Raw genomic sequence first — 54,866 nt, 5'->3', positions numbered from 1 at the left:
CCGCGCCCCGCCGCGCAAGGCTGAGGCTTCGCAGCGGCCCATGGCCGCGCCATGCTCCGGACAAGATTCGCGGAGGAAACGATGCGCCGCCTGATCTTTGGCCTCGCCGCGGCGCTCCTCGCCGCGCCCGTCGGCGCGCAGCCGGCCTATCCGGATCGGCCGGTCCGCATGGTCATTCCCTTCGCGCCGGGCGGTGCGGCCGATGTCGTCGGCCGCATCGTGGCACAGGGCATGAGCGAGGATCTCGGGCAATCCGTCGTCGTCGAGAACCGTGGCGGCAGCGGCGGGGTCATCGGGTCGCAGGCGGCGCTGCAATCGCCCCCCGACGGCTACACCATCGTCCTGCACACGCTGTCCTCAGGCGTGATGAATGCCGGGCTCTACAGCAACATGCCCTTCGACTTGCGCCGGGCTTTCGCGCCGGTGGGCCTGGTCGGCACCGTGCCCAACATCGTCGTGGTGAACCCCCGCCTGCAGGCGCAGACTCTGCAGGAGCTCATCGCCCTGGTCCGTGCCAATCCCGGGCGCATCACCTATGCCAGCTCGGGGCCGGGAACCATCGTCCACCTCTCGGGGCAGATGCTGGCGAACATGATCGGCGCACCGATGGTGCACGTGCCCTATCGCGGCTCGGGGCCGGCCTTGAACGACTTGGTCGCGGGAACGGTGGACGTGATGGTGGACACGCTGCCGCCCTACGTCGCGCTGGTGCGCGAAGGCCGGGTGCGGGCCCTGGCCATGGCCACGCGCAGCCGCAGCGCCGCCCTGCCGGACGTCCCCACGGCGGAGGAAGGCGGGCTGCCGGGCTACGAGACCTACAACTGGCACGCCATCTTCGTTGCGAGCGGTACCCCGGCGCCCATCGTGGCGCGGTTGGAACGCGCGCTGCGCAACGCGATCGCGTCGCCCACGACGCGCGGCCGCCTGGTCGAGCTGGGCGTCGAGCCGCGCGGCACCGGGGCGGCGGACCTCGAGGCGTTCTGGGACGATCAGTTCCGGATCTGGATCCCGATCATCCGGGCCTCGGGCGCGACGGCCAACTGACCGCGCGCCATGGCGGGGGAGGCCATGCCTCCCCCGGCCGGCTCAGTTCGGCATCTCGAGGTCTTCGGAGAGCACGACGATCTGGATGGCGTAGGAGACTTCGCCGTCCTCCGCGTCGCGGTGGACCGTGCCGATGAACTCGTCGCCGACCTTGAGCTCGACGGAACCGCCCTTGCGCTCGGGGGGCATGACGGCGATGCGGTTGTTGCCGAAGAGGCGGCGGAGATGCGCCTGCACGGCGGCGCGTTCGGCCGGGGTCATGAGAATTGCCTGTCCTTGTCCGGAAAGGCGCGCTGATAGCCCCGGCAGGCAGGGCGCGCAAATAGCATCCTGGTGCGCTATGAGAGCCGACCCGCCATGGCCCTTCCCCCCGCCTTCCTCGACGAGTTGCGCGCCCGCACGCCCCTCCCTTCCCTGATCGGGCGGAAGACGCGGCTGGCGAAGTCTGGGCGCAACTGGAAGGGCTGCTGCCCCTTCCATGGCGAGAAGACGCCGTCCTTCTACGTCTACGACGACCACTTCCACTGCTTCGGCTGCGGCGCCCATGGGGACGCCATCACCTTCGTCATGCGCGCCGAGGGCGCCTCCTTCCCCGAGGCGGTCGAGCGCCTGGCCGCCGAGGCGGGCATGGAGGTGCCCAAGCCCACCCCGCAGGAGGCCGCGCGGGACCGCCGCTCGCGGGACCTGCACGCCGTCATGGCGGCGGCGGCCGAGGCCTATCACCGCCGGCTGTTCCTGCCCGAAGGACGGCCGGCGCTGGACTACCTGCTGCGCCGGCGGCTCAGCGAGGAGACGATCCGCGCCTTCATGCTGGGCTGGGCGCCCTCCGGCCGTGGGGCCATCGCGGCCGACCTGCGCGGGGAGGGCGTGACCGAGGACCAGCTGGTCGAGGCCGGCCTTGTTCGCCCCGGCGAGGCCGGGGAGCCGCCGCGCGACTTCTTCTATGCCCGCGTGATGTTCCCCATCCGCGACCGGCGCGGGCGCGTCATCGCCTTCGGCGGCCGTATCCTCGGCGATGGCCAGCCGAAATACGTGAACAGCCCGGAGACGCCGCTGTTCCGCAAGCGGATGGGGCTCTATGGCCTCGACCTGGCGCGGGAAGGCGCCTTCCGCGGCGGCGCCGTGGTGGCCGTCGAAGGCTACATGGACGTCATCGCCCTCCACCAGGCGGGCTTCACGGGGGCGGTCGCGCCGCTCGGCACGGCGCTGACGCCCGAACAGCTCGAGGAACTCTGGCGGATCAGCCCCGAGCCGGTGCTCTGCTTCGATGGCGATGCCGCCGGCGCGCGGGCAGCCGCCCGGGCGGCCGAGACCGCCCTGCCGCTCATCACGACCGAACGCACCCTGCGCTTCGCGACGCTGCCCTCGGGCGAGGATCCCGACACGCTGGTCGCCAAGGGCGGACCGGCGGCCTTCCAGGCGGTGCTCGATGCCGCCCTGCCGATGTCCGAGGCGCTGTTCGGCCTGGTTGCCGGCGGCCGGCCCGCCACCACCCCGGAACAGCGCGCCGCGTTGCGGAACCGCCTGACCGGCGCGGCCGGGGTGATCGCCGACAAGGCGCTGGCGGCGGAATATCGGCGGGTGTTGCTCGATCGCTTCTTCGCCTCGTCCCGCCTGCCGCAGGGCGGGCGTCCGACGGTGCGGCGACCCGCCCGCCCGGCCATCCTGGAAGGCCCGGTCCGCGCGGAACGGGCGCGAATGCTCTTCGCGATCCTGCTGCGCCACCCCTGGATGCTGCCCCAGGTGGAGGAGGCGATCGGCCTGCTCGACCTGCCCGATGGGCCGTCCGCGCACCTGCGGGCCGCGATTCTCGCATGGCATGGCACCGCGGAACGGCTTGACTCGGAAGGGTTGATCGCCCACCTCGCGGAATGCGGACTGGAGGATGCCGTCGCCTGGGCCCTGGTGCCCGCCGGTCTCCCCCTCGCGGCACGGGCCGAGGCCCTGCCCGGGGAGGTCGAGGAAGGCTTCTGGCACTTCTTCCTCCGCCTGCGTGGCGAGGCGGACTTGATCGAGGACCAGCAGGAAGCCCGGCGGATCCTGGCCGAGACGAATGATCCCGCGGCCCAGCGCCGGCTGATCCTGCTGACGGAGGCGCTGGACGCCGTCCGTCGCGGGGAGAATACCGCGGGGGCGTCAGGCGACGCCGCATAGGGTAGAGGCACTTTTTTTCGGGCATCCGGTCACACGGGTGCCCGAAACCGTTGGACGGAGCGACAGAGCGCATGGCGAGCAAGGCGGCGGCAGGGGCTGAGACGGTCGAGACGCGGGACGAGCAGGTCGAGGGCCTGCTGCTGGATACCCAGTCCGCGGCCGTGAAGAAGCTCATCGCCCGCGGCAAGGAGCGCGGCTACGTCACCGTCGACGAGCTGAACGCCGCCCTGCCGTCCGAACAGGTCTCCTCCGAGATGATCGAGGACACCATGGCGATGCTGAGCGAAGCCGGCATCAACGTGGTCGAGAACGAGGAGACCGAGGACGGCGAGGCCGCCAAGCCCGTGGCCAAGGCCGAGGGCGAGGAGGACGAGGAGTCCGGCGGCAATGTCGACGAGGAGAGCCTCGGCCGTACCGACGACCCGGTCCGCATGTACCTGCGCGAGATGGGCAGCGTCGAGCTGCTGTCGCGCGAGGGCGAGATCGCGATCGCCAAGCGCATCGAGGCCGGCCGCGACATGATGATCGGCGGGCTCTGCGAGAGCCCGCTGACCTTCCAGGCGATCCTGCGCTGGCACGAGGCGGTGAAGGCGACCCCGCCGCGCATGCTGCTGCGCGACGTCATCGACCTCGAGGCCACGCAATCCGCCGGCAACCCCGATGGCGGCCCGACCGACGCCGCCGCCGAGGAGGAGTTCGAGGAGGGCGAGGAAGGCGAGGGCATGGGCCTGTCGCTCTCCGCGCTCGAGGAGAAGCTGAAGCCCGAGGTGCTCGCGAACTTCGCCGAGATCGAGAGCCTCTACGGCAAGCTGCAGAAGCTCTCCTCCAAGCGCATGGAGGCCTACACCTCGGGCGAGGAGCTCGCCGGGCGCGGCGAGAAGACCTACGAGAAGCAGCGCCGCGACCTGATCGCGCTGGTCGAGAAGGTCCATCTCCACAACAACCGCATCGAGGAGCTGGTCGACCAGCTCAAGGGCCTCAACCGCAAGCTGACCGTGCTCGAGGGCCAGGTGCTGCGCCTTGCCGAGAGCCAGAAGGTCAAGCGCGAGGAGTTCCTGCAGCACTGGCGCGGGGCCGAGCTGGACCCCGCTTGGCTCGACCGCGTCGGCGCCCTGCCGGGCAAGGGCTGGAAGGCCTTCGTCCTCAAGCATTCGGCCGAGGTCGAGGCGATCCGCAGCCGCATCACCGAGGTGGCGAACACCACCGGCCTGCCGATCGGCGAGTTCAAGCGCGTCTACGCGACGGTCAGCCGCGGCGAGCGCGACATGACCCAGGCGAAGAAGGAGATGATCGAGGCCAACCTCCGCCTCGTGATCTCCATCGCCAAGAAGTACACGAACCGCGGCCTGCAGTTCCTGGACCTGATCCAGGAGGGCAACATCGGCCTGATGAAGGCGGTCGATAAGTTCGAATACCGCCGCGGCTACAAGTTCTCGACCTACGCGACCTGGTGGATCCGCCAGGCGATCACGCGTTCCATCGCCGACCAGGCGCGGACCATCCGCATCCCGGTCCACATGATCGAGACGATCAACAAGCTGGTCCGCACCTCACGCCAGATGCTGCACGAGATCGGCCGCGAGCCGCAGCCCGAGGAACTCGCCGAGAAGCTCGGCATGCCGCTCGAGAAGGTGCGGAAGGTGCTGAAGATCGCGAAGGAGCCGATCTCCCTCGAGACGCCGATCGGCGACGAGGAGGACAGCCACCTCGGCGACTTCATCGAGGACAAGAACGCGGTCATCCCGCTCGACGCCGCGATCCAGTCCAACCTGCGCGAGGCGACGACCCGCGTGCTGGCATCGCTCACGCCGCGCGAGGAGCGCGTGCTGCGCATGCGCTTCGGCATCGGCATGAATACCGACCACACGCTCGAGGAAGTCGGCCAGCAGTTCAACGTCACGCGCGAACGTATCCGCCAGATCGAGGCGAAAGCCCTGCGCAAGCTGAAGCACCCCTCGCGGTCGCGGAAGCTGCGCTCCTTCCTCGACAACTGAGTTGACCGTCGCCCGGCGGCCCCGCGAGAGTCGCGGGGCGGGGAGGGAGGCGATCGCGCATGGCTGAACCGGTGCAGCAGGTGACGGTGGACGTCACCTTTCTCCGCATGGATGCCCCGCCGGCCGAGCCGGCCCGGCCGTTGCCGGGGCATGTGCGGGTGGACCGGGCGCTGCATTGCTCGGTGCCCTTCTACCGCTACCTCTATGACACGGTGGGCGAGCCCTGGCTGTGGTGGATGCGGCGCACCGCGTCCGACGCCGAGCTCGCGGCGCTGCTGTCGCTGCCCGCGGTCTCGATCCATGTGCTGGTGAAGGACGGCGAGCCGGCAGGGTTCTACGAGCTCGACCGGCGCCATCCGCAGGTGGTGAACCTCGCCTATTTCGGGCTGATGCCCTGGGCGATCGGGACGGGGCTGGGCCGGGCCTTCCTGCGCCACGCGGTGGACACCGCCTGGGCGGCGGGGCGGGCGGCGGTGACGGTGAACACCTGCACGGCGGACCATCCCCGCGCGCTGCCGGCCTATGTCGCGGCGGGGTTCGAGCGGCTGCGGACGGTGCGGGAGGTCTGGCCGGTGCCGACGCGGCTCGGGCTCAAGGTGCCGGCGCATCTGGCGCAGGGCTGAGGCCCGTCGCCGCGGCACATGAAAAAGGCCGGCGGATCGCTCCGCCGGCCTTTCTCGTTGGCGCCGGACGGCGCGGTCAGGAATGCGCCAGCATCGCGAGCAGCAGCAGCGCCACGATGTTGGTGATCTTGATCATCGGGTTCACCGCAGGGCCCGCGGTGTCCTTGTACGGGTCGCCGACGGTGTCGCCGGTCACCGCCGCCTTGTGGGCGTCGGACCCCTTGCCGCCATGGTGGCCGTCCTCGATGTACTTCTTGGCGTTGTCCCAGGCGCCGCCGCCGGTCGTCATGGAAACCGCGACGAAGAAGCCGTTGACGATGACGCCGAGCAGCATGGCGCCGAGGGCTGCGAAGGCCTGCGCCTTGCCCGCGATCGCCTGGATGCCGAAGTAGATCACCAGCGGGGAGAGCACCGGCAGCAGCGAGGGGATGATCATCTCCTTGATCGCCGCCTTGGTCAGCATGTCCACCGCGCGGCCGTAGTCCGGCTTCTCGGTGCCCTGCATGATCCCCGGCTTCTCGCGGAACTGGCGCCGCACTTCCTCGACCACCGACATCGCCGCGCGGCCGACCGCCGTCATCGCCATGCCGCCGAACAGGTAGGGCAGCAGGCCGCCGAAGAGCAGCCCGACGACGACGTAGGGATTGGCCAGCGAGAAGTCGACCGCGGTGACGCCCTGGAAGTAGGGGTAGGTCGCCGCATTGGTGATGAAGTAGGTCAGGTCCTGCGTATAGGCCGCGAACAGCACCACCGCGCCGAGCGCGGCCGAGCCGATGGCATAGCCCTTGGTCACCGCCTTGGTGGTGTTGCCCACCGCGTCGAGCGCGTCGGTGGTCTGGCGGATCTCCTTGGGCAGGCCCGCCATCTCGGCGATGCCGCCGGCGTTGTCCGTGACCGGGCCGAAGGCGTCGAGCGCGACTACCATGCCGGCCAGCGCCAGCATCGTGGTGACCGCGATGGCGATGCCGTACAGGCCGGCCAGGCCATAGGCCATCAGGATGCCGAAGATGATGACCAGCGCCGGCAGGGCGGTGGATTCCATCGACACGGCGAGGCCGCGGATCACGTTGGTGCCGTGGCCGGTCACCGAGGATTCCGCGATCGCCTTCACCGGGCGGAAGTTGGTGCCGGTGTAGTACTCGGTGATCCAGATGATGAGGCCGGTCACCGCCAGGCCGATCACGCCGCACAGGAACAGCGAGAAGGCGCTGAAGGTCGCCCCCGCGGCGGTCGCCGTGCCGAAGCCGAAGATCAGGTAGGTCAGCGGCAGCAGGGCCACCAGCGACAGCGCGCCGGTCACCGCGAAGCCGCGATACATCGCCCCCATGATCGAGTTGTTTGCCGGCAGCTTCACGAAGTAGGTGCCCGCGATGGAGGTCACGACGCAGACGGCGCCGATGGCGAGCGGATAGATCATGCCCGCGCGCAGGAAGTCCGTGCCGGCGAAGGCGATCGCCGCCAGCACCATCGTGGCCACCATGGTGACCGCATAGGTCTCGAACAGGTCGGCGGCCATGCCGGCGCAGTCGCCGACATTGTCGCCCACATTGTCGGCGATGGTCGCCGGGTTGCGGGGGTCGTCCTCGGGGATGCCCGCTTCGACCTTGCCGACCATGTCACCGCCGACATCCGCACCCTTGGTGAAGATGCCGCCGCCGAGACGGGCGAAGATCGAGATCAGCGAGGCGCCGAAGCCGAGGGCCACCAGCGCGTCGATCACCAGCCGGTCGTTCGGCGCGTTGCCGCCGATCACCACCAGCAGGAAGAAGTAGACGGCCACGCCCAGCAGCGCGAGGCCTGCCACCAGCATGCCGGTGATCGCGCCCGACTTGAACGCGACGTCGAGGCCGCCGGCGAGCGAGCCGATCGCCGCCTGCGCCGTGCGCAGGTTCGCGCGCACCGACACGTTCATGCCGATGAAGCCGGCCACGCCCGACAGCACCGCACCCAGCAGGAACCCGATCGCCACCGCGATGCCGAGCCGCCAGGCGACGAGGACGAAGAGCACCGCGCCGACGATCGCAATCGTCGTGTACTGGCGCTTGAGGTAAGCGGACGCGCCTTCCTGGATCGCCTTCGCGATCTCCTGCATGCGCTCGGTGCCCGGATCGCGCGAGAGCACGTCCCTGGCGGTGATGACGCCGTAGGCGATGGACAACGCCCCCAGCGCGATCACGAGGATCAGCCAAACGGTCAACAAGTTGTGGACTCCCCCTGGAAAAAAGCGCGGTCCGCGCCGCTCAGGCCCGTCTTGTGCAGGCGGCGGGAAGGCTAGAGGGGGAAGGGGAGGGCGCGCAACCGGCCCCGGAGGGGCGGTGCCCCTCCGAATGGCCGAAATGCGCCCCGGAACCGCATATGCTGGGGTGCCGGACCGGGCAGCGGTGGCTACCCGGCCTTGAATAGTGGTCGAGGGCCGGCGGTTTCAGGCACGACGCGGTGTGGGCCCCGCGGCCCCAGGCGGAACGCTCCAGACGGGGAGGGGCGGACCGCTGCCCGCGACGCCTTACTTCTTCGCGCGGGCGATGGCGTCCCGGATCAGCTTGCGGGCTTCGTCGGCCCCGCCCCAGCCCAGGACCTTCACCCACTTGCCGGGTTCGAGGTCCTTGTAGTGCTCGAAGAAGTGCTGGATCTGCTGCAGGGTGATCTGCGGCAGGTCCGTGTGGTTCTTCACATGGGCGTAGCGCTGGGTGAGCTTCGGGGTCGGGACGGCGATGATCTTCTCGTCCCCGCCGCCGTCATCCTCCATCTTCAGCACGCCGACCGGGCGGACGTTGATCACCGCGCCCGGAATGATCGGGCGGGTGTTCGCCACCAGCACGTCGATCGGGTCGCCGTCCTCGGACAGGGTGTGGGGGACGAAGCCGTAATTCCCCGGATAGCGCATCGGCGTGTAGAGGAAGCGGTCGACGAAGAGCGTGCCGGCCTCCTTGTCCATCTCGTACTTGATGGGCTCGCCGCCGACCGGGACCTCGACGATCACGTTCACGTCCTCGGGCGGGTTCTTGCCGATCGGGATGGCGTCGATGCGCATGGACTGGCACTCCAGGTAGGGTCGGCGCGGCTGGTAGCAGAGTGCAGGCCCCGGGCCAATCGCAGTGCAGCATGGCTTGCGCCCCGGCGGCGGCCCGCCCAGGCTTCCGGACATGCCGAACCCCGCTGACGCCCGCGCCGCCTTCGCCGCCGCCGCCCATGCCCGGGCGCCGGAGGTGACCGCCCTGACCCGCCGGCTGATGGCCGTGCCGTCGCCCAACCCGCCCGGCGATGTCCGCGCCTGCGCCGAGGTGGCGGCGGCGCTGCTGCGGGAGCTCGCCCCGGACGCCGAGGTGTCCCTGCACGCGGCTTCGTCCGAGGTCACCAACGTCGTCGCGCGAATGTCCGGGGCGCGGCCGGGGCGGGTGCTCGCCTTCAACGGTCACCTCGACACCTATCCGGTGAACGAGACGCTCCCCTGGACCGTGGACCCGCTGGCCGGCGCGGTGCGCGAGGGCCGGCTCTATGGCCGGGGCGCAGCCGACATGAAGGGCGGCATCGCGGCGTCGCTCCTCGCCTTCGCCCTCCTCGCGCAACACCGCGCGGCCTGGCGGGGAGAGGCGATCCTGACGCTGGCGGGGGACGAGGAATCGATGGGGCCGCTCGGGACCAAATGGCTGCTGGACAACGTCCCGGGCCTCGCCTCGGCCGAGGGCGTGATCATCGGCGATGCCGGAAGCCCACGTGTGCTGCGGTTCGGGGAGAAGGGATTCCTCTGGATCGAGGTGGAGGCCGCCGGGCGCGCCGCCCACGGCGCGCATGTGCACCTGGGCGACAATGCGATCGATCGGTTGCGGGCGGCGCTCGATTCCGTGGCGGGACTCGCTGCGCTCCCGGTCGCCGCGCCGCCGGCTGTCACGGCGGCGATCGCCGCGGCGCAGGGCATCAGCGAACCGCTGGCCGGAGCAGGGGAGGCGCGGGTGCTCGGCGCCGTCACGGTGAACATCGGGCGCGTCGAGGGCGGCACGGCGCCGAATCTGGTGCCGGCCTCGGCGCGCGCGTCCTGCGACATCAGGCTCCCGGTCGGCGTCACCTGCGCCGATGCGGAGGCCGCCCTGCACCGCGGACTGGACGGCCTGCCGGGCATCTCCTGGCGTATCCTGCGCCGGTTCGAACCGAATCACACCGACCCGGCCGCCGACATCGTCCGACGGACCCATGCGGCCGCGGAAGACGTGCTCGGCTGTGCGGTCGCGGTGAACATGCGGGTCGGCGGCTCCGATGCGCGCTGGTTCCGCATGGCGGGGCTTCCGACCGTGGTTTACGGCCCGACGCCACACAACATGGGCGGCGCCGACGAGTGGGCGGACATCGCGGAACTGGAGGCGGTGGCGCGCGTCCATGCGCTCGCCGCGTTTGATTTTCTCCGGGGCTGAGGCGGCGGCAGCGGCGCGATGCGAATCCTCGTCCTCGGCGCCTATGGCCTGATCGGGGCGACCGTGGCGGAACGCCTGGCGGGGGCAGGCCACACGGTGACCGGCTTCGGGCGCCAGGTCGGAGCCGCGGCCTTGGCACGCCCGCACATCGCCTGGATCGCCGGCGATATCGCCGCCCTCACGCAGCCCGCGGACTGGGCCCCGGTGATTGCGGGGATGGAGGTGGTGGTGAATTGCGCCGGCGCGCTCCAGGACGGCCTCCGCGACGACGTGCAGGCCGTGCAGGACACCGCGATGCGCGCGCTGTGGCAGGCCTGCGCGGCCTCCGGCGTCCGAAGGGTGATCCAGGTCTCGGCGGCGGGCGCCGCCCCCGATGCCCCGACCCTTTTCATGCGGAGCAAGGCGGCGGCGGACGCCGCACTGGCCGGGCAGGACCTCGATTGGGTCGTCCTGCGGCCCGGCCTGGTCTGGGCGCCGACCGCGTACGGCGCGACCGCATTGCTGCGCGCCTTGGCCGCCTGGCCGCGGCGCCTGCCCCTCCCTCTGCCCCTGGCCGGCGCGCGCGTGCAGACCATCGGCGTGGAGGACCTTGCCGACGCCGTGCTGGATGCCGCCGAGGGGCGCGTCGCCGCTCGCGCCACCTACGACCTCGTCGAAGCGGAGAGCCACAGCCTGGCCGGCATCGTGACGGCCCTGCGCGCCTGGTCCGGCCGGCCCGCGGCGCGCATCGTGCCGGCGCATTCCTCGCTCGCACGGATCGTGGGTCGAGCCTGCGACCTGCTCGGCCGCCTCGGCTGGCGCGCTCCCCTCCGCAGCACCGCGATCGTGGAACTCGCGCGGGGGGTGCGCGGGGATCCCAAGGCATGGCTGGCGGCTGGCGGGCGGCCCGTCAGGGCGTTCGCCGAGACGCTGCGGCGCGGCCCCGCCACCCTGCAGGACCGCTGGTTCGGCGGGCTATGGCTCATGCGGCCGTTGCTGATCGCGGTCCTGGCGGGCTTCTGGTGCGCCTCGGGGGCGATCGCGCTGGCTCAGCCCGGTGCGGCAGCGGCGGTGCTGGTCGCGCGCGGGATGTCCGAGGCCTCTGCGCTGTCCGTGGTGCTGGGTGGCGCCGTGCTGGACGTCGCATTGGGGAGCCTCGTGCTGCTGCGCCGGACCATGCCGTTCGCCGCGCGCGGCATGGTCCTGACGAGCCTCGCCTATCTGGTGGGCGGGACGATCGTGGCGCCGGATCTCTGGGCCGATCCGTCCGGACCGCTGATGAAGGTCGTGCCGGCCATGCTGCCGGCGGCCATGCTGCTGGCCCTGGCCGACGAGCGCTGAGCGTGGCGGTCGACATCCTGCGGTGGCTGCACGTCATCGGCGCGGCGGTGCTGCTGGGCACGGGCGCGGGGATCGCGTTCTTCATGCTCATGGCGCATCGCACCCGCGACGCCGCGCTGGTGGCCCATGTCGCGGCGACGGTGGTGCTGGCCGACACGCTGTTCACGGCCACGGCCGTGGTGCTGCAGCCCGTGACCGGCGCGCTGCTCGCGCGGGAGAGCGGCTGGAGCCTGGGCGAGCCCTGGATCCTCCTGTCGCTGGGCCTCTATGTCCTGACAGGTGTCTTCTGGCTGCCGGTGGTGGTGATCCAATTGCGGCTGCGCGACCTTGCTCGCGCCGCGGCAGCCGACCGCATGCCACTGCCGGAGGGATACCAGCGGCTGTTCCGCATCTGGTTCGCCTGCGGCATTCCCGCCTTCGCAGCCGTGTTGGCGATCTTCTGGCTGATGCTCAGCCGGCCCGCTCTCTGGTAGCGGCATTTGATTTCCTGCGGCGCTAAAGGCAATCAGGCGACGTCGTGGGCCTGTAGCTCAATGGTCAGAGCGGACCGCTCATAACGGTTTGGTTGCAGGTTCGAGTCCTGCCGGGCCCATGACCTCTGCCCGTAGGCGGGCAGGATGAGCGCAGAGGTCAGCGCGACCGTCTCAGCAGCATCACGACCCCGAGCAGCAAGGCCCCTGCCGCCCAGAGCACCAGCAGCGCCCCCAGCCCGAGGCCGGTGCCCACCAGGGTGCCGGTCCGCACGCTGTCCGATTCGGCGCCGGCGTATTGCCGGACCGCATCCGCGAAGCTCACCAGGAACCAGACGCCCATCGCGGCATTGAAGACGAGGAACAGGCGTCGCAGCAGGCGTGGGCGTGACGGGGCGGCTCGGGTGTCCATCGGGTGCTCCGGGCGATCCTGCCCTTGTGTGGACCGCCCGCGGCCCGGCGCCGAGGAAATGCTTCGCCGCCCCGCCGCCCCGCCGCCTCACGCCGTGGAGGCCGTCGCCGTCGGCGGCAGCGGCCGCCGCGCGCCGAGGGCCAGCACCGCGGCCACCAGGCAGGCCGCGCCCGCCAGGTAGAAGGCCGGCAGGTAGGAGGCCAGCACGTCGCGGCTCAACCCACCGAGGCCCGCGGCCAGCGCGGCGCCGAGCTGGTGCGCGGTGAAGACCCAGCCGAAGACGATCGGCGCCTTCTCCCGCCCGAAGGCCGCGCCGGCGAGCTTCACCGTCGGCGGCACCGTCGCCACCCAGTCGAGCCCGTAGAACACCGCGAAGAAGGCGAGGCCGTAGAGGCTGAAGCTCGAGGACGGCAGCCACAGCAGGGACAGCCCGCGCAGCCCGTAATACCAGAACAGCAGCTTGCGGTTGTCGTAGCGGTCCGACAGCCAGCCCGACCCGATCGTGCCCATGAAGTCGAACACGCCGATCAGCGCGAGCACCGAGGCCGCCTGCACCTCCGCCATGCCGAAATCGGCGCAGAGCGGGATGAAATGCGTCTGGATCAGCCCGTTGGTGGACAGGCCGCAGATCATGAAGGTGACGAACAGGATCCAGAAGACGCGGGTCTGCGCGGCCTCGGCCAGCACGGCGAAGGCGGTGCGGACGGGGTTGGCGCCCGGCGGCGGCGGCGGGGCGACGCGATCCTCGCCATAGGCCGGCAGGCCGAGTTCCGACGGGTGGTTGCGACCGAACAGGACCATCAGCAGCGCCGCGACGGCGCAGGCGGCGAGGCCCGGCAGGATGGCGACGCGCCAGCCCTCGTTCTGTGCCAGCCAGGCGCCCAGCGGCAGGAAGGCGAGCTGCCCCGTGGCGTTCGCCGCGGTCAGGAAGCCCAGCACCAGCCCGCGCCGCGCGACGAACCAGCGGTTCGCCACCGTGGCGCCGAGCACCATCGCCGTCATGCCGGTGCCGACGCCGGTGATCGCACCCCAGTAGAGCCAGAGCTCCCACACCCGCGTCATGTTCATCGACAGCAGGAGGCCGGCCGCGACGACTGTGAGCGCGATGGCGACCATCCGCCGCAGCCCGTAGCGCTGCAGCAGCGCGGCGGCGAAGGGCGCCATCAGCCCGAACAGCAGCAGCCGCAGCGCCAGCGCGCCCGAGATGGCGGAGATGTCCCACCCCGTCTCCCGCTGCAGCGGCAGCATCAGCGCGCCGAGCACGCCCAGCGCCCCGGCCGAGGACACGGCGATGAGGAAGGTCAGGGCGACCATCACCCAGCCGTAATGGATGCCGCGGCGGGCAAGGGCGGCGGCAAGCGGAGCGGCGAACATCGCGGGCGGTCCTTCCGGGATCAGGCGAGGTCGGTGACGAGGAGTTCGGCCAGCAGCACGCGCAGCGCCTGGGTGCGTTCGGGGCCGAAGCTGGCCTCGAGATCCGCCTGGGCCGCTCGCCAGAGCGGCCGCGCGGCGGTGAGCCGTGCCTCGCCCTCGGGCGTGAGGCTGAGGAGACGGCTGCGGCGGTCATTCGGGTCGGGGCCGATGGCCAGCAGGCCTTCGCGTTCGAGGGGCTGGAGATTCCGGCCCAGCGTCGTGCGATCCATCGCCATGATGGCGGCGAAGGCGCCGAGGGCGATCGGCCCCCGCGCGGCGAGGCGGGCGAGCAGGGCGTATTGGCCGATGTTCAGCCGGACCGCGGTGAGCCGCCGGTCATAGAACTGCGTCAGATGGCGCGTCGCCTTGCGCAGGCCATGACAGGTGCAGCGGTCCGTCGGGAGCATGGGCGATTAAATAAGTGCATATACGCATAATGCAAGCGCCAGCCTTGGCGCAGGGGGCGGTGCGCCTTAGAACCCGGGGCAACCCTCTCCCTTCGCAGGTTCCCCGCCCCATGGCCGCCTACCAGTACGTCTACGTGATGAAAGACCTCACCAAGTCCTATCCGGGCGGGCGTGAGATCTTCAAAGGCATCACCCTGTCCTTCCTGCCCGGCGTGAAGATCGGCGTGCTCGGCCCGAACGGCGCCGGCAAGTCCACGCTGATGCGCATCATGGCCGGCCAGGACAAGGAATTCGGCGGCGAGGCCTGGGCCGCCGAGGGCGTGCGCGTCGGCTACCTGTCCCAGGAACCGGAGCTCGACCCGAACCTGACCGTCGGCGAGAACGTCCGCGCCGCCTTCGCCGACCTGAACGGCTGGCTGCTCCGCTTCAACGAGATCTCCGAGAAGTTCGCCGAGGAGATGTCGGAAGACGAGATGAACACCCTGCTCGCCGAGCAGGCGGAGCTTCAGGAAAAGATCGACGCCGCGAATGGCTGGGAGATCGACCGCCAGGTCGAGATCGCCCTCGACGCGCTGCGCTGCCCGCCGCCGGATGCGGCGGTGACCAACCTCTCGGGCGGCGAGCGGCGCCGCGTGGCGCTCTGCCGCCTGCTGCTCGAGAAGCCGGACATGCTGCTGCTCGACGAACCGACCAACCACCTCGACGCCGAGAGCGTGGCCTGGCTGGAGCGGACGCTGAAGGATTATGCGGGCACGGTGCTGATCGTCACCCACGACCGCTACTTCCTCGACAACGTCACCTCCTGGATCCTCGAGGTCGATCGCGGCCGGGGCATTCCTTACGAGGGCAACTACTCCACGTATCTGGAGCAGAAGCGCAAGCGCATGGCGCAGGAGGAGCGCGAGGAGAGCGCCCGCCAGCGGCAGCTCGCCGAGGAACGGGACTGGATCGGCCGCTCGCCCTCGGCCCGCCAGGCCAAGTCCAAGGCCCGCATCGCGGCCTATGAGGACCTGCTGCGCGCGAGTCAGGAGAAGGCGCCGGATCCGACCGAGATCGTCATCCCGCCGGCCCCGCGCCTGGGCAACACCGTCATCACGGCGGAGAACCTCTCCAAGGGCTTCGGCGACCGGCTGCTGATCGACAACCTCTCCTTCAAGCTGCCGCCGGGCGGCATCGTCGGCGTCATCGGCCCGAACGGCGCCGGCAAGACCACGCTGTTCAAGATGATCATGGGGCGCGAGACGCCGGATGGCGGCTCGCTGACCGTGGGCGAGAGCGTGCAGCTCGGCTATGTGGACCAGAGCCGCGACAGCCTCGATGACAACAAGTCCGTCTGGCAGGAAATCTCGGGCGGCGACGACGTCATCACCATCGGCAAGCGGTCGGTGCCCTCGCGCGCCTATGTGGCGGCCTTCAACTTCAAGGGTGGCGATCAGCAGAAGCGGGTCGGCTCGCTCTCGGGCGGCGAGCGCAACCGCGTCCACCTCGCGAAGATGCTGAAGAAGGAGCACAACGTGCTCCTGCTCGACGAACCGACCAACGACCTCGACGTGGAAACGCTGCGGGCGCTGGAGAACGCGCTGATGGAATTCGCCGGCTGCGCGGTCATCATCTCGCACGATCGCTTCTTCCTCGATCGTCTCGCGACGCACATCCTCGCCTTCGAGGGCGACAGCCACGTCGAGTGGTTCGAGGGGAATTTCGAGGCCTACGAAGAGGACAAGCGACGTCGACTCGGCGACGCGGCCACCGACCCTCATCGGATCAAGTACAAGCCTCTCGCACGGTAAGGTCGGGGGAGAGAACTCCCCCGAACCCCCTCCTTTTCCTGTCTGTCAGCAAGGTGGGCTGGACGCGACGCAGCCGGCCCCCCGGCGGAGGCCTCACATGAGCGCGGCCATGAACGCATTGCGTTCGAGCCGGATCGTCACGACCGAAAGGCTGATGATGATTCCGCCCGGCAAGGAGAACCTGCCGGACCTCGTTCGCCTCAAGGGCGATGAGCGCGTCTTCGGCTGGATGCTGCACGGCGTGCGGTCGGCGGAGCGCGCGGCCGAGGAACTCGAGGACGACATCGATTTCTGGGAGGTGCGCGGCTACGGCACCTGGTGCGTCTTCGAACGCGGGAGCGGCGCCTTCCTGGGCATCTGCGGCTTCATGGAACGCCCGGACGGGCGGGGCGTCGCGCTGCGCTACGCGCTGTGGCCCGAATGCCGGGGTCGGGGGTACGCGCGGGAAGCGGCACGGGCCTCGCTCGCCTTCGGACACCGTGCGGGCCTGAAGCGCATCATCGCGGTGGCGCGGGACGAGAACGTCGCCTCCCGCGCCGTGCTGACGGATATCGGCATGACCCTGGCCAGCGAGTTCCGCAACCAGGGCCACCGGATGCTGCTGTTCGAAAGCCGCGGCTGACGCCGGGCACCCATCGAGCGCGGCACGTCGCCCCCGCCTCGGGCCGCGAACGCCCTCGAACCGTCAGCCGGCGCCAAATCCGCGCAGGCGTGCAATCCAGGCCCGCTGCGGGCCTGGTGCCCGCGGCCTAGTCCAAGCTCTGCGGCCAGCCGATGAAGATGCCGACATCCCCCGGCATGCCTCCGGGAAAGTCGATGATGCGGGCCGAGAAGGTGAAGCCGCCGGCCTTCAGCTCCGTCTCCCACCAATGGTAGATCTTGTGGAAGACGCCCGGCAGCGTGTCCTGCCAGCCTTCGAGGTGATTGTTGATGCGCCGCCCGCCATCGGCGCAAAGGCTGGAGGGGAACTTGATGAGCATCAGTTCCCGTTCGCCGGCCGCGAAGGCGCGGCGAATGCGCGCCAGGGCGCGCTCGCGGTCCTCATCGGTGATCTCGTAGGTCTGCACACGTTCGGAGAAGGCCGCGAGCTCGGCCTTCTTGTGCGCCTCGACCTCCTTCTCCTCGGCTTCCCGCCGGGCGGCGGCCGCCGCCTTGGCAGCGAAAAGGTCACGCAGATTGAGCGACGGTGTCCGCTCGGCCATCGGTCCAGTCTCCGTTCCGACTACGCCGGCAGAATATTCACTCTCGAACGCTCGATGTCTTGATCCGCGTCAAGTCCGACGGTCAGCCCCGGCCCTCCCGGGCCGCGAGCTGGGTGATCTGGTTGCGCATGGCGTCGAGCAGGGAGGCCACGCGCCCGCCATTGCGTTGGATCACCGCGGAGTATTCCGACCGGGTCGTCAGCCGCAGGGAGGTACCCTCGGCGATGACATCCACAACTCTAGGTTGACCTCCGATCTCGCTGACCCGCCAATCGAGCGAGAAGGGCGGTGTGCTCGGCCGCTCGACGATGGTGTTGACCAGGGCGTCCTCCTCGGTCCGCTGCTGGCTGCGACCGAGGGAGAACTTGACCCCGCGGTACTCGCCGAAGCGCGCCGAAAGGTTGCGCACGATGATGTCATCGAACAGCCGATTGTATTCGGTCAATTCGGCGGGGCTCGCCTGCCGGACGTAGCGGCCCAGGATGAACCGCCCGGTCCCCTCGATATCGATGGTCCGGCGCAGGATCTGAGCGACCTTGTCCCTACGGGCATTGAGGTCGAGGCGCGGATCGTTGATCGCCGTGACCAGGTCGTTGCCGGCGGTTTGGATGAAGGTGGTCGCCCGGTTCAGGTCCATCTCGGCCCAGCCGGCCTGGGGCAGGGCGAGGACGGCAGCGGCGAAGAAGGGCGACGACAGGAGAAGGCGGCGATTCATGGGCGTCATATGGGATCTCTGCCGAGGATTCCGAGTCACCGGGCGGGAGTCTGGGCGGGCGCCGGTTCCGGTTGCGTCACGCCCTGGCCGAAGCCGGTCACGCCGGACGGACCGACAACGCGGCCGCGGTCCTCTTCGTTGCGGATCTCGTAGCCGCGGCGTTGGCGATAGGCGGACCGCAGCGTGGAATAGGGATCGAGGGAGGTCGCGCGGAGCTGGTCGATCGGCTCGAGCAGCGCCTCACGCGTGTCGACCACGGTCAGCCCGAGCCGGCTCCAGCCCGCCACGTCGACCAGGATTCCCTGCCCGAGCCAGGTCAGGGGGTTGAACACGAAGTCGACGCCCTGGCCGGCCACGTCCCGCGGGGAGGACGGCCCGAGCAGGGGGACGAACATGTAGAAGCCTTCCCCGGCCCCCCACACGGCGAGCGTCTGGCCGAAATCCTCCGAATGGCCGGGCACGCCCCAGTCCCGCGCGACGTCGAGCAGACCGCCGAGGCCGAGGGTGGAATTGACCATGAAGCGCGCGAGCGTCACCCGGGCCCGGCTGATGTTCCCCTGCAACAGGTCGTTGGCCAGGATGACGGGGGAGCGCAGGTTGCCGAGCAGGTTCCGGATGCCCGTGCGCACCGGCTGGGGCAGGACGTCGCGGTAGGCCTCGGTGATCGGCTGGAGGACCGCGCGGTCGATCGCCTCGTGCACCTCGAACATCACGCGGTTGGTCGGCTCGAAGGGGTCGTTGGCTTCGCGGTACTCGGCGAGGCCCTCGGGGTCGTCTTCGCCGGGCCGGGTCGCGCAGGCGTTCAACGCCAAGGCGAGGGCGAGCGCGCAGAGGCCAAGTCGGTGAACGGGGGTGCGGGGCATCGCGCCGGAATACAGCCTTCGGTCCAGGCTTGGAACGGGTCGGTTCAGGATGTTGTGGGCCGAATCGCAATTGGAAGTCCAGCCGACCCGGCGGCGACGCTCATGTCGTCGCGCCGCGAAGCGTAACGAAGCCTTGCCAGCCCGCCCGCGACAGGCCAGAGGAGCCGCCCCGGCCGGAGCGGGAACCCGATGAACGAGGACGAGGCGCGATGAACCATCCGATGAGCGGAACCCTGGCCCGCTGGCTCACCGGCCCGAGGGTGGCCGGGCTGCCCGCGCCGTCGGACCTGCCGGCGCCGGGCCTGTCCTTCGAGTTCTTCCCACCCAGGACCGAGAAGCTCGAGGACCAGCTCTGGACCTGCATCCGGCGGCTGGAGCCGCTCGGGCCGCGCTTCGTCTCCGTCACCTACGGGGCGGGCGGATCGACCCAGGAGCGGACCCACCAGACGGTGGCCCGGCTGGTCGCCGACACCTCCCTCACCCCCGCCGCGCACCTCACCTGCGTCGGCGCGACGCAGGAGGAGGTCGACGCCGTCGCCCGCCGCTACTGGGATGCCGGCGTGCGCCACATCGTGGCCCTGCGCGGGGACCCGCCGGCGGGGGCGACCACCTACACCCCGCATCCGGGTGGCTATGCCCAGGCCGAGGACCTGGTCCGGGGCCTGAAGCGGATCGCCGATTTCGAGATCAGCGTCGGCGCGTATCCCGAGGTGCATCCGGCGGCAATTTCCGCCGATGCGGACCTCGATTTCCTCAAGCGCAAGATCGATGCCGGGGCGACGCGGGCGATCACCCAGTATTTCTTCGATTCCGAGGTCTATCTCCGCTTCATCGACCGCTGCCTCGCCAAGGGCATCACGGTGCCGATCGTCCCGGGCATCCTGCCGGTGTCGAACTTCCAGCAGGTGGTGAAGTTCTCGGCCATGTGCGGCGCGAGCGTGCCCGCCTGGATGGGGCACCTGTTCGAGGGGCTGGAGGAAGACGCCGAGACGCGGCGCATGGTGGCCGCCGTGGTGGCGGCCGAGCAGGTGCGGCTGCTGCAGGCGAACGGTGTGGACGAGTTCCACTTCTATACGCTGAACCGGCCGGACCTGACCTATGCGATCGCGCATATCCTGGGGGCGCGGCCGAAGAAGGGCTGACGGGCGCCGGCTGGTCTAGGCGCGGCGCAGCCGCGCATAGGCCGGCCGCAGCACGAAGGGCCCCACGAACATCGGGATCTGCCCGATGGCGAAGAACAGCAGGATCGACGGATCGGCGGCGGCCGGCAGGACGGCCAGGAACACCGCCTGGTTGCGGTTCCCCGCCAGCAGCCCGGCCGTCAGCGCCGTCCGGCGGTCCAGGAAGGGGATCAGCGCCAGCGCGGTCAGCCCGTTGAGGCCGAAATTCACCCCGAAGGCCGCGACCAGCCCGCCCGCCACCCAGAGCGGATCGGCCAGCAGGCGGGCCTGAACCCCGTCCATCACCCCGAAGGCGAAGACCACCAGCACCAGCACCGCCGCGCCGTCGAGCGGCTTCGCCACGACCTCGAGCCGCGCCGCCCCCACCCAGCGGCGGATGGCGAGCGCGAGCAGTGCCGGAAGCCCGATGATCAGCGCAAGCCGCAGCATCAGCCCGCCGACGGAGATGGCGAGGTCGAGGCCGAGCAGCCCCAGCGCCAGCGGCGGCGCCGTGAAGGGCAGCAGCGCGGTCGTGGCCACGGCGACGATCAGGCTGATCTCGGCATCGAGGCCCACCAGCCGCGCGAAGGCGGGCGCCGAGGTCACGGCGCAACTCGCCGCCACCAGCACGATCCCGGCGCCCAACGGACCGTCCAGACCCATCGCGCGGGTGACGCCGAAGGCGACCAGTGGCGCCACCAGCAGCACCCAGGCCGACAGGAAGGTCACCATCCAGGGCCGCCGCAACCACGCCATGACCTGGGCGGGATCGATGCGCAGCAATACCAGCGTCATCAGCAGCGCGACCGCAGGCGTGACCACGCCGCGCATGGTGGACGCCAGCGGCGCCAGCGCAACGCCCACGAAGATGCTGCCCGCCAGCAACGCGCTGCCATGCCGGGCCGACCATTCGAGGAATCGCAGCAGAAACAGGGTCAGACCGTCCGGCGGTTGGAGGAGTTCGCGTAAGGTTCTATATCCCCCGCCGTGCGCACGCCATCCTCGCTCCCCTCCCTCGTCGCGGGGCTGGTCCTCCTCGCCGGGCCGGCCTTGGCCGGTTGCAACGATCCGCCCGCCCCGGGCGTCGAATGGCGACGCTGCCTGCTGGATGCGAGCGACCTGGCTGGCGCCGATCTCTCCGGCGCACAGTTGCGCGATGCCTCCTTCCAGCGGGCGACGCTCGCGGGCGCCAAGCTCACCGGGGTCGAGGCCATGGAGGCGCGCTTCGTGTCCGCCGATCTCTCCGGCGCGGACCTGTCGGGCGCGATCCTGCGCAGCACCGATTTCACGCGGGCGAACCTGCAGGGCGCGACCCTCACCGGGACGGACCTGCGGCGCGCGACGCTGTTCCGCGCCGACCTTACCGGCGCTGACCTGTCGGGCGCGAACCTGACGGGGGCGAACCTGTCGGGCGCGGTACTCGGCGGCGCGCGCTGGACCGATGGGCGGCGCGTCTGCGCGGCCGGATCGGTGGGGAACTGCCAATGAGCGGCGCGGACTACCTGGTCCGGCTGAACCCGGAACAGCGCGCGGCGGTCGAGGCGGTGGACGGGCCGCTGCTGGTCCTCGCTGGCGCGGGCACCGGCAAGACGCGCGTGCTGACCACGCGCTTCGCGCACATCCTGCTGCAGGGGAAGGCGTATCCGTCCCAGGTGTTGGCGGTCACCTTCACCAACAAGGCGGCGCGGGAGATGCGCGAGCGCGTCTCCGCCATCCTCGGCCAGCCGGCGGAAGGGCTGTGGCTCGGCACATTCCATGCGCTCGCCGCGCGGATGCTGCGGCGGCATGCCGACCAGCTCGGCCTGTCGTCGAACTTCACCATTCTCGATGCCGACGACCAGACGCGGCTGCTGAAGCAGGTGATGGAAGCGTCGCGGATCGACACCAAGCGCTGGCCGGTCAACGGCCTGATGGGCGTGATCCAACGCTGGAAGGACCGCGGCCTTTCGCCCGAGGCCGTCACGCCCGCCGAGGATTCCGACTATGCCGGCGGCCGCGCCACCGAGATCTACGCCGCCTACCAGGACCGCCTGAAGGCGCTGAACGCCTGCGACTTCGGCGACCTGCTGCTGCATGTGGTGACGCTGCTGCGCAACCACCCTGACATCCTCGCGGAATACCACCGCCGCTTCCGCTACATCCTGGTCGACGAATACCAGGACACCAACCTGGTGCAGTACTACTGGCTGCGGCTGCTCGCGCAGGCGCACAAGAACATCTGCTGCGTCGGCGACGACGACCAGTCGATCTATTCCTGGCGGGGCGCGGAGATCGAGAACATCCTCCGCTTCGAGAAGGATTTTCCCGGCGCGCAGATCGTGCGGCTGGAATCCAACTACCGCTCGACGCGACCCATCCTCGCCGCTGCCTCCGCGCTGATCGCGCATAATACGGGGCGGCTGGGCAAGACGCTGCGTCCGGGGCGCGTGGATGCGGACGGGGAGAAGGTGCGTGTCGTCTCGCTGTGGGACAGCGAGGAGGAGGCGCGCATGGTCGGCGAGCGGATCGAGGCCGCGCGCCGGTCCGGCTTCTCGCTCGGCGAGGTCGCGATCCTGGTGCGCGCGGGCTTCCAGACGCGGTCCTTCGAGGAACGGCTGATCGTCCTCGGGATCCCCTATCGCGTCGTCGGGGGCGCGCGCTTCTACGAACGGGCCGAGATCCGCGACGCGATGGCGTATCTGCGCGTCGTGGCGCAGCCGGCCGACGACCTCGCCTTCGAGCGCATCGTGAACACGCCGAAGCGCGGGCTGGGCGACACCGCGATGCAGGCGATGCACGCCATCGCGCGGGCGGAATCGCTGCCACTGTCCCTTGCCGCGGCGCGGGCGCTCGAGACCGGCGCGATCAAGCAGGCCAAGGCGCGCGAGGCGCTGCGCGAGCTGCTGCAAGGCTTCGAGCGCTGGCGCGCGCAGAACGCCACCGAGGGCCATGTCGTCATGGTCGCGACGCTGCTCGACGAATCCGGCTACGCCGAGATGTGGAAGCAGGACAAGTCGCCGGAGGCACCGGGGCGGCTCGAGAACCTCAAGGAACTCGTCCGCGCCATGGCGGAGTTCGAGAACCTGTCCGGCTTCCTCGAGCATGTCTCCCTGGTGATGGAGAATGACGAGGCGGCGGAAGGCGAGCGCGTCTCGCTGATGACGCTGCACGCGGCGAAGGGCCTGGAGTTCGACATGGTCTTCCTGCCGGGCTGGGAGGAAGGGCTGTTCCCGTCGCAGCGCTCGCTCGACGAGGGCGGGGAGAAGGCGCTGGAGGAAGAACGGCGCCTCGCCTATGTCGGCATCACGCGGGCGCGGCGCGTCGCCGTCATCAGCCATGCGGCGAACCGGCGCATCTACGGCAACTGGCAGGCCTCGATTCCGTCGCGCTTCCTGGACGAGCTGCCGGTCGGCGAGATCATCCGCGAGGGCGGCGCGCAGCGGGAGGCACGGTCCCATGCCTCGGTCTTCGCGGGCGGCGGTCTGTTCGCGCAACGTCCGCGGCGGACGATCGAGGCCGGTGCGTGGGAAGTGAAGGAACGCCCCGCCGCGACCGGCAACTTCGCGATCGGGGAGCGCATCTTCCACCAGAAATTCGGCTATGGCCGCATCACCGGTATCGAGGAGAACCGCCTCGATATCGAGTTCGAGAAGGCGGGCACGAAGCGCCTGCTCGACAGTTTCGTGGAGAAGACCCGATGAGGCCCTCCGGCCCCGATGCGCCGGGCGCGCTGTCCCGCCGCCGCGCCGAACCGCTGGAAGCCCTGGTGATCGACGGGCTGCCCGAGCACGCCGTGCCGGTCTTCGAGGCCGCGCTCGAGCAGGTCTGCACCACCGTCGCCTATTTCCGCGACGAGCCGACCGACACCTGGCGCATCGAAGGCGTGCGCGAGGCCGGCGCGCTCGATGAGGAACTGGACGCCGCGCTGGCGCTCGCCGCCGCGGTCGCAGGCATCGAGCCCCCGGCGCTGCAGGCCGCGCCGGTGGAAGCCGACGGCTGGCTCGCCCGCACCGTGCAGGCCTTCCCGGAGATGCCGATCGGCCGGCGCTTCCTGATCCGGCCGACGCATGTGCCGGACCCGGCGACCTATGGACGCGTGGTGCTGAAGCTGGATGCGGGCCTGGCCTTCGGGTCGGGGGAACACGCGTCGACGCAGGGTTGCCTGCGCGCCTATGAGGCGATCGCGCATCGCCGCCCGCGCAGCGTCTGCGACCTCGGCAGCGGGTCGGGGATCCTCGCGATGGCCGCGGCGAAGACGGTGCCGTGCCGTGTGCTGGCGACCGACATCGAGCCCTGGTCGGTGCGCGTCTGCGACCAGAATGCGCGGATGAACGGGCTCGGGCCGCGGCGCATGCGCTCGATCCTGGCCGATGGCTGGAAGCCGCGGCTGATGAAGGGCGTGCGCTACGACCTGATCTTCGCGAACATCCTGGCGCGGCCGCTCTGCGCCATGTCGCAGGATCTGGCGATGCACCTCGCGCCGCGCGGCACGGCGATCCTGGCAGGGCTGTTGGGCACGCAGGCGCGGATGGTGCTGGCGGCGCACCGGCGTGCGGGGCTGGTGCTGGAACGGCGGATCGACGTGGGGCCGTGGACAACGCTGGTGCTCAGGCGCCGCGCCTGACGAGTTCGGCGTTGCGTTCGAGGGCGCGCGCGTTGGCCTCATAGGCTCGCCGCGCCTGGATGGCGCCGACCATGGCGCGTTCGATGTCGCCGCTGGCCTGCGCCGCGGTCAGCGCCTGGTTGCCGCTGGGTGGCGCCGGCGAGGGATCGGCCGCGCGCGCGCTGCCCGGCGTGGGATCGGCGATGATGGTCGCCGCATCGGCGAGGCGTTCGCCCGCGCGCTGCATCCCCTGGACCGAGGCATTGAGGGCGACCTGCATCGTCTCAGCTTGCGGCGCATTCGTTGATCTTCGGTGAACGCCCCGTCCAACGCGCCCGCGCAGGTGGCCAAGGAAGGAGGTTGGGGTTCGGGGGCGGAGTTCCCTCCGCCCCCGATGTTCATTCCGCGGCCTTCGCCGCCGCTTCCGCGTGCTGCCGCAGCTTCGGCATCACCTCCTCCGCGAGGTGCTTCATCGTCTCCGCCTCCCAGGCCGCATTGACGCCGGACCAGTCGAGCCCCGGCATCAGCAGGTGCCCGAAGGGCCCGACCTCCTCGCGCAGCGCGACGAGACGGTCGAGCACGGTCTTCGGGCTGCCGGCGATGACGCAGGCCTCGATCATGTCCTCGGTCGTCGCGCTCGCCGGGTCCATCTCCTCGCGCGGCGTCATGGTGCCGGCGAGGCCGGCGCGCTTCGCCAGGCTGCCGAGGTAGTCGAAGTAGTAGCGCGTCGCCCCTTCCGGGGCGGTGGCGCGGGCGCGTGCCTCGGCGTCGGTCGCGGCGATCACCATGTTGCGCGCGACGCGCCAGTTGGATCCGTCCACGGGGCGGCCGGCATCGCCCAGGCCCTTCGCCATGCCCTGCCAATGCCCGGCCAGCACGCGATGCGCGACGAAATTGGCGCTGATGACGCCCCAGCCGCGCGCGGCGGCGACGGTGACGCTGAAGCTGTTCGGCTGGCGCGCGGAGATGTGGACGGACGGGCCGCCTGGCCGGAAGGGCTTGGGCATGTAGCCCACGCCATAGTCGGGCAGCACGGTGCGCGTCAGGCGGATCGGCCAGGTGCGGCCCTCGATCTCGTAGGGCGGCTCGCTGTCCCAGATCGCCTGGATGGTGGCGATGGATTCCAGCATGCGCTTGCCGCGCTCCACCGGCTCGATGTCGCCGAACAACTCGAAGTCCGAGGCGAGGCCGCCCGAGCCGATGCCGAACAGCAGCCTCCCGCCCGACATGTGGTCGAACTGCGCGACCTCGGCCGCGACGATGGCGGGGTGGTGGTTGGGCAGGTTGATCACGCCCGTGCCGAAGGTCAGCCGCGTGCGATGGATCAGCCCGGCCATGAACATCAGCGGCGAGGCGATGGGTTCGGAGGTGGCGGAGAAATGCTCGCCGACCCAGAGCTCGTTGAAGCCGAGCCGGTCGGCCAGCAGCGACTTCTCGGTGTCCTCGGCCAGGGTCTCGTGCATCGGCCGGTGCGGCGGATGCAGCGGCATCATGAACAGGCCGAGATGCATCGGCGTTTCTCCCCTCGTCTTCGACGGGGAGGCTAGGCGCTCAGCGGCGGAAGGAGAAGGAGGCGCTCCAGGGGCCGTAACTGGCCGAGGTGACGCCGTTCTGCGCGCTGCCGAAATAGGCCGGCAGCCCGGGCACCGGGACGACGTTCACCACTCCGCCGGCGGGCGGGATGACGCCGGCATGGACGGCGGCGCGGCAGACGCGGCTGTCGGTGGTGTAGACGCCGGTGCCCCAGACGGTCCCGGCCGCGGCGGCCTCGGCCGTGCAGGTGCAGGCGAGCGGCGCCGACTGGCCGCCGAAGGCGGCTGGGCAGGCGGGCGGTCCGTCGAGGACGGGGCGCGGCGGCGGCGGCGCGATGCCGGCAACGGTGAAGGAGGAACTCCAGGCGCCGTAGCGGCTCGAGGTGACGCCGTTGGCGGCGCTGCCGTCGTAGCTCGCGCGGCCCGGAGCCGGGGTCACGGTGATGGCCCCGCCCGCCGCGGGGATCACGCCGGCATGGACGGCGGCGCGGCAGATCCGACTGTCGGACGTGTAGGTCCCGCTGCCCCAGACCGACCCGGAGGCGGTGGCGGCGGGCGTGCAGGTGCAGGAGATCGTGCCGCTGCCGTCCTGGAAGCTGTCGGGGCAGGCCGTCAGCGGCCGCGCCGCGGTGCCGCCCGGCGGGGTGACGACGAACGACCCGCCCCAGCTGCCATATTCCATGGATGTCACGCCATGGGCGGTGCTGCCGCGATAGGCAGCCTCGCCCGGGGCGGGGAAGACATGGATCAGGCCGCCGGTGGCCGGGATCGCGCCGGCATGAACGGCGGCACGGCAGACGCGGCTGTCGGTGGTGTAGGGGCCACTGCCCCAGACGGAGCCGCCGGAGGCTGCCTCGGCCGAGCAGGTGCAGGCCACGGCCTCGCTGCGCCCTTCGAAATTGCCGGGGCAGGGCGCCTGGGCGGCGGCAGTGGCGACGCCGGCGAACCAGCAGAGCAGGGCAAGCACCAGGCGACGCATCGAAGGCTCCCGCACCATGACGGGCGGGAGGCTAGAGCGGAGCGCGCCAGGGCATCAATCGTGGCGCGAGGGGCCGCGGCCGAAGGGGGGAGATGCCGCGGCCCCGGCGCGTCAGGCGGCCCGGGGGGCCGGCCGCTCGCCGGCGTCGTTCGCCGGGCGCGGGTTGAAGCCGGGCTCGAAGACCCGGCCGATGTCGTAGCGCGTCATGCCGATGTCGCGAAGTTCGCGATCCGACAGGCGGCGCAGCGCGTTGTAGGTGGCGACACGCTGCGGGAAGGTCGCGATGGCGCGGGCCAGCGCCTCGACCGTGCGGGCGGCGGCGCCGGCGGCGCGGCGAACGGTGGTGGCCACGGCGTCGTCGCGCGCCGCGATGGCGGCGAGGCGCACGGCCTCGGCCTCGGCGGCGCTGCGGGAGGGAGACGTGGCGGCCGGGAGAAGCAGGGCAGCCTCGGCCTTGGTGATACGGGCGTCCATGTTAAGTGTCCTTGGTGTGGTTGGCGTCTCCTGAGCGGGCGCCAACCTTACGAGGCCGCAATCTAGATGCTGCAGTGCAACAGGTGATGCGCCAAGGTCACGCATGAGTCATGCGTCAGACGCATTGTTTCCTGTGGATACATGCAGTGAGTAGGTGACAAGGATCACTGCCCTGAGCCCCTCCGAACGCCTCGCCGCCCTGCGCGCCCGGCTCGCCCAAGCCGGCGTCCAGGGCTTCATCATCCCCCGGTCCGACGAACACCTGGGCGAATACGTCCCGCCCGCCGGCGAACGCCTCGCCTGGCTGACCGGCTTCACCGGATCCGCCGGCATGGCGATCGTGCTGCCGGACCGCGCCGCGGTCTTCACCGATGGCCGCTACACCCTGCAGGTCCGCAACCAGACCGACCCGGCGCTGTGGGAATGCCGGCACATCACCGAGGAGCCGGCGACGGAGTGGCTGAAGGCCCACGCCCAGGACCTCACGATCGGCTACGATCCCTGGCTGCATGCCGCGCCCGCCATCGAACGCCTGAAGGCGCCGGGCGTGCATTTCGGCCCGCTCGCGGCGAACCCGCTCGACGCCGCCTGGGCCGACCGCCCGGCCGCGCCGATGGCGGAAGCGGTGCCGCATCCGATCGGCTTCACCGGCAAGCCCGCGGCGGAAAAGCGCGCCGAGGCCGCCGCCGCGCTGCGCGAGGCGGGCGAGGACGCGGTGGTGCTGGCGGATCCGCATTCGCTCGCCTGGCTGCTCAACATCCGTGGCGGGGACCTCGCGCATACGCCGCTCGCGCTGGGCTTCGCGCTGCTGCATGCGGATGCGCATGTCGACCTGTTCATGGCGCCGCGGAAGGTGCCGGGCGCGACGCTCGCGCATCTCGGCAATGAGGTGACGGTGCGGCCGCGCGAGGAACTGCCCCATGCGCTCGACGAATTGCGCGGCAAGCGCGTGCGCATCGACGCCGAGGCGACGCCGGCCTGGTTCTCCGACTGGCTGCGCCAGGCAGGGGCCGAGATCACCGCCGGCGAGGACCCCTGCCGCCTGCCGCGCGCCTGCAAGAACCCCGCGGAGCGCGAGGGCGCGCATGCCGCGCACCGGCGCGACGGCGCGGCCATGGCCCGCTTCCTCCATTGGTTCGCCGAGGAAGCGCCGAAGGGCGGGCTGACCGAGATCTCGGCCGCGGCGAAGCTGCTCGACTTCCGCTGCGCCCTGCCGCTGTTCCGCGGCGAGAGCTTCCCGGCGATCTCGGGCGCCGGCGAGCACGGCGCCATCGTGCATTACCGCGTCACGCCCGAGACCAATCGTCGCATCGCGCCGGACGAGGTCTACCTGATCGATTCCGGCGGCCAGTTCATGGATGGCACGACGGACATCACGCGCACGCTCTGGACCGGGCCGGGCGCCGCGCCGGCGACCCTGAAGGACCGGGTGACGCGGGTGCTGAAGGGGCATATCGCGCTGGCCACCGTGAAGTTCCCGGCGGGCGTCGCGGGGCCGCACCTCGATGCGCTGGCGCGAAGGGCGCTGTGGGATGCGGGGCTCGACTTCGACCACGGCACCGGCCATGGCGTCGGGTCCTTCCTGTCGGTGCATGAAGGCCCGGTCGCCTTCAGCCGCGCCGCGCGCATCGTGCCGTTGCGCGAAGGGATGATCCTGTCCGACGAGCCCGGCTTCTACGCGCCGGGCGAATACGGCATCCGGCTCGAGAACCTGCTGCTCGTCGTGCCGGCGGCGCTGCCGCATGCGACGAAGCCGTTCCTTGCCTTCGAGACGCTGACGCTCGCGCCCTTCGACCGCGCGCTGATCGATCCGGCCCTGCTGACGGCGGCGGAGCGCGACTGGCTGAACGCCTACCACGCGCGGGTGCTGGCCGAGATCGGCCCGCAGGTGGAGGAGCCGACGCGCGCCTGGCTGCGCGCCGCCTGCGCGCCGATCTGAGCGACGGACGGGAGGGGCGGCGCCCCTCCCGGCGCCGTCAGTCGCGCGCCATTTCCCTGAGCCGGAACTTCTGGATCTTGCCGCTCGGCGTGCGCGGCAGTTCCTGCACGATCTCGAGCCGTTCCGGCATGTATTGCCGCGCCATCCGCTGCTCCTGCAGGTAGGCGGTCATCTCCGCGAGCGTCAGGCTCGCGCCTTCGCGCAGGCGGACATAGGCGCAGGCGCGCTCGCCGAGGCGGTCGTCCGGGTAGCCGACCACCGCGACCTCGGCGATGGCGGGGTGGCGGAACAGCAGGCCCTCGACCTCGACGACCGGGATGTTCTCGCCGCCGCGGATGATGATGTCCTTGGAGCGTCCGGCGATGCGGATGTAGCCCTCGGGGTCCATGCGGGCGAGGTCGCCGGTGTCGAACCACCCCTGCGGGTCGGTGGTGTCGAGCTCGGGGCGCTTGAGGTAGCCCAAGAAGTTCGAGCAGCCGCGCACCTGGAGGCGGCCCTGTTCGCCTGCGGGCGCGAGCCCGCCTTCGGCATCGAGGACACGCAGTTCCATCCCCGGCAGCGGGCAGCCATCCGTGGTGGTGGCCTTCTCCTCGACGTCGTCGAGATAGGTGGTGGTGACGGCACCGTTCTCCGACATGCCCCAGGCCGAGACGATGGCGGCGCCGAGCGTCGGGCGCGCCTTGGCGACGAGGGCGCGCGGGATCGGCGCGCCGGCGGAGACGAAGACGCGCAGGCTCGGCGTGCCCTCGCCGGTGCGGGCGACATGTTCCGTGAGGTCGTTGAGGAAGGGCGTCGCGCCCATGGTGAAGGTCGCGCCCTCGTCGCGGATCTGGCGGGCCATTTCCTCGGGCGCGAAGATGTCCTGCAGCACGGCGGTGCCGCCCAGCATCACCGGCAGCACGATGCCGTACATGAAGCCGAGCTGGTGTGCGAGCGGGGAGGGCATGTGGATCACGTCCCCGGCGCCGAGGCCGAGGCGTTCGGCGAAGGGCGCAAGGTTCGACAGCATCGTGTTCGAACTGTGCATCACGCCCTTGGGCTCGCCCGTGGTGCCGCTGGTGTAGAGCAGCTGGATCACGTCGTCGGGCGAGGGCGGTGCGGGGCGGAAGGCGGCGGGATCGCCCTGCGGCGAGAGCAGCGTGTCATAGGCATCCGGCCCGGTGCCGCCGGCGACGACCACGTGCTTCAACGCCGGCAGCCGGTCGCGGACATTGGCGACCATGGCGGGGTAGTCGAATCCGCGGAAGCGGTGCGGCACCACCATCACCTTCGATTCCGCGAGGCCGAGCATGAAGCCGAGCTCGCGTTCCCGGAAGATCACCATCAGCGGGTTGCTGACCGCGCCGAGCTTCAGGCAGGCGAGGTGCAGGACCGAGAATTCCCACCAGTTCGGCAGCTGGAAGGAGACGACGTCGCCTGCGCCGATGCCGCGTTGTCGCAGCGACATCGCGACGTGGGTCGAAAGCCGGTCGAGCTCGGCATAGGTGATGCGTCGCGCCTCCCCGGTCTCGGAACGCCGTGCGACGATCGCGGTGTGGCCGGGCCTGGCGGCGACCGCGCGGGCGAGGTGGTCGAGCAGCGTCTCGTCGCGCCAATGGCCCGCCGCGCGCATGGCGGCGCGCCGGGCGAGCAGCCTCTCCTTCTGGACCTCCATGCATTCCTCCCTTGCAGACTTGTTCTCAGCGACGTGTCGCGTATTGCACCGCCGCCTTGCCGGCCCTTTCGCGGGCCACGATCAGTTTCATGATCTGCGCCGTGCCGTCGCCGATCTCGAGCCCCATGACGTCGCGCAGCCGCTGCTGGTGGGGCAGGTCGAGCGACCAGCCGTAATGGCCATGGGTCAGCAGGCACTGGTGGATGACGTCGACCGCCGTCTTGGGCCCGAGCCACTTGCACATGGCGGCCTCGGCGGTATGCGGCGCGCCTTCGTCGCGTAGCCGCAGCGTGTGGTAGCAGAGCTGCCGGATGGCGGCGACGAGGCCCTCGCCTTCCGCGAGCGGGAAGGTCACGCCCTGGTATTGCGCGATCGGCGCGCCGAAGGCCTGGCGTTCCTGCACATAGGCCCAGGATTCGTCGAGCGAGGCCTGGGCCGCCGCGCAGCACTGCAACCCGATCAGGGCGCGCGAATAGTCGAAGCCCTGCATGACCTGGACGAAGCCCATGCCTTCCTCGGCGAGGCGGTTCGCCGCCGGGATGCGGACATCGTCGAAGAAGATCGACCCGCGTCCGATGGCATGGCTGCCGAGGTCGTTGAAGCGCGTCGTGGTGACGCCCTTCGCATCCATCGGCACGAGGAAGGCCGAGACGCCGCGTGCCCCGCTGTCGGGCGTGCCGGTGCGGGCGAAGATCACCGCGGCATCGGCCTGGTCGGCCATGCTGATGGAGGATTTTTCCCCATTCAGCACGTAGTCGTCGCCATCGCGCCGGGCGGAGAGCTGCAGGTTCGCCGCGTCCGACCCGCCGCGCGGCTCGGTCAGGCCGATGCAGAACAGCGCCTCGCCCGCAACGATGCGCGGGATCCATTCGCCCGCCAGTTCGGGTGAGGCATGCCGCGCGATGATCTGCCCGTTCAGCGAGGCGAGCAGCGGCACGTAGGAGACATTGATGTCGGCATGGGCCACCGCCTCGATGGCCAGCCCCGCGGTGACCGATGGCGCGCCGAGGCCGCCATGCTCCTCCGGCAGGTCGGCGCCGATCAGGCCGAGCGCGCCCATCTCCCGCACCAGGCCGCGGTCGACGCGTCCGGTCTTCTCGCGCGCCATGTAGCCGGGGGCGATGCGCTCGCGGGCGAAGCGGCGCGCGGCCTCCTGCAGGGCGTGCTGCTCCTCGGTCAGGGCGGTCGTCACTTCTGGTGCTTTCGGAAGTCGGGCTTGCGCTTCTCGTTGAAGGCGCGGACGCCTTCCTGGGATTCCTCGGTCGCGTAGTACATGGCGAGCGCCTGCATCCCCATGCCGCTGATGCCGCGGATGCTGTCGGTGTCGGCGTTGAAGGACCGCTTCGCGATGGCGAGCGCGGTCGGGCTCTTCTCAAGGATCTCGGCGCACCACTTCGCCACCTCGGCATCGAGCTGGTCGTGCGGGACCACGGTGTTCACCAGGCCCATCGCCATCGCCTCGGCGGCGGTGTAGCGGCGGCAGAGGTACCAGATCTCCCGCGCCTTCTTCTCGCCCACAATGCGCGCGAGGTAGGCGGTGCCGAAGCCCGGATCGACCGAGCCGACCTTGGGGCCCACCTGGCCGAACTGCGCCTTCTCGGACGCGATGGTGAAGTCGCAGATGGTCGCGAGCACGTTGCCGCCGCCGATGGCATAGCCCTGCACGCGCGCGATGACGGGCTTCGGGACCTCGCGGATGATGGACTGCAATTCCTCGACCGGCAGGCCGATGATGCCGCGCCCGTCATAGTTGCCGTCATGGGCGGACTGGTCGCCGCCGGTGCAGAAGGCGCGGTCGCCTGTGCCGGTGAGCACGATGACGCCGATGGACTTGTCCCAGCCGGCCTTGTTGAAGGCGTGGATCAGTTCCTCGCAGGTGCGCCCGCGGAAGGCGTTCATCACCTTGGGGCGGTTGATGGCGATGGTGGCGACGCCATCTGCGGCCGTGTAGAGGATGTCCTCGTATTCCATGATCTTTCGTCCTTCCTCATCCGGCCATCGTCAGGCCGCCGGAGACGCTCAGCACCTGGCCGGTGACGTAGGCGGCGTCGTCGCTCGCGAAGAACAGGATGGCGCCGGGCAGGTCCTCCGGCGTGCCGATGCGGCCCATCGGCACGGCGCGGCGGAAGGCCTCGTCCAGCTTCTCGGGGTTGCCCGCGCCTTCCTTGTAGCCGGCGAAGAGCGCGGTATCGGTCGGCCCCGGGCAGACCACGTTCACCGTGATGCCCTGGCGGGCATGTTCGCGTGCGAGCGTCTTGGAGAAACCCAGGAGCCCGGCCTTGCAGGCGGCATAGACCGCCTCGCCCGAGGACCCCACGCGCGCGGCGTCGGAGGCGATGTTGACGATTCGGCCCGCCTTGCGCGCGATCATGCCCGGCAGCACGGCGTGATGCATGTTGAGCGCGCCGACCAGGTTGATGGCGATCAGCTTCTGCCATTCGGCGGGCGTGCTGTCCTTGAACAGGCGGAACACGTCCCAGCCGGCGTTGTTGACCAGGATATGCACCGGGCCGAGCGCGGCCTCGGCCGCCGCGACGGCAGCCGTGACCGCCGCATGGTCGGTGATGTCGCAGGCGAAGGCACGGGCGCCGCCGCCGATCGCCCCCGCGACCCGTTCCGCCGCCGCGGCGTCGATGTCGAAGACCGCAACCTTCGCCCCCGCCTCGGCGAAGCGGCGGCAGGTGGCGCCGCCGATGCCTCCGGCCCCACCGGTGACGATGACCACCCTGTCCTTCAGGCCGCGCATGGTGCCTCCGTGCTGGCGGAACTGATATGACAAAGGTATGCTATATTCAGATGGAAATGGCAATAGGTTGATGGATCAGGCGTCCGCAAGCGCCGCCGCCGAGGAGCAGGCCCGGTTCGACGTGGCGAACCGGCTCTTCCTGCGCCTCTATCAGGCGTCGAATCTCATGCATAAGACGGGCACGAAGGCGGTCGGCGACTTCGGCGCCACCACCCAGCAATGGGCGGTGCTCGGCGCCCTGTCCCGCCCCTCGGTCCGCGACCGTGGCATGACGGTGAAGCAGCTGATCGGCTTCCTGATGGTCAGCCGCCAGAACCTCACGGCCGTGCTCGATCGGCTGGAACAGGCGGGCCTGGTCGAGCGCGTGCGCACCGCCGGCGCCGATGGGCGGCTGCGCCATGTGCGGCTGACGTCGCAGGGGATCGACATCTGGGGCGCGATGCTCGGCAGCATCCGCCGCTACTACGACTCCGCGCTCGACGGCTTCTCGACCGAGGAATGCGTGCTGCTGTTCAAGCTGCTGGACCGGCTGAGGGATGGCCTCAGCCGGATGCAGGAGCCTGAGGAGGGCTGAGCCTCAATCCGGGCGGATGTTGTTCCGCTGGATCACCTCGCGCCACTTGGCGTTCTCGCTGCGGATGAAGGCGCCGAATTCCTCGGCCGGGTTGCCGCCGGGGATGGCGCCCTGGTCGTGCAGGCGGCGCCGGACATCGGGGTCCTGCAGCGCGGCGATGGCCGCACGGCGCAGGGCCTCGAGTGCCGCGGGCTGGGTCCGCGCGGGCGCCACCAGCCCATGCCAGTTGCTGGCGTCGACCGAGGGCAGGCCGAGCTCACGGAAGGTCGGCACGTCGGGGATCCAGGTCAGCCGTTCCGGCGTCCCGACTGCGAGCGCGCGCATCGCCCCCGCATTGATCTGCGGCAGCAGCACGGGCAGGTCCGCAAAGCCGAGCTGAACCTCATTGCGCAGCACCGCGGTCGCGAGCTGCCCGCCGCTGTTGTAGGCGATCTGCACGATGTCGAGCCCGGCGGCGGCGCGCAGCTGCTCGGCCGCGAGGTGCGGCATGGAGCCGTTGCCGGTGGTGCCGAAGTTCAGCGCGCCCGGCCGTGCGCGGGCGTCCGTGATCAGGTCCTGCAGCGTCCGGTAGGGCGAGACCGCCGGCACGACCACGGGTTCCGGCACCAACACGCCGAGGGTGATGGGTGCCAGGTCGCGCACCGGATCATAGGGCGTGCCGCGGCCGAGATTGGGCGAGATGGCGAGCGCGCCGGCGCTGCCGATGCCGAACATGTAGCCGTCCGGCGCCGCCTTCGCGACGACGTCCACGCCCGTCACGCCGCCCGCGCCGGGGCGGTTGTCCACCACCACGGGCTGGCCCAGCGTCTGCTGCATGTGCGGGGCCATGATGCGCGCGACGATGTCGCTCGGCCCCCCGGCCGCGAAGGGCACCACGAAGCGGATGGGACGGGAGGGGTAGGCGTCCTGCGCCGCGGCCGGCAGGGCGGCCAGCGCGCCGAGCAGGGCGGCGGCAATCACGTTGCGTCGCATGGGGTGTCCTCCGTCGTGTCGTGGTCTCAGGCGATCTCGGGCAGGCGGTAGAAGCGCGCGGCGCTCCGCCAGAAGAGATCGGTCTTCTCGGATGCGCTCGCGCCCGCGGCGATGCGCTTCATCGCGTTCCAGCCGATGGCGTAGGCATAGCCGCCCTTGTCGACGGGGAAGTTGCTCTCGAACATGCAGCGCGCGGCGCCGAAGGTCTCGATGCAGTGCTCCATCCAGGGGCGCCAGGCCTCGGCGAGTTCGGCCGAGGACGGCGCGCGCGGGCGCGTCTCGAAGCCGAAGCCGGGCAGGCGCATGCCGAGGCCGCCGACCTTCACCATCACGTTCGGGCAGGTGGCGAGGTCGCGCATATGCGCTGACCAGGTCGCGAAGACCTCGTCGCGCTTTCCCTCGTAGCGCCCGATGCCGAGGATGCCGCCGCAATGGTCGAGGACCATCGGCACCTGCGGGAAGGCTCGCGCCAGCGCGACCAGCTTCGGAAGCTGGTGGAAGTAGATCCAGGCGTCGAAGGTCATCCCCCGCTTGCCGAGCTCGGCCATGCCGGCGCGGAAGCCCGCGCTGTCCATCATGTCCTCGGGTGGCGTGTAGGACGGGTTAAGCATCGCGGGGTCCGGGTCCCAGGTCGCGATGTGGCGGATGCCGCGGAAGCGGTCGCCGCCCGCCTTCGCATGCGCCTCGAGCACCGGTGCGACCGCGGCGCCGAGCCGCAGGTCGGCCGCACCCACGATGCCGGCGCAGGCGCGGATGGCGCCATAGCGGCCGCTCGCGCACATCGCCGCGACGCCGTTGGCGAATTCGGTCTCGCCCACCGCGCGCATCTCCCCAGGCCCATCGGCGCGCAGCAGGGATCGCGAGGACTGCACATAGACCGTCGCGCGCACGTCGTGGCCGGTCGCGAGATCCGCCAGCAATTCATCGAGCAGGTAGCGCCAGCCCGGCTGGTCCCACAGGTGGTGATGCGGGTCGATGATGGGCTGCGCGGGGTCGATCGCATCCTCGACGCAGGTCCCGAGCCAATCCTCGCGCACCGGGATCTGGTGCTGCTGCATGCTGTGGGTCATGCGCTGGCTCCCGCGAATTCGGGGTCGTTGAGCTCGGGGGCGATGGAGCCGGGGATGCCGAGCTCGAAGGTGTTCAGCGTCAGCGCGACCAGGCAGTAGTAGCCGAGGATGCCGACCAGCTCGACCACGCCGCGTTCGCCCAGTGCGGCGACGCCGGCCTCATACAGCGGCTTCGGCACGCGGCCTGTGGACAGCAGCGTGGTCGAGACGTCGTAGACCGCCTGTTCGCGCGCATCGCGCAGGCTCGGCGTGCGGCGCGCGGCGATGGCCGCGATCACCTCGGGGTCCATCCCCGCCTTCAGCCCTTCGCGCTTATGCGCGGTCCATTCGTAATGCGACGTCCAGTGGCGGCCGCAGACCAGGATCGCGAGTTCCGACAGGCGCGGTTCCAGCGTCGTCTGGTAGCGCAGCAACTCGCCGAGCTTCTGGCCGCGGCTCGCGAGCTCCGGGTTCTGCAGCCAGGCGACCATTGGCGCGGGGACGCGGCCGCGGATGCCGGAGACGGCCTCCGCCACGGCGGCCTTCTGGGCTTCGGTCATTGCCTCCTCGGGCGGCAGGTCCAGGCGGGGCATGGGCGGTTTCCTCCGGGTCAGGCTTGGGCCGTGATGGGGGCGGGGTCGCCGCCCAGGGCGCGGGTCAGCGCGGCGGCTTCGCGCAGCACGAGCGGCAGGCAGAGCGCCTCCGCCGCCGCGTCGAAGCGATAGAGCGGCATGGTGATGCCGATGGACCCTGCCACGCGGCCGCGTGCGTCCAGCACTGGCGCGGCGATGGCGGCGACCTCCTTCAGCCGTTCGCCGCGGCTGACGATGGGCAGGCGCGGGCGGGGCTCGGTTTCGAGCGCTACGAGCGCGCGGCCATGGGCCCCGATGCCGAGGGGCGCGACCTCGCCGACGCGCGCGATGGTGCGGACCGGCTGCGGGCTGTCGAGGCGGAAGAGGCAGCGTCGCGCCGCACCGTCCCGCGCGAAGAAGGCCGCGCTTTCCCGGCTTTCGCTGCGCAGCCGGTCGAGCGCCGGCATCACCTGGTCCTCGAGCCGCAGCCCGCGCCGGAAGCGTTCCCCGAGCACCAGCAATTGCGGCCCGAGCGCATAGCCGCCGGCGACGCGCTGCACGAAGCCCTGGCCTTCCAGCGTGCCGAGCAGGCGCAGCGCCGTCGTCATGTGCAGGCCGGTGCGGCGGGCAATCTCAGCGAGCGGCAGGACGGGGTCGTCATCCCCGAAGGCGAGGAGCAGGGCGAGCGCGCGGTCGACGGCGCGGACATGGCCGTCCGGCTCCGCGGCCTCGCGCATCGGCGCGGGATCCGCGCCCGGGCTTCTCGTCGGTTTCCTCACCCGGCCCTTCTAGCGGGCACTTCCACGTTATGGAAGGCCATTGCGTCAGATGGAAGTGCGGCGCTAAGCAGCGGTCCGGATCACGGAGGAACGCATGTCCCAGCGCTTTGCCGGCAAGGTTGCCATCGTCACCGGCGCGGGGTGCGTCGGCCCCGGCTGGGGCAATGGCCGCGCCATCGCCGTCGGCCTTGCGCGGGAAGGCGCGATCGTCGTCGGCGTCGACCGCAATCCGGACTCGATGACCGAGACGGCCGAGCGCATCGCCGCGGAGGGCGGACGGTTCGAGATGGCGACGCTCGACGTGCGGGACGGCGCGGCGATCGCGTCCCTGGTCGCCGATGTCGTCGCGCGGCACGGCCGCATCGACGTACTGGTGAACAATGTCGGGGGTTCGGCCGCCGGCGGGCCGGTCGAAATGAGCGAGGAGGTCTGGGACCTCCAGATCGACACCAACCTGAAGAGCGTCTTCCTCACGCTCAAGCACGTGCTGCCGGTGATGGAGACGCAGGGGAAGGGGGCGGTAGTGAACCTCGCTTCGACTTCGGGCATCCGCTGGACCGGCGCGGCGCAGGTCGCCTATGCAGCGTCCAAGGCGGGCGTGATCCAGCTCTCGCGCGTCGTCGCCGTGCAGTACGCGGCGAAGGGCATCCGCGTGAACACGGTGGTGCCGGGGCAGATGCACACGCCGATGGTCGAAGTGCGCCTCGCCGGCCAGCGCGCCGGCGGCGACGTGGAGGCGCTGGTCAAGCAGCGCCTGTCCCGCATCCCGATGGGCTTCGCCGGCGACGGGCGCGACACGGCGAACGCCGTGCTGTTCCTCGCCTCGGACGAGGCGCGCTTCGTCACCGGCACCGAGCTCGTCGTGGACGGCGGGATGTCCGTCCGCTGCGGCTGAGGCGGCCCTTCAGTCCGCCGTCGCACCGGAGGCCCGGACCACAGGTGCCCAGGCCTCGACCTGCTGGCGCATGAAGGCGTCGTAGGCGGCACCGTCGAGCGGCCAGGGCTCGGCGCCGAAGTCGCGGAAGCGCTGGGCGATCGCCGGGTCCTCGAGTGCCGCGATGATCTCCCCGCCGAGGCGGCGGATGATCGGGTCGGGCACCGCCGCGGGCGCGACGATGCCGTACCAGGAGGCGACGTCGAATTCTGCGATGCCCTGTTCCTGCAGCGTCGGGATGTCCGGCATGGTGCTCGCGCGCTGCGCGGTCGAGACGGCCAGCGCGCGCAGCATCCCGGCCAGCACCTGCTGGCGGCTCGCCGGTGCGTTGTCGATGGCGAACAGCACTTCGCCGTTCATCACGGCGGCCATGGACGGCGCCGTCCCGCGATAGGGCACATGGGTCGTCTCGACGCCGATGCGCTGGCCGAGCATTACGCCCGAGAGGTGCGAGGACGTCCCCGCGCCGGCCGAGGAAAAGGTCGCCCGGGTTGGGTTCGCGCGGATGAACGCCACGAGCTCCGCCACTGAACGGATCGGACCGTCGCCCTTCACGATCAGGACGTTCGGCATGCGGCAGAGCCGTGCCACGCCGCGCAGGTCCTTCAGTGGGTCGAAGGTGATGCGCCGCGCATGCAGCGTCGGGCCGATGCCGTGCGAGGCGATGTGGTTGATGTAGTAGCTGTAGCCGTCGGGTGCTGCCCGGGCGACGACCTCGGCACCCAGCATGCCGCCCGCACCGGGCCGCGGGTCGATCACCAGCGGCTGGCCGAGCTTCTCGCGCAGGCGGTTTTCCATCATGCGCAGGAAGATGTCCGAGGCCCCGCCCGCATTCGCGCCGACGACGAAGCGGAGCGGGCGGTCCGGCCAGGTGCCCTGGGCATGGACGACTGGCGCGGCGAACAGCGCGCCGGCGGTGCCCGCGAAGGCACGACGGGTGATCATGAACGCATCCTCCTGTTCTTGCCCTGAAGGCTAGGACATTCGCCGCGCCCGGGGATACCCCCCGGCTTTCCCGCGGCCGCGCACTGCGGCAGGCTCGGGGTCACTCGCATGGGACATCGCATGGGCCGCACCGTCACGCGCCGCCGCCTCTATGGCTGGGCGACGCCGAACACCCACCGGGTCTCGATCCTGCTTGAGGAACTCGGCCTCGACTACGGCGTGACCGGCGTGAACATCCGCCGGCGCGAGCAGTTCGCCCCCGAGATCCTCGCGCTCAACCCCTTCGGCAAGGTGCCGATCCTGCTGGAGGAGCATGCGGAGGGCCCGCCGCTCGTGCTGTTCGAGAGCGGTGCGATCCTGATCCACCTGGCCGAGGCGCATGGCCGCTTCCTGCCGGTCGATGGCCCGGAACGCACGGCGACGCTCGCCTGGCTGATGGTCGCGCTCACCGGGCTCGGGCCCGTGACCGGCCAGGCGCATCACTGGACGGAACTCGCCCCCGAGAAGCCGGAGGCCGCGCGGGCCCATGCGCTGGCGCAGGTCGACCGCGTCTATCGCCTGCTCGACGGGCGGCTGGGCGAGGCGCCCTACCTCGCCGGCGCCGCGTATTCGATTGCCGATATGGCGGCCTTGCCCTGGATCGGCCGGCATGGCTGGGCGGAGCGACGGCTCGAGGACACGCCCAGCATCGCCGCCTGGTACGAACGGCTGATGGCCCGGCCGGCGGTCGCGCGCGGCCTTGCCGTGCCGAAGGGCGCGGTGCTCGCCTGACGCGCCGCGTTGCCTTTCGCCCTGGTGGGGCGAAGATGAAGCCGAACGACCGAGGAGGCGCTGCCATGCGCATCGCGCGAATCCTGCTGATCGGACTGGCCGCGCTGCTCGCCGCGCCCGCCCTGGCGCAGACCGTGCCGCCCGAGCGCGTGCTGCGCATGGTCCCGAATGCGGACCTGCAGACGCTCGACCCGATCAACACGACGGCGGGCGTGGTCTCGAGCCACGCGCACATGATCTACGACCAGCTGTTTGGCCGGGACGAGAACCAGCGGCCGCAGCCGCAGATGGTCGCGTCCTGGTCGGTCTCGGACGATGCGCTGACCTGGCGGTTCACGCTGCGCGAGGGCCTGCTGTTCCACGATGGCGCGCCGGTGACGGCGGAGGACGTGGTCGCCTCGCTCCGGCGCTGGGGCGCGCGCGACCCGCATGGCCGGCAGATCATGGCCATCACCGAGGCGCTGACGGCCGAGGGCGATGGCCGGTCCGTCACCTGGCGCCTGCGCCGGCCCTATGCGCTGATGCTCGACGCCCTGTCGAAGCCGGCGGGCAACATGCCGGCGATCATGCCGGCGCGCGTCGCGGCGACGGACCCCTTCACCGCGATCACCGACACCACCGGATCAGGCCCGTTCATCTTCGTTCGCGACGAATGGGTGGCGGGCAGTCGCGTCGTCTATCGCCGCAACCCGGCCTATGTACCGCGCGCGGAGCCCGCTTCCGGCACCGCCGGCGGCAAGGTCGCGCATGTCGACCGCGTCGAGTGGCTCAACATCGCCAATGCCCAGACCGCGGTGCTGGCGCTGATCCAGGGCGAGCTCGACTACATCGAGAGCCCCGGCGTCGACTTCCTGCCCATGCTGCAGCGGCGCGGCATGCGCATCATCCGCACCAACACGCTCGGCGCGCCGGGCATGATCCGGATGAACCACATCCATCCGCCCTTCGATGACGTGCGGGCGCGGCAGGCGCTGATGCTCCTGGTGAACCAGGAGGAGATCCTGCAGGCGATGTTCCCCGATCCCTCGCTGTATCAGGTCTGCCACGCCTTCTTCGTCTGCGGGTCCCCGCAGGAGACGGATGCCGGCGTGCCGCCGGGGCTCGGTTCGCCGGCGGCGCGCGAGCGCGCCCGCGCCCTGCTGCGCGAGAGCGGCTATGACGGGACGCCGATCGTCATCATGGACCCGACGGACAATCCCTTCGTCCATGCGGCGACGCTGGTGCTGGCGCAGCAGATGCAGCAGGTCGGCTTCCGGACGGATGTGCAGGCGATGGACTTCGCCTCCATGGCCGGCCGGCGCGCGAACCGGCGCCCGCCGAGCGAAGGCGGCTGGCATATCGGGCTGACTTTCTGGAACGGCCTCGGCGCGTCGGACCCGGTGGGCAACGTGCCGATGCAGGCCTCCTGCGAGCGCGCCTGGCCCGGCTGGCCCTGCGATGCCGAGCACCAGGCGCTGATCGACGCCTTCCCCTACGCCGCGACGGCGGCCGAGCGGCAGCGCATCCTCACCGCCCTGCAGGAAAGCGCCTATCGCCTCGTGCCCTATGTCCCCTACGGGCAATGGTACCTGCCCTCCGCGATCAGCCCGCGGCTGTCGGGCGTGCTGGCGATGCCCGGCATCATCATTGCGTGGAACGTGCGGAAGGCGGCGCGCTAGGCTGCGGCCGTAACCTGCCGGGCGTGCCGGGCGAAGATTTGGCGTGCCGTACGATGGAGGAGGGTTCGCGCATGTCGTCGTCCGGATCCGCCTTCGCGTCGCACAGGCGCGGCCTGCTCGCGGCGCTGCTCGGCGGCGCGGCGGGGCTTCCGTCCTGCGCGCCGGCGCCGGCCGCCGATCTCGCGTTGCTCTACTCGCCCTCCGCCATGCATCACGGCATCGACCGCAATCCGGTGATCGTCATTCCCGGCCTGCTCGGCAGCCGGCTGAAGGACCCGGCCTCGGGCCGCATCGTCTGGGGCGCCTTCGACGGCAATGCTGCGGATCCGTCGACGCAGGACGGGGCGCGGCTCGTCGCGCTGCCCTTCACGGACATGATGTCCTCGCCCGGCGCCGCCGTGCGGCCGGACGGCGTGCTGGACCGCGTGCGCATCCGCGTGGCCGGCATCCCGATCGCGTTGCAGGCCTATGCGGAGATCCTCAGCACGCTCGGGGTCGGCGGCTACCGGGACGAGGCGCTGGGCCTTGGCGGACAGGTCGATTACGGGCGCGAGCACTTCACCTGCTTCCAGTTCGCCTATGACTGGCGGCAGGACAATGTGGTGAATGCGCGCCGGCTGGTGGAGTTCATCCGCGAGAAGCGCGCCTATGTGCAGGGCGAATACGCGCGCCGCTACGGCGCGCGCGACGTCGACGTGAAGTTCGACATCGTCGCGCATTCCATGGGCGGCATCGTCGCGCGCTACGCGCTGATGTATGGCGGCGCCGAGCTGCCGGCGGACGGATCGCTGCCGCCGCTGACCTGGGACGGGGCGCGCCATGTCGGCCGGCTGATCCAGGTCGGCACGCCGAATGGCGGATCGCTCGATGCCTTCCGCGTGCTGGTCGATGGGCGCGACTTCGGGACGCCGATCGTGCCGCGCTACAGCCCGTCGATCCTCGGCACCTTCCCCTCACTGTACCAGTTGCTGCCGCGGCAGCGCGCGCGGCCGGTTGTGGCCGATGGCGTCGCACTCGACCTGCACGATCCCGCTATCTGGCAGCGAATGGGCTGGGGCATCGTGAAGCCCGGCATCGACGAGGACCTCGCCGCCCTGATGCCGACGGTCGGCAGCGCCGAGGAGCGGCGCAGCATCGCCATCGGCCTGCAGGCGCGCCTGCTGCGTCGTGCGAAAGCCTTCGCAGCGGCGATGGACCGCCCGGCGCCGCTGCCGCCCGGCACGGAGCTGATGCTCGTCGCCGGCGACGCCATGCCGACGACCGAGCGCATGAGCGCGGACCCGGCCACGGGACGCGTGACGCCCATCCGCACCGGCCCCGGCGACGGCGTGGTGCTGCGGGATTCGGTGATGCTGGACTTCCGCCAGGGGCAGGACCCGCGCGGCCCGGCCGTCGACAGCCCGATGGACCAGCGACGCGCCCTGTTCCTGCCGCGCGAGCATCTGGAGCTCACGCGCGACCCGACCTTCCGCAACAACGTGCTCTACTGGCTGCTCGAGGAACCGCGCCAGCGCATGGCGCGGGCCTGAGCCGCCAGGAGGGTCGGGTCACTCCGGCTGGTAGTTCACGCTGCGGAGCAGCTCGCCGGCGCGCAGGATCTCGTTCGCGATGAAGCGGCGGGTCTCGTCCGTCGTCTCGGTGACGGGCTCGAGGACCTGCGCCGTCAGGCGCTGCACGATCGCCGGGTCGCGCATCGTCTCCTGCATCAGGGCGTTGACGCGCTGGACGATGTCGCCCGGCGTGCCCTTCGGCGCCCAGACGCCATACCAGGACTGGAACTCGAAGCCCGGCAGGCCGGCCTCGGTGAGCGTCGGCACGTCCGGGGCGAGGGGCGAGCGCTCCTTGGAGGCGATGCCGAGGATGCGGATGCGACCCTCGGTGCGGTGCGGCAGCAGGTTGAAGGATGGGTCGATCAGCAGCTGGACGTTACCCGCCATCAGGTCCTGCAGCGCGGGCTGGGTGCCGCGATAGGTCACCATCTCGATGTTCGCGCCGGTACGGCGGTTGAACTCGATGGTCGCGAGGTGGCCCGCGGCGCCCAGCGAGGTGACCGCGATCGACCAGTCCCGCGGGCGCGCCTTGGCGGCTTCCACCACCTCGGCCAGCGTCCGCTGCGGTCGGTTGCCGGCGATGGCGAGCACCAGCGGCGCCTGCGCCGTGCGCGCGCAGACCTCGAGGTCCGTCTGCGGGTCGAAATTCGCGTTCTTCAGCACCAGCGGCATGACCGCGGTGTTGAAGGCCGAGGCGAGCAGCGTGAAGCCGTCCGGCGCCGCGCCGAGCACCTCGCGCGTGCCGATCAGGCCGGCGCCGCCGGTGCGGTTCTCCACCACGGCGGTGGCGCCGAGCTTCTCCTGGATGCGCTGCGCGGTCAGGCGCGCGAGCATGTCGTTCGCGGCCCCCGGCGGCCAGGGGCAGATCACGCGGACGGTGCGGCCCTGCGGCCAGGTACCCTGGGCGCGAAGGGCGGGCGCGGCCAGCAGCCCGAGGGCGCCCGCAGCGAGAAGGGTGCGACGATCCATGATTGTTTCCTCCCGTGTCCTGTCAGGCCGCCAGCATCGCGGCGGCTTCGTCGTTGGTGAGCGCGAGCAGCGGCGGCCGCAGCCGGCGCCAGCCGGGCTGGCCCGTGCGTTCCGCGAGCATCGCCTTGAGCGAGGCGATCTGCGGGAAGCGGCTGACCTGGTTGCGCGCCGCGACGACGCGCGCCTGCGCCGCCTCGACCTCCGCCGCGCGCGCCGGATCGGCGTGGTGGCGGAAGATGAAGGCGAGGTCCGCGGCGACGAGGTTGGAGGTCGCGGTGATGCAGCCCGCTCCGCCTTCCTTCAGCAGCGGCAGCATCAGCGGATCCGCGCCGGCGAGCACCGAAAGACCGGGGAAGGTCTTCACCAGCGCCGTCATGTTCGCGAGGTCGCCGGAGGAATCCTTGATGCCCGTGAAGGTGCCGGGGTAGCGGGCGCGCAGGCGCTCGATCACCGGGAAGGTGATGGGCACGGCCGACATGGGCGGGATGTGATAGAGCACGACGCGCAGCCGCGGATCGGCGACGCGCTCGACGACTTCGGCATAGGCGGCGAACAGGCCGTCGTCGCTGATGCCCTTGTAGTAGAAGGGCGGCAGCATCACGACGGTGGTCACGCCGCAGGACAGCGCATGGCGCGTCAGCGCGATGGTGTCGGGCAGCGCGGCGACGCCGGTGCCGGGGAGCAGGCGGTCCGGCGCGACGCCGCCGGCGACCGTCGCCTCCAGCAGCGCCTGGCGCTCGGCGGTGGTGAGCGAGTTCGCCTCACCGGTGGTCCCCAGCATGGCGATGCCGTCGCAGCCCTGGTCGAGGAGCCGCTTCGCATGGGCGACGAAGGCGGCGTGGTCGGGCTCGAGGTTAGCGTCGAAGGGCGTCAGCGCGGCGCTGAAGACGCCGGTCGGATGCAGCGCAGTCATGCGGAGGTGCCTTTCACCCAGGCCTCGCTGACCCGGACGTACTTGATGGCCTGGCGCCAGTAGGTGAAGGCCAGGTGCAGCGCGCCGTCCGGCGTCTGCAGGATGGAGGGGTAGGAGAACTCCCGGTTCAACTGGTCCTTGGAGTTGTTGGTCAGGCAGTAGCCGTCGCCGACCTCGACATCGCGGCGATGCGGCCAGGTGCGGCCGCCATCCTCGGAGATCGCGATGGTCATCGGGGCACGCGGCGCGCCCCAGAAGGCGCTGCGCGCGCCCGCGGGCGCCTCGGCCGGAAGCTCGCCGCCGATGTCGTCGTAGAGCGAGAGGCGGCGGCCGGTGGCGTCCGCCGCGCTCGAATGGTTGTAGGCGATGGCGACATGGCCGTTCGCCAGCACCGTCGCCTGGACCGAGGAATTGTTGTTGGGCAGTTCCGTGGGTTCCGGTGCCGACCAGTTGATGCCGTCCGTCGAGCGCGAGGCGTAGACGAAGTCCGCCCACCGGCTGCGATAGACGGCGAGCATCGTCCCATCCTGAAGCGGCAGGATGTCCATGTGCACGCAACCGGTGCTGCCGGGCACGTCGTGCGCGGTCCAGGTCTTGCCCTCGTCGCGCGAGACCATCACCAGCGCGGTGTCGTCGTCGCCGCGCCAGGCCCCGGCGGGCGGCGTCGGGCACAACCATGCGGGCAGCAGCCATTCGCCCTTCGGCGTGACGATGATGGGCTGGCGGATGAACAGGCCCGGGCGGTCGAGCAGCGTCCCGATCGGGCCCCAGGTCGCGCCGCCATCGTGGGAGATGCGCCGGCGCACGATCGCGGTGTCCTGGTGCCCCGAGACCTGCGCGGTCCAGAGCAGCCACAGCGCGCCGTCCGGCGCCGTGAAAAGCAGCGGATTCTGCTCGGACCGCGTCGGGTCGTCGGACAGGCGCACCGGATCGCTCCAGCGATCGGCGCCGGGCGCGAGGCGGGAGAAGTGGACCGAGATGTCCGGCACGCCTTCTTGCGTGCCGCCGAACCAGACGCAGCCGAGGTCGCCGCCCGGCAGCACATGGAGGAAGGCCGCGTGGTTCTGGACGCAGGGCGTGGGGATGAAGCATTCCCAGCGCCCGGCATCGCCGGCGACGGGCGCGAGAACCGGCGGCTTCGCGATGACGTTCATCTCAGAAGGCCCTCCGGTAGAGCGCGAGGATCTCGGCTTCGGAGATGTCGCGCGGATTGTTGTCGAGCAGGCGGCGGATGGCGTGCGCCTCCTTCGCCATGACCGGCAGGTCGGCCTCCGGCACACCGATGCCGGAGAGGCGCATCTCGATCCCGAGCGCGGCGCACCAGGCGTAGGCGTCCTTGGTGCCGAGGGCGGCAAGCACCGCTTCGGTCTTCTCCGGCACGGCGGGCGCGTTCCAGGCCAGGGTGTGCGGGAAGATCACCGCGCAGGCGAGGCCATGCGCGACGTGGTGTCGCGTGCCGAGCGGGTAGGCCACCGCATGCCCCGCCGTGGTGTTCACCGGCCCGAGGCCGTAGCCGCCATAAAGCGACGCCAGCGCGAGGCCGGCGCGCGCCTCGCGGTCGGCGCCGTCCTTCACGGCGCGCGGGAGGTAACGCCCGACGAGCCGGATGCCTTCCAGCACATAGAGGTCGATCGCCGGATGCGCGCGCCTGCTGGTGAAGGCCTCGACGCAATGCGCCAGGGCATCGACGCCCGTCGCGGCGGTGACGGCGGGCGGGACGCTCAGCATCAGGTCGGGGTCGATCACGGCGAGGTCGGCGAGCATGTGGCGGCTCTGCACCGCGAGCTTCGCCTGCGTCGCGGGATCGGTGACGAGGGAGCGCGTGCCGGCCTCGCTGCCGGTGCCCGCCATGGTCGGCACCTGCACCAGCGCGACGCGGCGGCCGTTCACCTTCTCGGGGCCGACGACGTCGTGGATGGTCTGCCCGCTGCCCGGCAGCACCGCGACCAGCTTGGCGAGATCGAGCGCGCTGCCGCCGCCGAAGCCGATGACGAGGTCGGGCTTCACCCGCGCGGCGACCGCCAGCGCGGCGTCGAGGTTCGGGATGTCCGGCTCCGGCTTCACCTCGCCGAAGACGGTGACCTCACCCTGAAGGCCGAGCACGTCGATGCGCGCGGCATTGGTGCGGCCGGCGATGACCAGGACGCGGTTCAGCCCGCGCTCGGCCGCCCATCGCCCGACGAGCGGCGCGAGGCCGGGACCGAACTCGATGCGGTTGGGACGCAGGATCTCGATGGGGCGGAGCAGGTCGGTCATGCGGTTGTCCTGTGGGCGGCGAGCGCCTCGGCGTACTCGATGGCTTCGATCAGGCTGCGCTCGCTGGCGATGCCGCGGCCGGCAATGTCGAAGGCGGTGCCGTGGTCGACCGAGGTGCGGATCACCGGCAGCCCGAGCGTGATGTTCACGCCCGACAGCGCATCCCACTTCCCCGTCGCGGGATCGACATGGAAGCCGAGCAGCTTGACCGGGATGTGCCCCTGGTCGTGGTACATCGCGACCACGGCGTCGAACTGCCCGGCGCGCAGCTTCACGAAGACGGTGTCGCCCGGCACGGGACCGGTGACGTGCATGCCGTCGGCGACGGCCTTCGCGATGGTCGGCGCGACGACGTCGATGTCCTGCCGGCCGAACAGCCCGCCTTCGCCGGCATGCGGGTTCAGCGCCGCGACGGCGATGTGCGGGCGTTCAATGCCGAGGTCGCGCAGCGCCTGGTGCGTCAGGTCCAGCACCAGCCGGATGCGCTGCGGCGTGACGCGCTTCGGCACGTCTTCCAGCGCGCAATGGGTGGTGACGTGGCTGACGCGCATGTTGCCGTGCGCGAGCAGCATGACGCTGCCCTTCATGCCGGTCAGCTCCGCAAGCATCTCGGTATGGCCGGCATAGTGGTAGCCCGCCTTGTTCAGCGCTTCCTTGTTGAGCGGCGCGGTGACGATGGCGCCGATGCGCCCCGCCTGCGCGAGCCGCACGCCGCGTTCCACCGCGAGATAGGCAAGCCGCCCGCCATCCTCCGTCAGCACGCCCGGCAGGATCGGCGCGCCTTCCGGCCCCGCCTGCAGGAAGGCGAGGGCGGGCCAGTCGCCGTCCTCGGTCACTTCCGGGATCGGCGTGCCGCCGACCAGCGCGCGCGCGCGTTCCAGCGCCGGGCCGGAGCCGATCACCAGCAGCCGCAGCGCGCCTTCCGCGATGCGCGGGGCGAGTGCGGTGCAGGCCTTGACGATGATCTCCGGCCCGATGCCGGCCGGGTCGCCCATGGTGATGGCGAGGTGACGAGGTGTGGTCATGCGCTCTGCCGTTCCGTGATGAATCCGTTCTGCGCGAGCAGGTCGCGCCACAGCCCGTCGCCGCCGAAGGCGCCGGATTTCGAGACCACCGCGACCCCGTCCCAGCGTCCGCCCAGCAGGACGGAACGCGGCACGCCGGGGCCGACGAGGCCGGTTGCGGCGAGCCCGCTCGCGCCGAGCGCGTCGCAGACGGCGCCGAGGGTCTCCCCGCCGGCGACGATCAGCGTGCCCGGGCGCGGGGTGCTGGCGAGCAGCCGCGCGAAGGCCTGCGCGATGCGGTGCGCGGCGTCGTCGCGCGCGACGCCTTCGGGCAGCGCGATGCTGTACAGCGCAGCGCCCCGTACGGGCATCGTGGGCTCGCTCTCGCCGAGTTCGATCCATGCGTCGCCGCAGGCGGCCAATTGCCGCCGCGTCACTGCCTGGTCGGATCCGAACAGGCCGAGCACCGGTCCGCGCAGCGTCGTGTCGGCCGGCGTGGGGGCGTCTTCCGCCAATGCGCGCCCCAGCCCCCCGCTGCCGCACCACAGCACCGGTCCGGACGCGGCGCGCCCGCAGGCGACGACGCGGCGGAGGTCGTCCTCGGTCTCCGCATCGAAGACGGAGACGCCCGGCGGGAGCGCGGCCGCCGGATCGCCCGCGACGGTCGCGAGGCCTTCCGCGGCCAGCGCCGAGGGCAGCGCCTCCGCGACGGGATGCCAGGCATCGCCCTGGCGCGCGAACTGCTGCCCGCCGCGCGTCACGCGGCTCTGCGCGGGGAAGGCCGGCGCCACCACGACATGGCGCCAGCCGCCCATCGCAATGCAGGCGGCCAACTCGGCCATCGGATGCCCGCGCAACAGGCTATCCAGCTTCTTGAACGCGATGTCCGCGCCCGCGAGCAGCGGCACCGCAGCGGCGACGCGGGCCTGCGCAGCCGCGCGCGTCACTTCCCGCGTTGCGGTCGCGATGGCGATGCTGCCTGCCGCATCGACGGGCACGTCCCGTCGCACCGCGACGGGTCCGCACAGCGCCGCGAATTCCGCGGCGGTGTCGAGCGCGCCGGTCAGGTCGTCCGCGATCAGGCGCAATACGGGCCGCATCACGCGCGCCCCCGCGGGACGCGAATGGCACCGAGCGACAGCCGCACGCCTTCCGCCAGCTCCGACGAAATGCGCAGCGCCACCGGCGCGGCGCCGGCGACGAACTCCGCCACGGGCAGGCGCGTCGCGGCGATGGTCAGGCTCACGCCCGCGACCGGGCGCCCATCCGCATCGAACACCGGCGCCGCGACCGTGCGAAGGCCATAGGCGTTCTCGCCATCCGAGACCGCGAAGCCGCGCGCGCGGACCTCGCTCAGCCGCGCCAGCAGGTCGTCCATCGAGATCAGCGTGCGCTCGGACAGCATCACGCGCTCGACCGCCTGCAGTTCCGCGACCTGCTCGGCGCGCGGCAGCCACGCCAGGATCGCCTGGCCGAGCGCGGTGGCATAGGCGCCCACGCGCGTGCCGGGACGCCGTTCGACGCCGTGCCGGTCGAGCCCCGCCTCGACACGCGCAAGGTAGACCACCTCCCCGCGATCCAGCACGCCGAGCGACGCGGCATCCGCGGCGCCTGGCACGGCTTCCCGCAGCAGCGGCGTCGCATGGGCCGGCAGGTCGCCGGCGGACAGCGCGGCATAGCCGAGCTCGAGGCAGCGGAGCGTCAGCCGGTACCGCCGGCTGCCGGGCACGGCGCGCATGTAGCCGAGATCGACCAGCGTATGGACGAGGCGGAAGGCGGTGCCGCGGTCGAGCCCTGCGCGCGCGGCCACTTCCGCGGCGGTCAGTTCCGCCGCGCCAGGCCCGAAGGCCTTCAGCACGGCGAAGACCTTCGCCACGGACTGGACCTGGTTCTTCGGGTTCGTCCCTGGCGTCGATGCCTGGGCGAGCTCGGCCGCGCTGCCTTCCGGCACGGTGTCCTTCCCTTTCCCGGCCCGCGCTTTCGACGGGCATTGTCGTTAATGTTCGCAATCCGAACAATTGTTCGGAATATAGTCATGACTTAGCGACCGGCCCTGGCCGGGTCAAGGACGAAAGCCGAGCGGCAGGCGCGAGCCCCGTCAGCCCGCTCGGCTGTGCAGCCCTGGCGATCGATCGCTCAGAGCGACGCGCCGCCGCAGATGACGATCTGCTGGCCGGTGATCGCGCCCGCTTCGGCGCCGAGCAGGAAGGCCGTGGTCGCCGCCACCTCCTCCGGCGTCACCAGCCGCCCGATCGGCGGCAGCTTCGGCGCCGTCCCGGCGCGGGCCGGGTCGCGCAGCATCGGCGTGTCGGTCGCCGCGGGCGCGACGACATTCACCGTGATGCCCCGCGGCGCCAGTTCCTGCGCCCAGGCGCGCGCCATGGCGACGAGGGCGGCCTTGGTCGCGCCGTACTGGCTGCGTCCCGCCACGCCCGCCGCAGCGCGGCTGCCGATCAACACGATGCGCCCGCCGTGCGCCATGCGTGGCGCCAACAGGTCGGCGAGACGGCTCGCCGCATCCACATGCAGACGCCAGAGCGTTGCGCCGATGTCGGGGTCGAGCGCGCCGAGTGCCGCGCCGCGCATCAGCCCCGCCGCATGCACCAGCGCGTCGGCCGACAGACCCTTGACCGCGCCCACCAGGGCATCACCGTCCATCAGGTCCACGGCGCGGTGTGCATAGCCCGGGTCCGGCCGCACCGGATCCGTGCGGCTGAGACCCGTGACGCGCCATCCGTCCCGCAGCAGACGGGCGGTGATGGCCGCGCCGATGCCGGAACTCGACCCCGTGACGATGGCGTGGCGCGGCGCGGGACGGGTCATGACGGTGCCTCGGCGATAGGGGGGCGGCACCCTGTCGTCATCGCCGGCCCGCGTCGAGCACCGACGCCGCCGGCGCCGCAAATGCCTGAAACGGCAAGCCTCTTGCCTTGCCGGGCGGTTCCGGAGATGACATTTTCGTTGCAATTCGATGACAGGTCCGGGGCGTTGCCGATTCCCCCGGCCCAAAGCCTGGACGAGGGAACCCGCCGCATGCGCCTCCAACACGCTGCCGCTGCGCTCATCGCGGCCGGCTGCGCCTTCGCCGCCAACGACGCAGCGGCGCAGGGCACGCTCAATCTCTACTGCTCGGTGCAGGTGGAGTGGTGCCAGGCGATTGCCACCAATTTCCAGCGCGACACCGGCATCCGCGTGAACATGACGCAGCGCGGTTCGGGCGAGAGCCTCGCCGCCATCCGCGCGGAGGGCCAGAACCCGCGCGCCGATGTCTGGTTCGGCGGCACGGGCGACCCGCACCTTGCCGCAGCCGAGGAGAACCTCACCCAGGCCTACGAAAGCCCGAACAACGCCCAGTTGCAGCCCTGGGCGCTGCGGCAGTGGGAGCAGTCGGGGCGTCGCGCGATCGGCGTCTACGCCGGCGCGGTGGGCTTCGGCTACAACACGGAACTGCTGCAGCGGAAGGGCATCGAGCCGCCGCGCTGCTGGTCCGACCTGACGGATCCGCGCTTCCGCGGTGAGATCCAGGTTGCCAACCCGAACTCCTCCGGCACCGCCTACGTCATCATCGCGACGCTGGTGCAACTGATGGGGGAAGACCAGGCCTTCGACTACATGCGGCGCCTGCATCCCAACATCAATTCCTACGCGCGGTCCGGCACCGGCCCGATCAAGGCGGTGGCGCGCGGGGAGACGGGCATCTCGCTCTCCTTCGTGCATGATGCGGTGACCGAGCGGAACGCCGGCTTCCCTGTCTCCTACACCACGCCCTGCGAGGGCACGGGCTACGAGATCGGCTCGATGTCGATCCTGCGCGGCGCGCGCAACCTGACGCAGGCGCGGCGCTTCTACGACTGGGCGCTGACCGCGCCGGCCCAGCGGCTCGGTTTCGAGGCCGGCGGCCAGTTGCAGACGCCGTCCAACCGCTCGGCGCCGCTGCCGCCGAATGCGCCGGACCTCTCGCAGATCCGCCTCATTGAATACGACTTCGCGAAGTACGGCCGCGCCGCCGAGCGCCGCCGCCTGATCGAGCGCTGGGACCGCGAAGTCGGCAGCCTGCCGCGCTGAGGAGCCCCGCCATGATCCTGCACCGCATCGCCGCGACCGTCGCCCTGCTGCTCTCCCTCGCCGCGCCGGCCGCGGCGCAGGGCACGCTGAACATGCTCTGCGCCCCGCAGGCCGATTGGTGCGAGGCGATCGCCGCCGGCTTCCAGCGCGAGACCGGCATCCGCGTGAACATGGCACGCAAGTCGGCCGGCGAGATCCTGGCGCAGATCCGCGCGGAATCCGCCAATCCGCGCACGGATGTGTGGTTCGGCGCCTCGGCCGAGACGCACATCTCGGCGGGCGACCTGCTGCAGCCCTACACCTCCCCGAACATGGCGCAGCTGCAGGCCTGGGCGCGCCGCGCGCATGAGGCCTCGGGCGGGCGCTGCGTCGGGGTGTCCTCGGGCGCCATCGGCATCGCCTACAACACCGAGGTGATGGCCCGGCGCAACCTGCCGATCCCGCGGTCGTGGGAGGAGCTCGCCGGCCCCGCCTATCGCGGCGAGGTGCAGCTGCCCAACCCGAATTCCTCGGGCACCGCCTACACCATCATCGCGGGGCTGGTGCAGCTGTGGGACGAGGATCGCGCCTTCGAATACCTCAAGCGCCTGAATGCGAATGTGAACGCCTATACACGCTCCGGCGCGGCGCCGATGCAGGCGGTGGCGCGCGGGGAGACGGCGCTCGCCGCGTCCTTCAACATGGAGACGGCCTCCATGGCGAATGCCGGCTTCCCGATCGAGATGGTCTATCCGAGCGAAGGCACCTCCTATGAGGTCGCCTGCCTGTCCATCATCCGCGGCGCGCGCAACCTGGCGCAGGCGCGGCGCTTCGTCGACTGGTACCTGACCCCGGCGGCGATGGACATCGGCGTCGCGGCGAACCAGTTCCATGTGCCGGCGCATCCCGGCGCGGCGCCGCATCCGCGCATCCCGGACCTGACCCGGATCCGGCTGATCGACTACGACTTCGCGAAGTACGGCGATCCGGAGGTCCGGCGCCGCATCCTCGCGCGCTGGGACCGCGAGATCGGCTCCCTGCCACGCTGACAAGAAAATACATCCGGGACATGACATGACGAAGCGCATCATTGCCGCGGCGGCGGCCCTGCTGCTGCCGGCCTTGCCGGCCGCGGCACAGGGCCAGCTGAACCTCTACTGCTCGGCCACCATCGAATGGTGCACGCCGATCGCCCGTGGCTTCGAGCGCGAGAGCGGCATCCGCGTCGTGCTGTCGCAGAAGTCGACCGGCGAAATGCTGGCGCAGCTGCGCGCCGAGGCCCGCAACCCGCGCGGCGACGTCTGGTGGGGCGGCACCGGTGACCCGCATGTCGCAGCCGGCGAGGAAGGCCTGACCCAGCCGAACGAAAGCCCGCGCATCGCGGAACTGTACGACTGGGCGCAGGCGCAGTGGCGCCAGACCCAGGGGCGCACGGTCGGCGTCTATGCCTCGGTGCTCGGCTTCGGCTTCAACACGGAACTGATCGCCCGGCGCAACCTGCCCGCGCCGCGCTGCTGGTCGGACCTGCTGAACCCCGTCTATCGGGGCGAGATCCAGATGGCGAACCCGAATTCCTCGGGCACCGCCTACATCGTCATCGCGACGCTGGTGCAGATGATGGGCGAGGAGCCGGCCTTCGACTACCTCAAGCGCGTGCACGCCAGCATCAACGCCTATCCGCGCAGCGGCACCGCGCCGATCACGGCGGTGGCGCGCGGGGAGACGGCGGTCTCCATCTCCTTCGTGCACAACGCCGCGGAGGAAGCGGCCGCCGGCTTCCCGGTCGGCCACGCCGTGCCCTGCGAGGGCACGGGCTACGAGATCGGATCGATGTCGATCATCCGTGGCGCGCGCAACCTGCAGAATGCGCGGCGCTTCTACGACTGGGCCCTGTCGGCCGAGGCGCAGACGGCGGCGAGCCGCGAGGCGCGCAAGCTGCAGACCATGGCGAACCGCGCCGTGCCGCTGACCGACGGCGCGCCGAACATGGCGACGGC

General features: G+C 71.1%; 54 protein-coding genes and 1 tRNA gene (2 of these 55 only partly in view). 24 read left to right on the top strand and 31 right to left on the bottom strand.

The window, feature by feature from the left end; all coding sequences use genetic code 11:
* Window positions 1-24: the final stretch of a DUF3592 domain-containing protein gene (locus GWK16_RS02905; protein WP_170052453.1), read on the top strand. The gene continues 438 nt to the left of window position 1, outside the view; 24 of the gene's 462 nt are visible here — the last part of the coding sequence; its start codon lies off the left edge, out of view; it ends in the stop codon at window positions 22-24.
* 57 nt (window positions 25-81) lie between these two features.
* A complete protein-coding gene (locus GWK16_RS02900) occupies window positions 82-1,044 on the top strand; it encodes a Bug family tripartite tricarboxylate transporter substrate binding protein (RefSeq protein WP_170052452.1) in 963 nt (320 codons plus the stop codon).
* 42 nt (window positions 1,045-1,086) lie between these two features.
* Here GWK16_RS02900 and GWK16_RS02895 read toward each other — a convergent pair whose 3' ends face one another.
* The gene (locus GWK16_RS02895; RefSeq protein ID WP_168040864.1) at window positions 1,087-1,305 is read right to left on the bottom strand and encodes a DUF3126 family protein; all 219 of its coding nucleotides are present in this window, start codon (window positions 1,303-1,305) and stop codon (window positions 1,087-1,089) included.
* A gap of 96 nt (window positions 1,306-1,401) precedes the next feature.
* Between GWK16_RS02895 and dnaG the strand changes: the two genes are divergently transcribed.
* The 3 genes from dnaG to GWK16_RS02880 all read left to right on the top strand — a co-directional run bounded on the left by dnaG (window position 1,402) and on the right by GWK16_RS02880 (window position 5,815).
* Window positions 1,402-3,198, top strand: a complete 1,797-nt coding sequence (dnaG, locus tag GWK16_RS02890; protein WP_170052451.1) for a DNA primase — start codon at window positions 1,402-1,404, stop codon at window positions 3,196-3,198.
* 71 nt (window positions 3,199-3,269) lie between these two features.
* Window positions 3,270-5,192: an RNA polymerase sigma factor RpoD gene (rpoD, locus tag GWK16_RS02885; RefSeq protein ID WP_170052450.1), complete on the top strand. Its 1,923-nt coding sequence runs from the start codon at window positions 3,270-3,272 to the stop codon at window positions 5,190-5,192.
* A gap of 59 nt (window positions 5,193-5,251) precedes the next feature.
* Window positions 5,252-5,815 carry a GNAT family N-acetyltransferase gene (locus GWK16_RS02880; RefSeq protein WP_170052449.1) on the top strand — a complete coding sequence of 188 codons (564 nt, stop codon included), beginning with the start codon at window positions 5,252-5,254 and terminating at the stop codon, window positions 5,813-5,815.
* A 76-nt stretch (window positions 5,816-5,891) separates the two neighbouring features.
* Here GWK16_RS02880 and GWK16_RS02875 read toward each other — a convergent pair whose 3' ends face one another.
* Together GWK16_RS02875 and ppa are read right to left on the bottom strand one after the other, a co-directional pair.
* Window positions 5,892-8,012: a sodium-translocating pyrophosphatase gene (locus GWK16_RS02875; RefSeq protein ID WP_211187034.1), complete on the bottom strand. Its 2,121-nt coding sequence runs from the start codon at window positions 8,010-8,012 to the stop codon at window positions 5,892-5,894.
* Between the two features lie 306 nt (window positions 8,013-8,318).
* Complete coding sequence (gene ppa / locus GWK16_RS02870) at window positions 8,319-8,846, bottom strand: inorganic diphosphatase (protein WP_170052447.1); 528 nt, start codon at window positions 8,844-8,846, stop codon at window positions 8,319-8,321.
* Between the two features lie 112 nt (window positions 8,847-8,958).
* Here ppa and GWK16_RS02865 point away from each other — a divergent pair, with 112 nt between their 5' ends.
* The 4 genes from GWK16_RS02865 to GWK16_RS02850 all read left to right on the top strand — a co-directional run bounded on the left by GWK16_RS02865 (window position 8,959) and on the right by GWK16_RS02850 (window position 12,133).
* Complete coding sequence (locus GWK16_RS02865) at window positions 8,959-10,221, top strand: M20/M25/M40 family metallo-hydrolase (protein ID WP_170052446.1); 1,263 nt, start codon at window positions 8,959-8,961, stop codon at window positions 10,219-10,221.
* Between the two features lie 18 nt (window positions 10,222-10,239).
* On the top strand, window positions 10,240-11,541 hold the full coding sequence (locus GWK16_RS02860) for an SDR family oxidoreductase (protein ID WP_170052445.1): 1,302 nt from the start codon (window positions 10,240-10,242) through the stop codon (window positions 11,539-11,541).
* 2 nt (window positions 11,542-11,543) lie between these two features.
* Window positions 11,544-12,014, top strand: coding sequence for a DUF2269 family protein (locus GWK16_RS02855; RefSeq protein ID WP_338144381.1), 471 nt, complete (start codon window positions 11,544-11,546; stop codon window positions 12,012-12,014).
* Window positions 12,015-12,060: 46 nt separating this feature from the next.
* Window positions 12,061-12,133, top strand: a tRNA-Ile gene (locus tag GWK16_RS02850).
* 38 nt (window positions 12,134-12,171) lie between these two features.
* On the opposite strand, the gene GWK16_RS02845 is transcribed toward GWK16_RS02850, so the two are convergent.
* The 3 genes from GWK16_RS02845 to GWK16_RS02835 form a co-directional block, all read right to left on the bottom strand.
* Window positions 12,172-12,423: a hypothetical protein gene (locus tag GWK16_RS02845; RefSeq protein WP_170052444.1), complete on the bottom strand. Its 252-nt coding sequence runs from the start codon at window positions 12,421-12,423 to the stop codon at window positions 12,172-12,174.
* An 87-nt stretch (window positions 12,424-12,510) separates the two neighbouring features.
* A complete protein-coding gene (locus tag GWK16_RS02840) occupies window positions 12,511-13,797 on the bottom strand; it encodes an MFS transporter (RefSeq protein WP_170052443.1) in 1,287 nt (428 codons plus the stop codon).
* A gap of 20 nt (window positions 13,798-13,817) precedes the next feature.
* Window positions 13,818-14,243 carry a MarR family winged helix-turn-helix transcriptional regulator gene (locus GWK16_RS02835; protein WP_170052442.1) on the bottom strand — a complete coding sequence of 142 codons (426 nt, stop codon included), beginning with the start codon at window positions 14,241-14,243 and terminating at the stop codon, window positions 13,818-13,820.
* A 110-nt stretch (window positions 14,244-14,353) separates the two neighbouring features.
* Here GWK16_RS02835 and ettA point away from each other — a divergent pair, with 110 nt between their 5' ends.
* Window positions 14,354-16,033: an energy-dependent translational throttle protein EttA gene (ettA, locus tag GWK16_RS02830; protein WP_170052441.1), complete on the top strand. Its 1,680-nt coding sequence runs from the start codon at window positions 14,354-14,356 to the stop codon at window positions 16,031-16,033.
* 97 nt (window positions 16,034-16,130) lie between these two features.
* A complete protein-coding gene (locus GWK16_RS02825; protein ID WP_170052440.1) occupies window positions 16,131-16,655 on the top strand; it encodes a GNAT family N-acetyltransferase in 525 nt (174 codons plus the stop codon).
* A gap of 127 nt (window positions 16,656-16,782) precedes the next feature.
* Here the strand turns inward: GWK16_RS02825 and GWK16_RS02820 are convergent, their stop codons facing one another.
* From GWK16_RS02820 to GWK16_RS02810, 3 genes are all read right to left on the bottom strand, one after another.
* Window positions 16,783-17,235, bottom strand: coding sequence for a hypothetical protein (locus GWK16_RS02820; protein WP_170052439.1), 453 nt, complete (start codon window positions 17,233-17,235; stop codon window positions 16,783-16,785).
* 82 nt (window positions 17,236-17,317) lie between these two features.
* Window positions 17,318-17,950, bottom strand: a complete 633-nt coding sequence (locus GWK16_RS02815; protein ID WP_170052438.1) for an MlaC/ttg2D family ABC transporter substrate-binding protein — start codon at window positions 17,948-17,950, stop codon at window positions 17,318-17,320.
* A gap of 35 nt (window positions 17,951-17,985) precedes the next feature.
* Entirely contained in the window at window positions 17,986-18,813 is an 828-nt protein-coding gene (locus tag GWK16_RS02810) for an MlaA family lipoprotein (protein WP_170052437.1), read from the bottom strand.
* 221 nt (window positions 18,814-19,034) lie between these two features.
* Here GWK16_RS02810 and metF point away from each other — a divergent pair, with 221 nt between their 5' ends.
* Window positions 19,035-19,955, top strand: coding sequence for a methylenetetrahydrofolate reductase [NAD(P)H] (gene metF, locus GWK16_RS02805; protein WP_248291081.1), 921 nt, complete (start codon window positions 19,035-19,037; stop codon window positions 19,953-19,955).
* 15 nt (window positions 19,956-19,970) lie between these two features.
* Here the strand turns inward: metF and GWK16_RS02800 are convergent, their stop codons facing one another.
* A complete protein-coding gene (locus GWK16_RS02800) occupies window positions 19,971-20,858 on the bottom strand; it encodes a hypothetical protein (RefSeq protein ID WP_248291080.1) in 888 nt (295 codons plus the stop codon).
* 102 nt (window positions 20,859-20,960) lie between these two features.
* Between GWK16_RS02800 and GWK16_RS02795 the strand changes: the two genes are divergently transcribed.
* From GWK16_RS02795 to GWK16_RS02785, 3 genes are read left to right on the top strand one after another with little or no spacing between them, the layout of a single operon-like run.
* A complete protein-coding gene (locus GWK16_RS02795) occupies window positions 20,961-21,461 on the top strand; it encodes a pentapeptide repeat-containing protein (RefSeq protein WP_338144380.1) in 501 nt (166 codons plus the stop codon).
* Window positions 21,458-23,653 carry an ATP-dependent helicase gene (locus GWK16_RS02790; RefSeq protein WP_170052435.1) on the top strand — a complete coding sequence of 732 codons (2,196 nt, stop codon included), beginning with the start codon at window positions 21,458-21,460 and terminating at the stop codon, window positions 23,651-23,653. The genes GWK16_RS02795 and GWK16_RS02790 overlap by 4 nt, the downstream gene beginning before the upstream one ends.
* On the top strand, window positions 23,650-24,576 hold the full coding sequence (locus GWK16_RS02785; protein ID WP_170052434.1) for a 50S ribosomal protein L11 methyltransferase: 927 nt from the start codon (window positions 23,650-23,652) through the stop codon (window positions 24,574-24,576). Before GWK16_RS02790 ends, GWK16_RS02785 begins: the two co-directional genes overlap by 4 nt.
* Here the strand turns inward: GWK16_RS02785 and GWK16_RS02780 are convergent.
* The 4 genes from GWK16_RS02780 to GWK16_RS02765 all read right to left on the bottom strand — a co-directional run bounded on the left by GWK16_RS02780 (window position 24,560) and on the right by GWK16_RS02765 (window position 27,540).
* Window positions 24,560-24,835, bottom strand: coding sequence for a hypothetical protein (locus GWK16_RS02780; protein ID WP_170052433.1), 276 nt, complete (start codon window positions 24,833-24,835; stop codon window positions 24,560-24,562). The genes GWK16_RS02785 and GWK16_RS02780 overlap by 17 nt on opposite strands.
* 118 nt (window positions 24,836-24,953) lie before the next feature.
* Entirely contained in the window at window positions 24,954-26,066 is a 1,113-nt protein-coding gene (locus GWK16_RS02775; RefSeq protein WP_170052432.1) for an LLM class flavin-dependent oxidoreductase, read from the bottom strand.
* Between the two features lie 40 nt (window positions 26,067-26,106).
* Window positions 26,107-27,066, bottom strand: a complete 960-nt coding sequence (locus tag GWK16_RS02770; protein WP_170052431.1) for an LCCL domain-containing protein — start codon at window positions 27,064-27,066, stop codon at window positions 26,107-26,109.
* 111 nt (window positions 27,067-27,177) lie between these two features.
* Window positions 27,178-27,540, bottom strand: a complete 363-nt coding sequence (locus GWK16_RS02765) for a DUF1127 domain-containing protein (RefSeq protein WP_170052430.1) — start codon at window positions 27,538-27,540, stop codon at window positions 27,178-27,180.
* A gap of 163 nt (window positions 27,541-27,703) precedes the next feature.
* On the opposite strand from GWK16_RS02765, the gene GWK16_RS02760 reads away from it, so the two are divergent.
* Window positions 27,704-29,479 carry a M24 family metallopeptidase gene (locus GWK16_RS02760; RefSeq protein ID WP_170052870.1) on the top strand — a complete coding sequence of 592 codons (1,776 nt, stop codon included), beginning with the start codon at window positions 27,704-27,706 and terminating at the stop codon, window positions 29,477-29,479.
* 37 nt (window positions 29,480-29,516) lie between these two features.
* Here GWK16_RS02760 and GWK16_RS02755 read toward each other — a convergent pair whose 3' ends face one another.
* Genes GWK16_RS02755 through GWK16_RS02740 form a run of 4 tightly spaced genes read right to left on the bottom strand, consistent with a single transcriptional unit; the run spans window position 29,517 to window position 33,879 of the window.
* Window positions 29,517-31,133, bottom strand: a complete 1,617-nt coding sequence (locus GWK16_RS02755; protein ID WP_170052429.1) for a cyclohexanecarboxylate-CoA ligase — start codon at window positions 31,131-31,133, stop codon at window positions 29,517-29,519.
* A 25-nt stretch (window positions 31,134-31,158) separates the two neighbouring features.
* Window positions 31,159-32,325, bottom strand: coding sequence for a cyclohexanecarboxyl-CoA dehydrogenase (gene aliB / locus GWK16_RS02750; RefSeq protein ID WP_170052428.1), 1,167 nt, complete (start codon window positions 32,323-32,325; stop codon window positions 31,159-31,161).
* Window positions 32,322-33,104, bottom strand: coding sequence for a 2-ketocyclohexanecarboxyl-CoA hydrolase (gene badI / locus GWK16_RS02745; RefSeq protein WP_170052427.1), 783 nt, complete (start codon window positions 33,102-33,104; stop codon window positions 32,322-32,324). Before badI ends, aliB begins: the two co-directional genes overlap by 4 nt.
* Window positions 33,105-33,120: 16 nt before the next feature.
* Window positions 33,121-33,879 (bottom strand): SDR family oxidoreductase, encoded by a 759-nt coding sequence (locus GWK16_RS02740; RefSeq protein ID WP_170052426.1) that lies wholly within the window; start codon window positions 33,877-33,879, stop codon window positions 33,121-33,123.
* Window positions 33,880-33,949: 70 nt separating this feature from the next.
* On the opposite strand from GWK16_RS02740, the gene GWK16_RS02735 reads away from it, so the two are divergent.
* On the top strand, window positions 33,950-34,453 hold the full coding sequence (locus GWK16_RS02735) for a MarR family winged helix-turn-helix transcriptional regulator (protein ID WP_170052425.1): 504 nt from the start codon (window positions 33,950-33,952) through the stop codon (window positions 34,451-34,453).
* 3 nt (window positions 34,454-34,456) lie between these two features.
* Here GWK16_RS02735 and GWK16_RS02730 read toward each other — a convergent pair whose 3' ends face one another.
* Genes GWK16_RS02730 through GWK16_RS02715 form a run of 4 tightly spaced genes read right to left on the bottom strand, consistent with a single transcriptional unit; the run spans window position 34,457 to window position 37,783 of the window.
* On the bottom strand, window positions 34,457-35,425 hold the full coding sequence (locus GWK16_RS02730; RefSeq protein WP_170052424.1) for a Bug family tripartite tricarboxylate transporter substrate binding protein: 969 nt from the start codon (window positions 35,423-35,425) through the stop codon (window positions 34,457-34,459).
* A gap of 26 nt (window positions 35,426-35,451) precedes the next feature.
* On the bottom strand, window positions 35,452-36,495 hold the full coding sequence (locus GWK16_RS02725; RefSeq protein ID WP_170052423.1) for an amidohydrolase family protein: 1,044 nt from the start codon (window positions 36,493-36,495) through the stop codon (window positions 35,452-35,454).
* A complete protein-coding gene (locus GWK16_RS02720; protein WP_170052422.1) occupies window positions 36,492-37,067 on the bottom strand; it encodes a carboxymuconolactone decarboxylase family protein in 576 nt (191 codons plus the stop codon). Before GWK16_RS02720 ends, GWK16_RS02725 begins: the two co-directional genes overlap by 4 nt.
* Window positions 37,068-37,084: 17 nt before the next feature.
* Window positions 37,085-37,783, bottom strand: coding sequence for an IclR family transcriptional regulator (locus GWK16_RS02715; RefSeq protein WP_170052421.1), 699 nt, complete (start codon window positions 37,781-37,783; stop codon window positions 37,085-37,087).
* 136 nt (window positions 37,784-37,919) lie between these two features.
* Here GWK16_RS02715 and GWK16_RS02710 point away from each other — a divergent pair, with 136 nt between their 5' ends.
* Complete coding sequence (locus tag GWK16_RS02710; protein WP_170052420.1) at window positions 37,920-38,720, top strand: SDR family NAD(P)-dependent oxidoreductase; 801 nt, start codon at window positions 37,920-37,922, stop codon at window positions 38,718-38,720.
* 9 nt (window positions 38,721-38,729) lie between these two features.
* Here the strand turns inward: GWK16_RS02710 and GWK16_RS02705 are convergent, their stop codons facing one another.
* Window positions 38,730-39,704, bottom strand: a complete 975-nt coding sequence (locus tag GWK16_RS02705; protein ID WP_170052419.1) for a Bug family tripartite tricarboxylate transporter substrate binding protein — start codon at window positions 39,702-39,704, stop codon at window positions 38,730-38,732.
* 120 nt (window positions 39,705-39,824) lie between these two features.
* On the opposite strand from GWK16_RS02705, the gene GWK16_RS02700 reads away from it, so the two are divergent.
* From GWK16_RS02700 to GWK16_RS02690, 3 genes are all read left to right on the top strand, one after another.
* Window positions 39,825-40,475 carry a glutathione S-transferase family protein gene (locus GWK16_RS02700; RefSeq protein WP_170052418.1) on the top strand — a complete coding sequence of 217 codons (651 nt, stop codon included), beginning with the start codon at window positions 39,825-39,827 and terminating at the stop codon, window positions 40,473-40,475.
* Window positions 40,476-40,540: 65 nt separating this feature from the next.
* Window positions 40,541-42,133 carry an ABC transporter substrate-binding protein gene (locus tag GWK16_RS02695; protein ID WP_170052417.1) on the top strand — a complete coding sequence of 531 codons (1,593 nt, stop codon included), beginning with the start codon at window positions 40,541-40,543 and terminating at the stop codon, window positions 42,131-42,133.
* Between the two features lie 71 nt (window positions 42,134-42,204).
* Window positions 42,205-43,662 (top strand): lipase/acyltransferase domain-containing protein, encoded by a 1,458-nt coding sequence (locus tag GWK16_RS02690; RefSeq protein WP_170052416.1) that lies wholly within the window; start codon window positions 42,205-42,207, stop codon window positions 43,660-43,662.
* Between the two features lie 18 nt (window positions 43,663-43,680).
* On the opposite strand, the gene GWK16_RS02685 is transcribed toward GWK16_RS02690, so the two are convergent.
* From GWK16_RS02685 to GWK16_RS02650, 8 genes are all read right to left on the bottom strand, one after another.
* Complete coding sequence (locus GWK16_RS02685) at window positions 43,681-44,652, bottom strand: Bug family tripartite tricarboxylate transporter substrate binding protein (protein ID WP_168040900.1); 972 nt, start codon at window positions 44,650-44,652, stop codon at window positions 43,681-43,683.
* Window positions 44,653-44,674: 22 nt separating this feature from the next.
* Window positions 44,675-45,565 carry a dihydrodipicolinate synthase family protein gene (locus GWK16_RS02680; protein WP_170052415.1) on the bottom strand — a complete coding sequence of 297 codons (891 nt, stop codon included), beginning with the start codon at window positions 45,563-45,565 and terminating at the stop codon, window positions 44,675-44,677.
* Window positions 45,562-46,719 carry a sialidase family protein gene (locus GWK16_RS02675; RefSeq protein WP_170052414.1) on the bottom strand — a complete coding sequence of 386 codons (1,158 nt, stop codon included), beginning with the start codon at window positions 46,717-46,719 and terminating at the stop codon, window positions 45,562-45,564. The genes GWK16_RS02680 and GWK16_RS02675 overlap by 4 nt, the downstream gene beginning before the upstream one ends.
* Before the next feature lies 1 nt (window position 46,720).
* Window positions 46,721-47,821: an iron-containing alcohol dehydrogenase gene (locus GWK16_RS02670; protein ID WP_170052413.1), complete on the bottom strand. Its 1,101-nt coding sequence runs from the start codon at window positions 47,819-47,821 to the stop codon at window positions 46,721-46,723.
* Entirely contained in the window at window positions 47,818-48,846 is a 1,029-nt protein-coding gene (gene pdxA, locus GWK16_RS02665) for a 4-hydroxythreonine-4-phosphate dehydrogenase PdxA (RefSeq protein WP_170052412.1), read from the bottom strand. The genes GWK16_RS02670 and pdxA overlap by 4 nt, the downstream gene beginning before the upstream one ends.
* The gene (locus GWK16_RS02660; RefSeq protein ID WP_170052411.1) at window positions 48,843-49,925 is read right to left on the bottom strand and encodes a four-carbon acid sugar kinase family protein; all 1,083 of its coding nucleotides are present in this window, start codon (window positions 49,923-49,925) and stop codon (window positions 48,843-48,845) included. Before GWK16_RS02660 ends, pdxA begins: the two co-directional genes overlap by 4 nt.
* Window positions 49,925-50,776 carry an IclR family transcriptional regulator domain-containing protein gene (locus GWK16_RS02655; RefSeq protein ID WP_170052410.1) on the bottom strand — a complete coding sequence of 284 codons (852 nt, stop codon included), beginning with the start codon at window positions 50,774-50,776 and terminating at the stop codon, window positions 49,925-49,927. Before GWK16_RS02655 ends, GWK16_RS02660 begins: the two co-directional genes overlap by 1 nt.
* A 185-nt stretch (window positions 50,777-50,961) precedes the next feature.
* Window positions 50,962-51,648, bottom strand: coding sequence for an SDR family NAD(P)-dependent oxidoreductase (locus GWK16_RS02650; protein ID WP_170052409.1), 687 nt, complete (start codon window positions 51,646-51,648; stop codon window positions 50,962-50,964).
* A gap of 210 nt (window positions 51,649-51,858) precedes the next feature.
* Here GWK16_RS02650 and GWK16_RS02645 point away from each other — a divergent pair, with 210 nt between their 5' ends.
* The 3 genes in view from GWK16_RS02645 to GWK16_RS02635 are tightly spaced (at most 25 nt apart) and all read left to right on the top strand, a layout consistent with a single transcriptional unit that may run on beyond the window.
* The gene (locus GWK16_RS02645; protein WP_170052408.1) at window positions 51,859-52,890 is read left to right on the top strand and encodes an ABC transporter substrate-binding protein; all 1,032 of its coding nucleotides are present in this window, start codon (window positions 51,859-51,861) and stop codon (window positions 52,888-52,890) included.
* A gap of 11 nt (window positions 52,891-52,901) precedes the next feature.
* Window positions 52,902-53,918 carry an ABC transporter substrate-binding protein gene (locus GWK16_RS02640; RefSeq protein ID WP_170052407.1) on the top strand — a complete coding sequence of 339 codons (1,017 nt, stop codon included), beginning with the start codon at window positions 52,902-52,904 and terminating at the stop codon, window positions 53,916-53,918.
* Between the two features lie 25 nt (window positions 53,919-53,943).
* On the top strand, window positions 53,944-54,866 hold the 5' portion of the coding sequence (locus tag GWK16_RS02635; protein WP_170052406.1) for an ABC transporter substrate-binding protein. Its footprint extends 100 nt past the window's final position; only the first 923 of its 1,023 coding nucleotides appear in the window; its start codon is at window positions 53,944-53,946; the stop codon falls past the right edge of the window.

The sequence above is a fragment of the Neoroseomonas marina genome, assembly GCF_012927745.1.
In the GTDB taxonomy this organism is placed as follows: Bacteria; Pseudomonadota; Alphaproteobacteria; order Acetobacterales; family Acetobacteraceae; genus Neoroseomonas; species Neoroseomonas marina.
Note: the sequence above shows the minus strand (reverse complement) of the source record. Positions and strands in the feature narration are given on the sequence as shown.

Coding starts and splice junctions, on each gene's coding strand:
- GWK16_RS02900 (WP_170052452.1), top strand. CDS start 82: ATGCGCCGCCTGATCTTTGGCCTCGCCGCGGCGCTCCTCGCCGCGCCC.
- GWK16_RS02895 (WP_168040864.1), bottom strand. CDS start 1,305: ATGACCCCGGCCGAACGCGCCGCCGTGCAGGCGCATCTCCGCCGCCTC.
- dnaG (WP_170052451.1), top strand. CDS start 1,402: ATGGCCCTTCCCCCCGCCTTCCTCGACGAGTTGCGCGCCCGCACGCCC.
- rpoD (WP_170052450.1), top strand. CDS start 3,270: ATGGCGAGCAAGGCGGCGGCAGGGGCTGAGACGGTCGAGACGCGGGAC.
- GWK16_RS02880 (WP_170052449.1), top strand. CDS start 5,252: ATGGCTGAACCGGTGCAGCAGGTGACGGTGGACGTCACCTTTCTCCGC.
- ppa (WP_170052447.1), bottom strand. CDS start 8,846: ATGCGCATCGACGCCATCCCGATCGGCAAGAACCCGCCCGAGGACGTG.
- GWK16_RS02865 (WP_170052446.1), top strand. CDS start 8,959: ATGCCGAACCCCGCTGACGCCCGCGCCGCCTTCGCCGCCGCCGCCCAT.
- GWK16_RS02860 (WP_170052445.1), top strand. CDS start 10,240: ATGCGAATCCTCGTCCTCGGCGCCTATGGCCTGATCGGGGCGACCGTG.
- GWK16_RS02845 (WP_170052444.1), bottom strand. CDS start 12,423: ATGGACACCCGAGCCGCCCCGTCACGCCCACGCCTGCTGCGACGCCTG.
- GWK16_RS02840 (WP_170052443.1), bottom strand. CDS start 13,797: ATGTTCGCCGCTCCGCTTGCCGCCGCCCTTGCCCGCCGCGGCATCCAT.
- GWK16_RS02835 (WP_170052442.1), bottom strand. CDS start 14,243: ATGCTCCCGACGGACCGCTGCACCTGTCATGGCCTGCGCAAGGCGACG.
- ettA (WP_170052441.1), top strand. CDS start 14,354: ATGGCCGCCTACCAGTACGTCTACGTGATGAAAGACCTCACCAAGTCC.
- GWK16_RS02825 (WP_170052440.1), top strand. CDS start 16,131: ATGAGCGCGGCCATGAACGCATTGCGTTCGAGCCGGATCGTCACGACC.
- GWK16_RS02820 (WP_170052439.1), bottom strand. CDS start 17,235: ATGGCCGAGCGGACACCGTCGCTCAATCTGCGTGACCTTTTCGCTGCC.
- GWK16_RS02815 (WP_170052438.1), bottom strand. CDS start 17,950: ATGAATCGCCGCCTTCTCCTGTCGTCGCCCTTCTTCGCCGCTGCCGTC.
- GWK16_RS02810 (WP_170052437.1), bottom strand. CDS start 18,813: ATGCCCCGCACCCCCGTTCACCGACTTGGCCTCTGCGCGCTCGCCCTC.
- metF (WP_248291081.1), top strand. CDS start 19,035: ATGAGCGGAACCCTGGCCCGCTGGCTCACCGGCCCGAGGGTGGCCGGG.
- GWK16_RS02790 (WP_170052435.1), top strand. CDS start 21,458: ATGAGCGGCGCGGACTACCTGGTCCGGCTGAACCCGGAACAGCGCGCG.
- GWK16_RS02785 (WP_170052434.1), top strand. CDS start 23,650: ATGAGGCCCTCCGGCCCCGATGCGCCGGGCGCGCTGTCCCGCCGCCGC.
- GWK16_RS02780 (WP_170052433.1), bottom strand. CDS start 24,835: ATGCAGGTCGCCCTCAATGCCTCGGTCCAGGGGATGCAGCGCGCGGGC.
- GWK16_RS02775 (WP_170052432.1), bottom strand. CDS start 26,066: ATGCATCTCGGCCTGTTCATGATGCCGCTGCATCCGCCGCACCGGCCG.
- GWK16_RS02770 (WP_170052431.1), bottom strand. CDS start 27,066: ATGCGTCGCCTGGTGCTTGCCCTGCTCTGCTGGTTCGCCGGCGTCGCC.
- GWK16_RS02765 (WP_170052430.1), bottom strand. CDS start 27,540: ATGGACGCCCGTATCACCAAGGCCGAGGCTGCCCTGCTTCTCCCGGCC.
- GWK16_RS02755 (WP_170052429.1), bottom strand. CDS start 31,133: ATGGAGGTCCAGAAGGAGAGGCTGCTCGCCCGGCGCGCCGCCATGCGC.
- badI (WP_170052427.1), bottom strand. CDS start 33,104: ATGGAATACGAGGACATCCTCTACACGGCCGCAGATGGCGTCGCCACC.
- GWK16_RS02740 (WP_170052426.1), bottom strand. CDS start 33,879: ATGCGCGGCCTGAAGGACAGGGTGGTCATCGTCACCGGTGGGGCCGGA.
- GWK16_RS02735 (WP_170052425.1), top strand. CDS start 33,950: ATGGATCAGGCGTCCGCAAGCGCCGCCGCCGAGGAGCAGGCCCGGTTC.
- GWK16_RS02730 (WP_170052424.1), bottom strand. CDS start 35,425: ATGCGACGCAACGTGATTGCCGCCGCCCTGCTCGGCGCGCTGGCCGCC.
- GWK16_RS02725 (WP_170052423.1), bottom strand. CDS start 36,495: ATGACCCACAGCATGCAGCAGCACCAGATCCCGGTGCGCGAGGATTGG.
- GWK16_RS02720 (WP_170052422.1), bottom strand. CDS start 37,067: ATGCCCCGCCTGGACCTGCCGCCCGAGGAGGCAATGACCGAAGCCCAG.
- GWK16_RS02715 (WP_170052421.1), bottom strand. CDS start 37,783: ATGCGCGAGGCCGCGGAGCCGGACGGCCATGTCCGCGCCGTCGACCGC.
- GWK16_RS02710 (WP_170052420.1), top strand. CDS start 37,920: ATGTCCCAGCGCTTTGCCGGCAAGGTTGCCATCGTCACCGGCGCGGGG.
- GWK16_RS02705 (WP_170052419.1), bottom strand. CDS start 39,704: ATGATCACCCGTCGTGCCTTCGCGGGCACCGCCGGCGCGCTGTTCGCC.
- GWK16_RS02700 (WP_170052418.1), top strand. CDS start 39,825: ATGGGCCGCACCGTCACGCGCCGCCGCCTCTATGGCTGGGCGACGCCG.
- GWK16_RS02695 (WP_170052417.1), top strand. CDS start 40,541: ATGCGCATCGCGCGAATCCTGCTGATCGGACTGGCCGCGCTGCTCGCC.
- GWK16_RS02690 (WP_170052416.1), top strand. CDS start 42,205: ATGTCGTCGTCCGGATCCGCCTTCGCGTCGCACAGGCGCGGCCTGCTC.
- GWK16_RS02685 (WP_168040900.1), bottom strand. CDS start 44,652: ATGGATCGTCGCACCCTTCTCGCTGCGGGCGCCCTCGGGCTGCTGGCC.
- GWK16_RS02680 (WP_170052415.1), bottom strand. CDS start 45,565: ATGACTGCGCTGCATCCGACCGGCGTCTTCAGCGCCGCGCTGACGCCC.
- GWK16_RS02675 (WP_170052414.1), bottom strand. CDS start 46,719: ATGAACGTCATCGCGAAGCCGCCGGTTCTCGCGCCCGTCGCCGGCGAT.
- GWK16_RS02670 (WP_170052413.1), bottom strand. CDS start 47,821: ATGACCGACCTGCTCCGCCCCATCGAGATCCTGCGTCCCAACCGCATC.
- pdxA (WP_170052412.1), bottom strand. CDS start 48,846: ATGACCACACCTCGTCACCTCGCCATCACCATGGGCGACCCGGCCGGC.
- GWK16_RS02660 (WP_170052411.1), bottom strand. CDS start 49,925: ATGCGGCCCGTATTGCGCCTGATCGCGGACGACCTGACCGGCGCGCTC.
- GWK16_RS02650 (WP_170052409.1), bottom strand. CDS start 51,648: ATGACCCGTCCCGCGCCGCGCCACGCCATCGTCACGGGGTCGAGTTCC.
- GWK16_RS02645 (WP_170052408.1), top strand. CDS start 51,859: ATGCGCCTCCAACACGCTGCCGCTGCGCTCATCGCGGCCGGCTGCGCC.
- GWK16_RS02640 (WP_170052407.1), top strand. CDS start 52,902: ATGATCCTGCACCGCATCGCCGCGACCGTCGCCCTGCTGCTCTCCCTC.